Origin of the sequence: Marinilactibacillus sp. GCM10026970, from assembly GCF_042660675.1 — a bacterium.
In the GTDB taxonomy this organism is placed as follows: domain Bacteria; phylum Bacillota; class Bacilli; order Lactobacillales; family Carnobacteriaceae_A; genus Marinilactibacillus.
Window position 1 is genome coordinate 1 of the sequence record NZ_JBHSUL010000011.1, and the last position, 57671, is coordinate 57671.

General features: G+C 37.7%; 54 protein-coding genes, 1 pseudogene and 1 other annotated feature (1 of these 56 running past the window's edge). Of the genes and pseudogenes, 8 read left to right on the forward strand and 47 right to left on the reverse strand.

Annotated features, from left to right (window positions below):
- Positions 1-134 precede the first annotated feature (134 nt).
- The 13 genes from ACFP65_RS03860 to ispE form a co-directional block, all read right to left on the reverse strand.
- Entirely contained in the window at positions 135-2357 is a 2223-nt protein-coding gene (locus tag ACFP65_RS03860) for a glycosyltransferase (protein ID WP_379916061.1), read from the reverse strand.
- Positions 2358-2385: 28 nt separating this feature from the next.
- The gene (locus ACFP65_RS03865) at positions 2386-3468 is read right to left on the reverse strand and encodes a sensor domain-containing diguanylate cyclase (protein WP_379916063.1); all 1083 of its coding nucleotides are present in this window, start codon (positions 3466-3468) and stop codon (positions 2386-2388) included.
- A gap of 219 nt (positions 3469-3687) precedes the next feature.
- Positions 3688-3837, reverse strand: coding sequence for a 50S ribosomal protein L33 (gene rpmG / locus ACFP65_RS03870; RefSeq protein WP_208560440.1), 150 nt, complete (start codon positions 3835-3837; stop codon positions 3688-3690).
- A gap of 11 nt (positions 3838-3848) precedes the next feature.
- A complete protein-coding gene (locus tag ACFP65_RS03875; protein ID WP_225744713.1) occupies positions 3849-3974 on the reverse strand; it encodes a putative metal homeostasis protein in 126 nt (41 codons plus the stop codon).
- Between the two features lie 15 nt (positions 3975-3989).
- Entirely contained in the window at positions 3990-4982 is a 993-nt protein-coding gene (locus tag ACFP65_RS03880; RefSeq protein WP_379916066.1) for a CobW family GTP-binding protein, read from the reverse strand.
- Between the two features lie 51 nt (positions 4983-5033).
- On the reverse strand, positions 5034-5303 hold the full coding sequence (gene rpsN, locus ACFP65_RS03885) for a 30S ribosomal protein S14 (protein ID WP_379916068.1): 270 nt from the start codon (positions 5301-5303) through the stop codon (positions 5034-5036).
- Positions 5304-5462: 159 nt separating this feature from the next.
- On the reverse strand, positions 5463-6143 hold the full coding sequence (locus ACFP65_RS03890; protein ID WP_379916070.1) for a DUF2812 domain-containing protein: 681 nt from the start codon (positions 6141-6143) through the stop codon (positions 5463-5465).
- Position 6144: 1 nt separating this feature from the next.
- A complete protein-coding gene (locus tag ACFP65_RS03895; protein ID WP_379916072.1) occupies positions 6145-6459 on the reverse strand; it encodes a PadR family transcriptional regulator in 315 nt (104 codons plus the stop codon).
- 123 nt (positions 6460-6582) lie between these two features.
- Positions 6583-7407 (reverse strand): metal ABC transporter permease, encoded by an 825-nt coding sequence (locus ACFP65_RS03900; protein WP_379916074.1) that lies wholly within the window; start codon positions 7405-7407, stop codon positions 6583-6585.
- A complete protein-coding gene (locus ACFP65_RS03905; RefSeq protein WP_379916076.1) occupies positions 7344-8060 on the reverse strand; it encodes a metal ABC transporter ATP-binding protein in 717 nt (238 codons plus the stop codon). The genes ACFP65_RS03900 and ACFP65_RS03905 overlap by 64 nt, the downstream gene beginning before the upstream one ends.
- Positions 8061-8208: 148 nt before the next feature.
- Positions 8209-9912 (reverse strand): metal ABC transporter solute-binding protein, Zn/Mn family, encoded by a 1704-nt coding sequence (locus tag ACFP65_RS03910; protein WP_379916078.1) that lies wholly within the window; start codon positions 9910-9912, stop codon positions 8209-8211.
- A gap of 173 nt (positions 9913-10085) precedes the next feature.
- Positions 10086-11054 carry a ZinT family metal-binding protein gene (locus tag ACFP65_RS03915; protein ID WP_379916080.1) on the reverse strand — a complete coding sequence of 323 codons (969 nt, stop codon included), beginning with the start codon at positions 11052-11054 and terminating at the stop codon, positions 10086-10088.
- Positions 11055-11189: 135 nt separating this feature from the next.
- Complete coding sequence (ispE, locus tag ACFP65_RS03920) at positions 11190-12041, reverse strand: 4-(cytidine 5'-diphospho)-2-C-methyl-D-erythritol kinase (RefSeq protein ID WP_379916082.1); 852 nt, start codon at positions 12039-12041, stop codon at positions 11190-11192.
- 181 nt (positions 12042-12222) lie between these two features.
- On the opposite strand from ispE, the gene ACFP65_RS03925 reads away from it, so the two are divergent.
- The 3 genes from ACFP65_RS03925 (at position 12223) to ACFP65_RS03935 (ending at position 14955) form a co-directional block, all read left to right on the forward strand.
- Positions 12223-13344 carry a hypothetical protein gene (locus ACFP65_RS03925; RefSeq protein ID WP_379916084.1) on the forward strand — a complete coding sequence of 374 codons (1122 nt, stop codon included), beginning with the start codon at positions 12223-12225 and terminating at the stop codon, positions 13342-13344.
- Complete coding sequence (locus ACFP65_RS03930) at positions 13331-14446, forward strand: NAD(P)/FAD-dependent oxidoreductase (RefSeq protein WP_379916086.1); 1116 nt, start codon at positions 13331-13333, stop codon at positions 14444-14446. Before ACFP65_RS03925 ends, ACFP65_RS03930 begins: the two co-directional genes overlap by 14 nt.
- A gap of 113 nt (positions 14447-14559) precedes the next feature.
- Complete coding sequence (locus ACFP65_RS03935) at positions 14560-14955, forward strand: VOC family protein (RefSeq protein WP_379916088.1); 396 nt, start codon at positions 14560-14562, stop codon at positions 14953-14955.
- A gap of 135 nt (positions 14956-15090) precedes the next feature.
- Here the strand turns inward: ACFP65_RS03935 and ACFP65_RS03940 are convergent, their stop codons facing one another.
- The 7 genes from ACFP65_RS03940 to ACFP65_RS03970 form a co-directional block, all read right to left on the reverse strand.
- Positions 15091-15336 carry a Veg family protein gene (locus tag ACFP65_RS03940; RefSeq protein ID WP_225744723.1) on the reverse strand — a complete coding sequence of 82 codons (246 nt, stop codon included), beginning with the start codon at positions 15334-15336 and terminating at the stop codon, positions 15091-15093.
- 564 nt (positions 15337-15900) lie between these two features.
- A complete protein-coding gene (gene rsmA, locus ACFP65_RS03945) occupies positions 15901-16809 on the reverse strand; it encodes a 16S rRNA (adenine(1518)-N(6)/adenine(1519)-N(6))-dimethyltransferase RsmA (RefSeq protein ID WP_379916090.1) in 909 nt (302 codons plus the stop codon).
- Positions 16796-17347, reverse strand: a complete 552-nt coding sequence (rnmV, locus tag ACFP65_RS03950; protein WP_379916232.1) for a ribonuclease M5 — start codon at positions 17345-17347, stop codon at positions 16796-16798. The genes rsmA and rnmV overlap by 14 nt, the downstream gene beginning before the upstream one ends.
- A 33-nt stretch (positions 17348-17380) precedes the next feature.
- Positions 17381-18148 carry a TatD family hydrolase gene (locus ACFP65_RS03955; protein WP_379916092.1) on the reverse strand — a complete coding sequence of 256 codons (768 nt, stop codon included), beginning with the start codon at positions 18146-18148 and terminating at the stop codon, positions 17381-17383.
- A 101-nt stretch (positions 18149-18249) separates the two neighbouring features.
- Positions 18250-20286 (reverse strand): methionine--tRNA ligase, encoded by a 2037-nt coding sequence (metG, locus tag ACFP65_RS03960; protein ID WP_379916094.1) that lies wholly within the window; start codon positions 20284-20286, stop codon positions 18250-18252.
- 349 nt (positions 20287-20635) lie between these two features.
- Positions 20636-21463 carry a Cof-type HAD-IIB family hydrolase gene (locus tag ACFP65_RS03965; protein ID WP_379916096.1) on the reverse strand — a complete coding sequence of 276 codons (828 nt, stop codon included), beginning with the start codon at positions 21461-21463 and terminating at the stop codon, positions 20636-20638.
- 196 nt (positions 21464-21659) lie between these two features.
- Complete coding sequence (locus tag ACFP65_RS03970) at positions 21660-24071, reverse strand: glycoside hydrolase family 31 protein (RefSeq protein ID WP_379916098.1); 2412 nt, start codon at positions 24069-24071, stop codon at positions 21660-21662.
- A 203-nt stretch (positions 24072-24274) separates the two neighbouring features.
- Positions 24275-24478 (forward strand) — a binding site (T-box leader).
- Positions 24479-24549: 71 nt separating this feature from the next.
- Here ACFP65_RS03970 and ACFP65_RS03975 point away from each other — a divergent pair.
- A complete protein-coding gene (locus ACFP65_RS03975; protein ID WP_379916100.1) occupies positions 24550-25056 on the forward strand; it encodes an NUDIX hydrolase in 507 nt (168 codons plus the stop codon).
- Positions 25057-25072: 16 nt separating this feature from the next.
- Positions 25073-26341, forward strand: a complete 1269-nt coding sequence (gene tyrS, locus ACFP65_RS03980; protein WP_379916102.1) for a tyrosine--tRNA ligase — start codon at positions 25073-25075, stop codon at positions 26339-26341.
- 46 nt (positions 26342-26387) lie between these two features.
- Here tyrS and ACFP65_RS03985 read toward each other — a convergent pair whose 3' ends face one another.
- From ACFP65_RS03985 to ACFP65_RS04020, 8 genes are all read right to left on the reverse strand, one after another.
- Positions 26388-27362, reverse strand: a complete 975-nt coding sequence (locus tag ACFP65_RS03985; RefSeq protein ID WP_379916104.1) for a DUF1002 domain-containing protein — start codon at positions 27360-27362, stop codon at positions 26388-26390.
- Positions 27363-27586: 224 nt separating this feature from the next.
- A complete protein-coding gene (locus ACFP65_RS03990) occupies positions 27587-28243 on the reverse strand; it encodes an SDR family oxidoreductase (RefSeq protein ID WP_379916106.1) in 657 nt (218 codons plus the stop codon).
- Between the two features lie 65 nt (positions 28244-28308).
- A complete protein-coding gene (locus tag ACFP65_RS03995) occupies positions 28309-29382 on the reverse strand; it encodes an NAD(P)/FAD-dependent oxidoreductase (protein WP_379916108.1) in 1074 nt (357 codons plus the stop codon).
- A 156-nt stretch (positions 29383-29538) separates the two neighbouring features.
- Positions 29539-30324 carry an ABC transporter ATP-binding protein gene (locus tag ACFP65_RS04000; protein WP_379916110.1) on the reverse strand — a complete coding sequence of 262 codons (786 nt, stop codon included), beginning with the start codon at positions 30322-30324 and terminating at the stop codon, positions 29539-29541.
- Between the two features lie 33 nt (positions 30325-30357).
- Positions 30358-31308, reverse strand: a complete 951-nt coding sequence (locus ACFP65_RS04005) for an ABC transporter substrate-binding protein (RefSeq protein WP_379916112.1) — start codon at positions 31306-31308, stop codon at positions 30358-30360.
- A 17-nt stretch (positions 31309-31325) separates the two neighbouring features.
- Positions 31326-32333 carry a FecCD family ABC transporter permease gene (locus tag ACFP65_RS04010; RefSeq protein WP_379916114.1) on the reverse strand — a complete coding sequence of 336 codons (1008 nt, stop codon included), beginning with the start codon at positions 32331-32333 and terminating at the stop codon, positions 31326-31328.
- Positions 32334-32344: 11 nt separating this feature from the next.
- Entirely contained in the window at positions 32345-33406 is a 1062-nt protein-coding gene (locus tag ACFP65_RS04015; protein ID WP_379916116.1) for a FecCD family ABC transporter permease, read from the reverse strand.
- A 29-nt stretch (positions 33407-33435) separates the two neighbouring features.
- Complete coding sequence (locus tag ACFP65_RS04020) at positions 33436-34476, reverse strand: NAD(P)/FAD-dependent oxidoreductase (RefSeq protein ID WP_379916118.1); 1041 nt, start codon at positions 34474-34476, stop codon at positions 33436-33438.
- 236 nt (positions 34477-34712) lie between these two features.
- On the opposite strand from ACFP65_RS04020, the gene ACFP65_RS04025 reads away from it, so the two are divergent.
- Positions 34713-35426, forward strand: coding sequence for a GntR family transcriptional regulator (locus ACFP65_RS04025; RefSeq protein WP_379916120.1), 714 nt, complete (start codon positions 34713-34715; stop codon positions 35424-35426).
- Between the two features lies 1 nt (position 35427).
- On the opposite strand, the gene ACFP65_RS04030 is transcribed toward ACFP65_RS04025, so the two are convergent.
- A complete protein-coding gene (locus tag ACFP65_RS04030) occupies positions 35428-36627 on the reverse strand; it encodes an enolase C-terminal domain-like protein (protein ID WP_379916122.1) in 1200 nt (399 codons plus the stop codon).
- 257 nt (positions 36628-36884) lie between these two features.
- On the opposite strand from ACFP65_RS04030, the pseudogene ACFP65_RS04035 reads away from it, so the two are divergent.
- Positions 36885-38234: pseudogene (locus ACFP65_RS04035) on the forward strand (PTS transporter subunit EIIC); the annotation flags it as partial.
- 136 nt (positions 38235-38370) lie between these two features.
- Here the strand turns inward: ACFP65_RS04035 and ACFP65_RS04040 are convergent.
- The 18 genes from ACFP65_RS04040 to ACFP65_RS04125 form a co-directional block, all read right to left on the reverse strand.
- Positions 38371-39315 carry a sugar kinase gene (locus tag ACFP65_RS04040; protein ID WP_379916124.1) on the reverse strand — a complete coding sequence of 315 codons (945 nt, stop codon included), beginning with the start codon at positions 39313-39315 and terminating at the stop codon, positions 38371-38373.
- 13 nt (positions 39316-39328) lie between these two features.
- A complete protein-coding gene (locus ACFP65_RS04045; RefSeq protein ID WP_379916126.1) occupies positions 39329-39970 on the reverse strand; it encodes a bifunctional 2-keto-4-hydroxyglutarate aldolase/2-keto-3-deoxy-6-phosphogluconate aldolase in 642 nt (213 codons plus the stop codon).
- 171 nt (positions 39971-40141) lie between these two features.
- Positions 40142-41548: a glucuronate isomerase gene (gene uxaC / locus ACFP65_RS04050; RefSeq protein ID WP_379916128.1), complete on the reverse strand. Its 1407-nt coding sequence runs from the start codon at positions 41546-41548 to the stop codon at positions 40142-40144.
- A gap of 46 nt (positions 41549-41594) precedes the next feature.
- Positions 41595-42431, reverse strand: a complete 837-nt coding sequence (locus ACFP65_RS04055) for an SDR family oxidoreductase (protein ID WP_379916130.1) — start codon at positions 42429-42431, stop codon at positions 41595-41597.
- Between the two features lie 17 nt (positions 42432-42448).
- Positions 42449-43498, reverse strand: a complete 1050-nt coding sequence (locus tag ACFP65_RS04060) for a mannonate dehydratase (protein ID WP_379916132.1) — start codon at positions 43496-43498, stop codon at positions 42449-42451.
- A gap of 168 nt (positions 43499-43666) precedes the next feature.
- On the reverse strand, positions 43667-45445 hold the full coding sequence (gene uidA, locus ACFP65_RS04065; RefSeq protein ID WP_379916134.1) for a beta-glucuronidase: 1779 nt from the start codon (positions 45443-45445) through the stop codon (positions 43667-43669).
- Positions 45446-45467: 22 nt separating this feature from the next.
- Positions 45468-46739, reverse strand: a complete 1272-nt coding sequence (locus ACFP65_RS04070) for a PTS sugar transporter subunit IIC (RefSeq protein ID WP_379916136.1) — start codon at positions 46737-46739, stop codon at positions 45468-45470.
- 23 nt (positions 46740-46762) lie between these two features.
- Positions 46763-47071, reverse strand: a complete 309-nt coding sequence (locus tag ACFP65_RS04075; protein WP_379916138.1) for a PTS sugar transporter subunit IIB — start codon at positions 47069-47071, stop codon at positions 46763-46765.
- Between the two features lies 1 nt (position 47072).
- Complete coding sequence (locus ACFP65_RS04080) at positions 47073-47384, reverse strand: PTS lactose/cellobiose transporter subunit IIA (RefSeq protein ID WP_379916140.1); 312 nt, start codon at positions 47382-47384, stop codon at positions 47073-47075.
- Positions 47385-47386: 2 nt separating this feature from the next.
- Entirely contained in the window at positions 47387-49306 is a 1920-nt protein-coding gene (locus tag ACFP65_RS04085) for a BglG family transcription antiterminator (RefSeq protein ID WP_379916142.1), read from the reverse strand.
- A 224-nt stretch (positions 49307-49530) separates the two neighbouring features.
- Complete coding sequence (locus ACFP65_RS04090; RefSeq protein WP_379916144.1) at positions 49531-51474, reverse strand: fructose-1,6-bisphosphatase; 1944 nt, start codon at positions 51472-51474, stop codon at positions 49531-49533.
- A 104-nt stretch (positions 51475-51578) separates the two neighbouring features.
- Entirely contained in the window at positions 51579-52277 is a 699-nt protein-coding gene (locus ACFP65_RS04095) for a rhamnogalacturonan acetylesterase (RefSeq protein ID WP_379916146.1), read from the reverse strand.
- Between the two features lie 188 nt (positions 52278-52465).
- A complete protein-coding gene (locus ACFP65_RS04100; protein ID WP_379916148.1) occupies positions 52466-52939 on the reverse strand; it encodes a hypothetical protein in 474 nt (157 codons plus the stop codon).
- Positions 52940-52964: 25 nt separating this feature from the next.
- Positions 52965-53357, reverse strand: coding sequence for a hypothetical protein (locus ACFP65_RS04105; protein WP_379916150.1), 393 nt, complete (start codon positions 53355-53357; stop codon positions 52965-52967).
- A complete protein-coding gene (locus ACFP65_RS04110) occupies positions 53347-53652 on the reverse strand; it encodes a DUF2089 family protein (RefSeq protein ID WP_379916152.1) in 306 nt (101 codons plus the stop codon). The genes ACFP65_RS04105 and ACFP65_RS04110 overlap by 11 nt, the downstream gene beginning before the upstream one ends.
- Positions 53653-53808: 156 nt before the next feature.
- Positions 53809-55503, reverse strand: coding sequence for a DUF2207 domain-containing protein (locus ACFP65_RS04115; RefSeq protein ID WP_379916155.1), 1695 nt, complete (start codon positions 55501-55503; stop codon positions 53809-53811).
- Positions 55504-55633: 130 nt separating this feature from the next.
- Positions 55634-55816 carry a hypothetical protein gene (locus ACFP65_RS04120; RefSeq protein WP_379916157.1) on the reverse strand — a complete coding sequence of 61 codons (183 nt, stop codon included), beginning with the start codon at positions 55814-55816 and terminating at the stop codon, positions 55634-55636.
- Positions 55817-55851: 35 nt separating this feature from the next.
- Positions 55852-56550, reverse strand: a complete 699-nt coding sequence (locus tag ACFP65_RS04125; RefSeq protein WP_379916159.1) for an NAD(P)H-dependent oxidoreductase — start codon at positions 56548-56550, stop codon at positions 55852-55854.
- A 159-nt stretch (positions 56551-56709) separates the two neighbouring features.
- Here ACFP65_RS04125 and dhaK point away from each other — a divergent pair, with 159 nt between their 5' ends.
- Positions 56710-57671 carry the 5' portion of a dihydroxyacetone kinase subunit DhaK gene (gene dhaK, locus ACFP65_RS04130; RefSeq protein ID WP_379916234.1) on the forward strand. The gene runs 31 nt beyond the window's last position, so 962 of the gene's 993 nt are visible here — the first part of the coding sequence; the start codon lies at positions 56710-56712; its stop codon lies beyond the right edge, outside the window.

Consider the following 57671-nt stretch of genomic DNA (forward strand, 5'->3'; position numbering starts at 1 on the left):
GATACGCCTTTACGATCTTATGTTTAAATTCAAAACTATATTTTGCCATTAAAAAAGACCCCCAGAAGTTAGATTTTAGGTCTAACTTCTGGGGGTCGGCGCAAGCACTTTTAACTGAACTAGTCTTTTTTATTTTATTGATCTACAAACTGAATACCTACATAGGTACTGCCTAGTGATCTTTTAACCCATCTCACTTCTCCTGTTTTTCCTACGATGTTATTCTCAGGCGCATCTAAGAGAATACGGTCTTCTTTTTTAAGTTTTGCTTTTGTTTTGATTTGTGCGCCTTCTTCACTAAGATCAATGATAGAAGCTGAATACTTCAAGTGCTGATACGTTAACAAACCATTCGTCTTGATTTTTTCTCGAAGAATCATCCGAGTTTTGGAAGCCGGAGCTTTTTTCGTTTGTTTGAAAAAACCAAGAGCTGTCGGTAAGAGTCCAGCTTTTCTATAACTTTTTTCTCCAATCTTACTTTTGGGATTACTATAGATTGTCTGAATGATAAAACGATACTGCTCTTTATCCAAGGATTTGAATTGAATACCTAGTTCTGTCTTACCTTCTTTGTTCTTATCCACCCAGCGTACTTCTGCGTTCAATGCTGGTCCACCTTCCACAACAAAATCTACTGTAGACAGTTTTTCTTTGATTGCGTTAGTATCAACAGATAACCTAGCTCCATACTCGCTTAAATCCTCGATATTAGCTTGGATTTTCTGGTCTTTATCTGTAATATTAGCTCCCTTAGTAATAATAAATCGTTCTGCTGTCCGGTAACGCGGGCGCTCAAAGAAAATCATAATCACCAGTAGTACTCCAGCTAAGTTATACAGCACCCAGAACAAGTTGATATAGACACTATCTATTTGAAGATCTACAAGCTCTGGTGCAACTAAAGCTAGTATAACCCTAAAAATACCAATAAAGGATAGCACGGCAAGTACAATATGGAACCAGCTGGCTCTCCATAAAAATTGACGCTCATTCGTTTGAATGCCTTTTCTAGTGACATTGAACTTCCCATTCCCTTTCAGGAAAATTTCTGAGAGAATGGCCCACGACATAGATGGTGCTAGTGCAGAATCGTATACATTCGTCCACATCGTTGTTCTTTTTTTCTCAGAAATTAAATTAGAGAAAACTTGAGAAGAAATAAAGGCTGGAACCCAATAGATCATTAGATCAATAAAGGTAGCATTCAGTACAATGATTCCAAAAACCAGGTAAAGAATGGGCGCAATCAGATAAACCAGTTTATAAAGACCAAAGAACCAATAATGAATGCCATCCATATAAAGAAGTTTTTGCATAAAGCTCAAGCCTTTGGTTTTCAGAGGATTCCATTTTCTTACTACTTGTATATTTCCTCTACACCAACGGTCTCTTTGTTTCAATAAATCTTTGAACGTTTCAGGTGCCAATCCTACTGCCAGTACTTTGTTGACAAATACCGTTTCCCATCCACCAGCTTGAATCAACATCCCAGTCGCCATATCTTCTGTAATGACCCCCGTAGCAAATCCTCCGATTTCCTCCATGGTTTTCCGTCTGAACAGTGCGTTACTTCCGATATACATTGTAGCATTGTAAATATCTTTCTTTTCTTCTAACTTCTGCATAAAGAAATCTTGCTCATTATTAATGCGGTCACCTGCAAATAAATTGAACTGGAAAGGATCATCATTATAAAACGCCTGAGGTACTTGTACAAACCCGACTTTCTCATCCGAAAAATACCCTAGAGTTTCTTGCATGAAATTCGCTCTTGGAATCATATCTGCATCCATTGTCACGATGATTTCTCCGGTCGAGACTTCCATGGCATGATTTAAGTTTCCGGCTTTAGCATGCTTATTGTCTTCTCTAGTAACATGTCGCACACCTAACTCTTCACATAACACTCTGACGTCTTCTCGTTTTCCATCATCACAAACGAGTATGTCGTACAAATCATCGGGATAATCCATTAACTGAGAAGCGACAATCGTTCTCCTAAGTAAATCAACTGGTTCATTATACGTTGCAATCATAATATCCACTGTCGGCAACGTTTCGAAAGAAGAAAGGAAAACCTTCTTTCGTTTGTTCTTTTTCCAAAACAATGTCGAAGTAATCAAACTCTGTATATACCCCATCCATTCCGTAAAGAGCAACGCCAAGCCTGCGATAATACTCAAAATAGATACGGTTGGCAATGTACTTGTTGTACGCCAGATGAGGTAGGACAGTTGAAATCCTAAAAATAATAGAATACTGATTCTTAATACCGTTTGATTATTTTTACCAAACATATAACATCCTGATAAAATAAGTAATACCGAGATCAAATAAACGATTTGATACGTGCTCATGTTTCCTCATCCTTTCACTATTTTTTTATTATAATGAGAGTACTTTATTTCTACCCGTTTCTTTTGCTTGGTAAAGTGCTACGTCGGCAAGTTCAACCATATTATCTGTTTGCTTAACAATCTCCGGATAACTTACATAGCCACATGAGATCGTTACCGATAGTTTTGTTTCGTCATCAACGGCAAATCGATGTCTTTCAACCCTACTTCTTACATTCTCTGCCATTTCTTCTGCTTGTTCTTTTCTAAATAGAGGAAGAATGATAGCAAATTCTTCTCCACCCTTTCTGAATACAGAACCTTTATTTCCAACTACCTCTTCCATAATACGTGAAATTTCCATCAAAACAAAATCTCCAGCCGCATGACCATAGGTATCGTTGATTCGTTTGAAATGATCAATATCCAGCATAATCAAAGATAATGGCTTACCTTTTTTATTGGCCAATTCTTCAGAGTACTTCCAGATACTATCAAAATTTCTTACATTCTTTAACCCTGTAAGGAAATCAATTGTTGATTCATTTTCATATTTTCGGTACAAATATTCCGAGGTCCTCATATAGTTCACTAGCAGTATCGAAGATAAACCAGCAATTGACCCCATTACCCAGTAAGTGGGCGTCAGTGCTATTAAAATATTAAAGTCTCTAACAACATAGTATAATAATATTGAAATAACGATGTTGGAATAAATCACCATGTACATTCCACGAACAATGACACTATCTTCTTTTGGTGTAAATTTTTCAATAAAAACATAGCCTATAAATAAACTAATCAGCATAACAAGTGCCGAGTAAGACGATATATTGACACCATAAATAAATCTTATACAGGCTATAAAAACAACGGAAATAAAAGTAGGGATTTTCCCTATAAAAAGAAACATCAATAAGATAGGGATAAATCTCAAGTCAACCAACGTTTCCGTTCCTACTCGAATGGAAAAATGCATCAGCGCCCATCCTAGTAAACCTCCACATAATCCATCGATTACGTACGACTTCCAGGCAGAGTGCGTTTCCTCACGAATACTCCATCTTATCTTCATATACGTAAAAATTAGTGCGATCATGATATTGATATTAATGAAAAAATCTTCAAACATATCTTTTCTCCTTAATCTACAGTTATTATCTATACTCTCTATCATAACTTTTTAAAATGTAAAAATCTGGTAAATATCGATTTAATTATGACATTTTTGTAGTCGTATCTAAAAGAGAATCGTATCATTTAAACTCTAAATGCACAAAAAATAGACCCCTACTTAGCCAAATTCCTAAGCAGAGGTTCATTATAAACTCATTCTTTTTTTTGTTACTAATTATTTTACTTCTCTAAACAAAGCTTTACGTCTTAGTTTTGGTGAATATTTTTTTAATTCAAGTCTTTCAGGGTTGTTCCGTTTGTTTTTTGTTGTAATATATTGTCTTTCTCCCGTTTCCGTACATTCTAATGTGACATTTACTCTCATGACCTAACCTCCTATTTTTTTAAACCTCTACGAATTCTTTTTGCTTCCTTAACGACTTTCAGTCCTCGTCTTGCTGTCTTTTTATTCGGACTTTTCATCATTCTTCTTGCCGTTGCTAAATCTTTTTTTTCAGGCATTTTAATACCTCCTTCCTATACAAATTCTGCTTTTACCATACAATCTTGGAAAGACTGCTCTATTTCTTTTACGGGTAAATGTTTCCCTATAAAGACTAATACAGAAGATCTTTCATTTTTTTCCCATTGATGACCGTGAGTAAATTCAAGTGCCATATTCACTCCTTGAAATATGACTTGATGAGGATCACCATATAAGTGAATAATCCCTTTATAACGAAGCATATCCATATTAAATGTCACTATCAGCTCATTCATCCATTCATCAAACAACACTGGATGTAAGGGTCTATCGGCTTGTAAAGAAATCGTTACAATTCCATGAGTGTGTTCGTGATGTTCATGATGTTCATGCTCATTTTCTAATAGCTGTTCTTGTTCTAAAAGATTAATAGGGTTAAATAATTGTTTACCCCAAAAATCTACAAAGGAAACCTGATCCAAATTCAAACCATCTATTTCTACATTCGGATTGATACTTGCGAGTTTATTTCTTAAGCACTTTTCCGTTCTTGAATCCACTTTTTCCGTCTTAGTTAACCATAATTTGTCAGCAAAAGCGATTTGATCAATGGATTCTTCATAGTGCGCAATTTGGTGGAGCGCATTTATAGAATCTACTAATGTCATCACACTATCGATTTCAAATCTTTCCTGTAAAAATGGTAACCGGAAAAAGGTCTGCACAATTGGTCCTGGCGCTGCCAGCCCTGTCGTTTCAATCACGATACGGTCAAAATTAATCGCTTTTTCTTCTGAAACTTCTAAAATCGAGTGTAATACATTGGATAGGTCTGCTCTCAAAGAACAACATAAACAGCCATTATTCATCTGGAAAATTTCTTCTTCACTATTAATGACCAGTTGATGATCAACACCGATTTCACCATATTCATTTACAATAACCGCTATCCGTTCATTATGGTTTTGTTTTAAAAGTTGATTGATTACGGTTGTTTTACCAGATCCTAAAAATCCAGTGATGATCGTAACAGGTATCTTATTCATCGGAAGTACCCTCCCATAATCGAACATATTGTATTGACTCAGCTTTTCAAATTACCAGCTAGCTTTCTTGACACCTGGAATCTTACCTTCATGAGCATATTTTCTAAAATTAATACGAGATAATCCAAACTGACGCATATATCCGTGTGGACGACCATCTAACCTATCGCGATTTTGGAGTCTTGTCGGCGAAGCATCTCTTGGAAGTTGCGCCAACGCTTCATAGTCACCTTTTTCTTTTAATTCTTTTCTAAGTGCTGCATATTTTTCAACTGTTCTTTGTTGTTTTTTCAATTTTTCGATTTTACTTTTTTTAGCCACTGTATGTTTTCCTCCTGTTCTAAATCGTAACGTTTACGATTTATATATTACGTCAATTCCATCTGTTCGTCAAGTCCATTTACTAATTTTTCCTACATTAATATGCAAAAAGAGAACACCAGTAATTTGGCGTTCTCTTTTCTAAACCATAAAATACTCTCAGTAACTAAATATACTTAATACAGAAATTACAATCATTGTTATTGCAATGGCTAACACGATTATATTGTAACTATTCCTAAGATAAATTGCCATTTTCCATGGGGCGTGATGGTTGATTACTTTTCCTGCTAACAGTTTTTTCCTTGTAGACCATATATTGTACCAGTCAATAACAAAAACAATACACATATTAATTAGCATGACCGAAAGCAAAAGATCAGACCAATGATTGTAGCCTATATCCATCAACTGTTGGGTATTCCACGACTGATAAAAACTATAGGCAAGTAATAAATTAACGATTATCGAAATAACTGTCAAAGCACCTTGTTGAAACTCAAACTTTTTTAATGAATTCGCTTGTTCAACTAAATCGGTGTGCAATTCTGGAATATCCGCGGACTCTGGTGCTGCATAAACACTAAACTCTCCATAATGCGTAACTAAGTTCCATCCATTTTGCGCATAAAAAAGATCTTGTTCTGCTAAGTATTTTTTTCCACTATTGATATCTAATCGATAGCGAATAAACTTCGGTTCACTTTTCTCAAACTTTGCTAAAAGCAAGCCGAATTTTTTTAAGTGTAATCCTCTGGTCGACATATCATACAACCAGCTTTCGAATTGACCCATTCTATAATAATCTGTCGGTCTAAGTTTATAAACAGATTTCGTCATTTTATTTTCCCCCTTCTAACTCGCGAACAGTATCTTCGACCATCGTATTTAATCGATCGAATTCTTCTTTTAATGCCTTTCTACCTTCTTCAGTTAATTTATACGTTTTTTTTGTACTCTCTTTTTCAATCAGTACAATCAATGCACTTTTCTCCATACGAGATAAAACACCATACAAAGTTCCTGGGCCCACTTCTAGCCTGCCATTGGATACATCCTTTACTGACTGCATTAATTGATAACCATGATTGGGTCTCAGCAATGCTAACAATATGTAATACATGGCCTCTGTCATCGGTCCACCGCTATAAGCCATTGTCTATCACTCCTCTTATCTATTATGTCATGCGATATATCGCGTAACATAATATTACAAAATACGGTATCTAAAGTAAATAAAAATCAGCACAAAATTTAATCTGTGCTGATTTTTGTACTTTTAAATATTGTTTGCTTGAATTCTAGACTTTATTTTGTTGAAACTCAGCGTTGCAACGAATACGGCAATAAATATCAGCGTAACAGTTGCTCCAGGTGGTGTTCCAAATTGATAGGAAGACATTAATCCGGTAATCATACCAAATACTGAAATCAAAATTCCAATCAAGATGACCCCTGTGAAGCTTTTACTTAATCTCATAGAAATCGCTGCTGGTAAGACGATTATAGCAGATACGAGCAAAGCACCAACAATTGGCATAATGATTGCTATCGTGATACCTGTTAAAACATTGAACAAAATAGACATGACTTTGATTGGTAGCCCGGCAGTAAAAGCTGTTTCTTCGTCAAATGTCAAAATGTACATTGGTTTACGAAACACGATGTATAGAATTAAAATGACGATGGTTAATAACAGAAGCATCCAAATCTGCTGCTGGCTAATCGTTACGATGGAACCAAATAAAAACTGATCGATGCTCACAGTCGTCCCTCCATTACTCAATCCCATCAGGACAAGCGCAACGGCCATACCGCCAGACATTAAAATCGCAATAGATATTTCTGAATAAGAGCGATAAATAATTCTCAAGTATTCTAAAAGAATCGCAACGGCCACTACGACTAATAGATTTGTAACGGTCGGATTCACTCCCATAAGCATTCCTAACGCCACCCCTGCAAGCGAGACATGTGATAAAGTATCAGCCATCAGCGATTGTCTTCGTAAGATTAAAAACAGTCCTAGAATTGGAGCAATCAGTGAGATAAGGAATGATGCTTGGAAGGCTCTTTGCATGAATCCATAGAAAAACATCTCCAAGGTGAATCCTCCTTTCTGATCAATTCGATATGTTTGTCCACGTACTGCTTAAGTTCTTCATGATCATGCGTGACCATTAAAACACCTTTTCCGTGCACTTCACTATTATGTTTTAAAAGTTTATAAAATTCTTCTCTGGATTGTACATCCATCCCAGTAGTTGGTTCATCTAGTACGAATAAGTCTGGATCGGTTGCAAATATGCGCGCTATAGAAATTCTCTGCTTTTGACCACCAGATAATTCCCCAATTTTCTTATGTCTCATATCCCACATCCCAACAGATTCAAGGGAACGTTGGACATGCTCTTTATCTTCTTTATCCAATTTTTTGAACCATTTCCCTCTAGGATATCGACCAGATTGAACTAGTTCAAGTACAGTACTGGGAAAACCAGCATTGAAGGACGCTACTTGTTGTGGCACGTAGCCAACTACAAGGTTGGTTCCCCATCTATTTTTCTTGGATAATTGAACATTGCCTTTCGTCGGTTTCAGCAAACCCAAAATATTTCTGAGCAATGTTGTCTTTGCTGCACCGTTTTCTCCTGTCAGCATAACAAATTCTCCAGAGTTTACTTGAAATGAAATATTATCTAGTACTGGTTCATTTTCATAATGAAAAGCGAGATTATCTACTTCTATATAATGCATCTTTACACCCTCTCTACAAACGCCTAAGTTCTCTTCGGTATTCTACTTTAATCCTTGCATCAATGCAATACTAATCTAAACGGAACAAAAGGACAAACGCCTCAAAGTCAGCTGACTAAAAGAGTTGCCCTGTCTTGTCCTATTTCTATTAGTTGATACTTAGTTTTAATGATTCAATATTTTGTCTCATCGCATCGATATACCCTAAATCTTCTGATTGTAATTCTTCAGATAAACTTTCTAAGTCATGTAGTACAGCTGTTTCAGTTCCAGTTTCTGTTGCTACTGTTTGAGCAATAGAAGAATTTGCACCTTGTTGGTAATAAATAACGGGTACATTTTTTTCTTGAACTAAATCACCAATTTCAGCAATTCTAGCAGGACTTGGTTCTACTTCTGTAGACAAACCACCAATGGCAACTTGCTCCAAATTATATCGATCTGCAATATATCCGAATGCTTGATGTTGAACAACGAATACACGATTTTCAGCGCCTTCGAATGCATCTTGGAATTCTTGATCTAGTTCTTGAAGTTCAGCGTTGAAATTCGCTGCATTTTCAGTGTAAACATCTTCACCTTCAGGATCGATTTCAATCAACGCGTCTCTGATTCCGTTTACTTGCTCTTGAACGAATACTGGATCTAACCAGCTGTGTGGATCTTCGTTTTCGTGATTGTCCACAATTACATCGATCGTTCCTGTGTTTACAACTTCATTACCGTCTTCATCAAGTCCGCTACCTTGAACTTCAAAACTTTCACTCTCAGCAGTTGCCTCAAATTCATCTGTTGTTTGGGCAGCATCAACTGACCATTCAGCTGATTCGTCTTGACGTGTTGACCATTGCCATTGTGCAACTTCGTCTTCTGTTTCAGCTTTTAAGGTAATCACATCTCCTGTGTGATAATGTCCAGCTAATCCAGCAACTTCAAGACCTTCTGATCCACCAACAACTTCGCCATGTCCATGGTCATGCGCTTCGCCTTCGCCGTGTCCATGGTCGTGTGCTTCGCCTTCACTGTGCTCGTGGTCGTGTGCTTCGCCTTCACCGTGCTCGTGGTCGTGTGCTTCGCCTTCACCGTGCTCGTGGTCGTGTGCTTCGCCTTCACCGTGTTCGTGGTCATGTGCTTCGCCTTCGCTATGATCATGTCCGTGATTGTCTATTTCTATCGTCACTGGGTCCGATTCAGCAAACACATCATGACTTTCTCCAAATAGAATTGCTTGAACTTCAAAACTTTCTGCGGGTGCTTCGTAAGTCAATTCTGAACTGAATTCCCCAGAGATTGCTTCCCATTCTGCATTTTCGTCTTCACGTGTATACCAGTGCCAGTGATCTAAAGAAGTCTCTTCTTCTACAGTTGCGGTTAACTCAATACTATCTCCAGTATGGTAATGTCCAGCGACACCTTCAATCGTTGCTTTCCCAGATTGCTCAACATCTTCACTGCTCTGGTCTTCAGTATCTAAAACAGCTCCATCAGACGCACTTAGAATAACTAGATCATCATTGTCAATCGTATTGAATAAACTCTCTGTCCAGCTTTCCATACTATCACTACTGTAGACAAATAAATCTGCTTCATTTACTGCTGCAACGTCTTGAGCACTCGGCTCGTAGTGGTGCGCATCATCTCCGCCACCAACCATCAGACGGATATCAGCACGATCTCCCGCTACCTGTTTCGTAAACTCATACATTGGATAAAAGGAAGTGACAATAGAAAGTTCTGCATCTTCATTCGTAGTTGCGTCTGAATTCTGTCCAGAGCCTTGAGGCGTACAAGCGAAAAGTGTAGTCGCTGCTGTCAGTCCAATCATTGCCGAAGCTATGCGTTTATGTTTCATTTAAAAATCTCCTTTAATAGTTGTCATTGAATCTCTTTGTTCAAACAGAAAACTACTTTCAAAATCTTTTGAAAGTAGTTGACTTTTAATAACTAATTTTAAAAATCGTATACATTACGATTTAAAAGATATCATAGATAGATACCAGATGTCAATTTTATATTCGACTCTTTTTAGTGAGCTAACATATCTCTGACAATACCTTCTTCATCTAAAACTGATGGGTAATAAGTTGGCCAGTGATCCATTTCTTCCAACAGTTCCGCACGGTCATCTCCCCAGTATAGGTGATAGTGGTGTGCTTTTTGGGAAGAAATATCATGGTCACTAAATTGGATATATTCAGGCATATCTTCTGAACCATCTACTTTATTGAAAACAAATCTCACGCCTCTGTTTCCTTTTTCGTATGTCAAAATTTCAAATCCGTCATAGTCATAATCTGCAGTCATTTCTGTTCCATCTTCTTGATAGAATGTAAAGCTGTCTTCATCAATGACCATACGATCTACATCAGTAATGTATCCTTCTGTGTAATATTCTTTATATTCTTCAGCATTCATTGAATCACTCTTATCTGCTTTAGCTTCAAACACTTCATCCAAAGCTCCAGATTCTAAATAAGGATAGACTGATTGCCAATCTCCTGCCCAATCTGATAATGGACGATCTTCAACTTCTGTATTGTAGAAGAAACCACTGTAAATTCTTCTACCGACTTCATCGTTTGCACCATGATCGTCAATTTCAACTTCCACTGTATTTGATTCCACAAGTGTTTCGTCGTCTGAATCTAATAATTCAGCTTTGATCTGTAGCCCTGTTTCTGTTGCTTCTCTTGAGAAAGTATCAGAAGTTAGTCCAGCGACTGGTGACCAATCACTTGCATCAGCTGCCTTCATATACCATTGCCAGTTATTTGAACTAGCTTCTGTATCAGGTACAGCAGTTAATTCTATTTCGTCTCCAGTATGGTAGTGATGCGCTAATCCTTCTATAGCGACTGAGCTTGGTGTAGCTTCACTCTCTTCTGTTTGTGCTTCATTGCTTTGATCTGGAGAATCTGCGCTTGTGTTATCTTGACACGCTGCCAACAATATACCAATTGATACAATACCTGACATTTTTAAAATCTTATTCATTTATGTACTCATCCTCTTCTTTTTATAAATCGTAATCATTACGATGTATAACATTATAGTATTTTATTCGAACTGTCAATAACTTTTCAATAAAAAAATTGAACCCCCTGTTGAAGATTCAATTCAGTAATCTATTTATTTTAGTGTTCTGACTAGATAGACTTCCTTGCAGAAGCCTTTGAGTCCGTTTACAATCCTTTGTGCTTTAGATCGCTGCTGTGTCAGTCCATACACAGTCGGACCTGTCCCACTCATCACTGCAACATCTGCTCCAAAAGTCTCCATTTTCTCTTTGATTCTCTTAATCATCGGATGTTTTTTGGCAGAAATTTCTTCCAAAGCATTACCAGCAAGTTGCACAACTTCTTTGTAACGGCCATCATTGATCGCTTCAATCATTCTATGATGATCATAAGTAGGAATGGAAGAAAGATCCAGTTCTTCAAAAACAGTCCAACTTGAAATCCCTTTAGGAGGTTTGACCACAATAACCCAGCATTGAGGGAAGTCTCCGATAAGCTGAATGACTTCTCCTTTACCAGTTGCATAAGCTGTTTTGCCATAGATACAAAACGGTACATCAGATCCAAGCTCTTTGCCAATATCTGATAATTCCTCTAACGAAAGTCTTAAGTCCCAGAGGCGATTTAAGCCTCTTAAGGTCGCTGCTGCATCACTACTTCCGCCGCCCAATCCCGCTGCGACAGGAATATTTTTTTCAATACCTATATGAACGCCTCTTTTAATTCCGTAGCGTTCTTTCAGTAATTTTGCAGCTTTGTAAACAATGTTTTTTTTATTTAAAGGAATAAAGGCCGAATTGGAAGATAAAGAAATGATGTCTTCACTCAGCTTAGTGAACGTCAGCCTATCTGATAAATCAATGGATGTCATGATCAGTCTCATTTCATGGAATCCATCTTTCCTTTTATCAATCACATTCAAAGTTAAGTTGATTTTTGCGGGTGCTTTTTCTGTGATTTCCAAGTTCTCCCTCCTTTTCAGTTTCACAAATGTTGTAGTTGATTCTATTTTAAAGGATTTACTCTGGAATATAAAAAATTTACTCTAACAAATCTGTTTTTTCAAAATAACCCTTAGACTTGACAGCTATGCTATACTGAATCCAAATCGTAACAATTACGTTTTAAAAATAAGGAGTGAGATTTTGGACACAATTTTTATAATGATTTGTATTTTAATTATGTGGCCGATGTTATTCAGCGTGCCGGTATTGTACGGTAGTAATTCTTCAGAAGGCAAAGTCAGCGATACGTTGATTATGACATCCGTTGGCCTATTTGTAGCTTTTATTTCGTGGGTAATATTCGGATACTTATTAACTTTCAATATGAATATGTCTTTGTTAGAAGGCTTTTCTTCGTACGTAAGCGCTATGCAACAAGGTGACAATGAGCTCATCCTCGATGTTGTGCTACAAGGATGTTTCTTTTTATATGCAGCCGGTATGTTTATTGGTACTTTGATTCATAAAGTAGACTGGAAATTTTTTGTCTTATTTATTCCCATATGGTTACTAGTCGTCTATGTTCCTTCTGCTTATTTACTCTGGAATGATCAAGGTTTTTTAAATCGTATAGGCGCATTGGACTTTTCCGGTGGACTGGTTGTTCACCTTACAGCTGGTGTGGCCAGTTTGATTTTAGCTAGAACCTTTACAGAAGAACTTTTAGAGGTACCAGACAGACACTCCAGTATGACGATCAATTATATTGCAACAACTCTGATTTGTTTTGGGTGGTTTGGATTCAATCTTGGCCCACTAGGTTCAGCGGGTTCTTTTTCTGGACTAGTTATCTTGAATACGATTTTAGCGATTGCTGGTGGAACAGCTGGTTTCCTGATTGTACAGAATGCCTCATTGATTAGTGAAGATATACTTACTGGAATGATGGTGGGGTTGGTCACCAGCACTGCCCTAGTCGGGTACGCTTCACCTATTTCATTGTTTACTGTTGCCGTTATTAGTGGCGTTATAACTTGCCACCTTCGAAACCGATCTCTTTTCAATGATCCTGTAGATTCATTTGTCTTAAACGGTGTCGGCGGAATAATCGGTACTGTAGGGTTGATTCTTTTGGCTAATCCTATATTTACACCTAACGGACAAGCTGGCTTATTATTAGGCGGAAGCTTTTCCTATGCACTAAACCAGATGACAGCAATTGGTTTAATTCTAGTTATCGCCGCTATCGGAGCGCAGATTTCAGTTAAACTGACAAAGCTTATTTATCCTAGAAAGAAGGTTGTTCTTTATGAAAATCAATAAACTCGTAACCATCATCGGTGCCGGTCCTGCTGGTATTGGTACAGCTACTGCTTTGCTAAGATTAGGCATCGAAAACATTCAAGTTATCGATAAGGGTGAGATTGGGCAATCGTTTTTAGATTGGAATACGAAAACTAGATTTATTTCTCCGTCGTTTAATACTAATGGATTCGGTTTTCCGGATATGAATGCTATTACTCCTGATACTTCTCCAGGTTACTATGCAGACTCCGAACACCTCTCTGGCGAATCATATGCTGAATACCTTACAGAAGTTGCTCACTACTTCAAAGTACCTGTTTCGACAAACGAAACCATTCAAAGAATTGAAAAAACAAAAGATGGCTATATTGTTTACGGTGAATTCAATAACTATCATTCCACCTTCCTAATTACAGCGCTAGGGGATGTTTCTTACCCTGATCAGAAAAGATTGTCTGGATATAAACATGGATTACGTTACACAGAATTAGGGGATTATGCTTGTTTTGCTAATCAAGAAGAAGTTGCCATCATTGGGGGAAATGAATCTGGTTTTGATGCTGCAATTCAATTAGCTAAAATGAACATCAAATCGACCATCTATACAAGCACTGCCGGAATTGATTCCGAGTCTTCAGATCCGAGTCAGTCTTTGTCACTTTACACGAGAGAACGTTACCGCGAAGTAGCTGACTTTATTACCATCTATACTGATATTCGAGTTACTGAGATTGCTACTGTTGAAAATCAGTATATTCTGACTTCTGAAGAAGATGAAACTTTCCCTATTCCAGGCAAACCCATCATCGCTACAGGTTATTCTAACGTCCAATCACCTTTAATCAAAAATTTGTTTGAAATTGTTGAGGATCGAGCAGTATTAAATTCATATGATGAATCAACGATTTCTAAAAACTTATTCATGGTCGGTTCTCAGGTCGAACACGAAGGGGTTATCCTTTGTTTCATTTATAAATATCGCCAGCGATTTGCCTACATTGCCAACGAGATTGCTCGCAGAGCTTCTCTTCCCATTGATCCTCTGGCTTTACAACTATATAAAGATTACCAGATGTTTCTGGAAGACCTGTCTTGTTGTGACACAGATTGTGCATGCTAAATAATTTATCTCATTGAACCATTGTTGTAGGATGTCTCTGTATACAGTCATTCTCAAACCCATTCGTTTCTGATAAACTACCAACTAATAAGAAGTTTAAGGAGCTGAATGATATGAATCGTGGTCTATTACACCACTTGGAACTGTATGTATCTAATTTAAAACAATCGGTTCAGTTTTGGGGATGGCTACTCGAGGAATTGGGGTATGTGCCTTATCAGAAATGGGAACAAGGACAAAGCTGGAAGCTAGAAGATACTTATCTCGTTTTTGTACAAGCAGAAGAACGTTTTTTAGATATTTCTTACCATAGGTGCCGAGTAGGACTAAACCACCTAGCCTTTCATGCTGAATCGACAGAACACGTCGACCAACTTACACAAAAGTTAAAAGAAAAGCAGATTTCTGTTCTTTATTCTGAAAAACATCCATTCGCAGGAGGGGAATCTCATTACGCTGTTTATTTCGAAGACCCCGATAGAATAAAAGTTGAGATTGTAGCGCCATAAAAAAAGCCACCAGCTTTTAGGAATTTATCCTGAAAATTGGTGGCTTTATGTTTTGTTGAGATATGTACGGGTTATAGCTTAGTTTATAAAAAAAGCAAGTCAAAATGAGACTTACTTTCATCAAACTAATTTACTTTAAAGTTCGCTACCTAAAAATTCTAGTTCAACTGTCTGTGTTAAAACATCGGCATAACTATATGAAACACGTTCATAAGCATTTTCTTCTTTGTTTAATTCAACAATGAACACGGCAGGAAATGTGTCTGTCAGTATTCCTTTGCGTTCCGTCGTTTTTTTTCGTCCGGCTTGAGCTGTCAATTTAATTTCTTTCCCTAATTGACCGTCAAGATTTTGCTTTATACTTGCTATAGTAATTGGCATAATCGACTCACCTCACAAAGTTATAAATAAAGTATACCACATAAACACGAAAATTAAAAGAAAATTTGAAAATAAAGATCGAATTCAAATCATATACTAAAATATGGTGATTTTTTAATAATCTAATCATTTTGTTATATCTCTTACCATAAACCTTTGTTTCTCAATCCGTTCATCCGTATTATTTTAACAAAGCTTATTGTATTTATTTTTGTTAATAAGCTTCTTAATCATCTAATCACTCGTTTTTAAGACATTTTACGATAATTTTATACTTTTTACTTAAACTTTACATTATTCTGTATAATACCTTCAAGTTAATATAGTCGGTTTGACTTCACTTATCTTAATTCTCAATTATTTGATTATTTAGTAAATATAGACTTTTATTTCCATACTAAACTTCTATACGTAGTCTCTTCTATTTTGAGTGAAACCAAAAAAACCGAACATTTTACATTTAAATCTCTCAAAAAGCCCTTCAGTTCCGTTCGTTCGTCTACTAAAAAAATCCATCCCACTTTTCAGACAACTGTGTCTATCTTGTGAGATGAATTTATGTGATTAATTCTTTTGATTATTTTGCATAACCAAGTTCTGTTCAACAAGCGCATCAGCAAGTTTTCCAAATTCTTTTAACGACAATGTTTCTCCTCGTCTTTTAGGATCAATTTCAGCTTGTTCCAATGCGAGTTGAAGTTTTTCTTTAATTTCTGGTTCTTTTCCATAAGCGACTTGAAGGTTATTCCACAAGGTTTTTCTTCTTTGAACAAAAGCAGAACGAGCTACTTGGAAAAAGACGGTCTCATCTTTTACAACGACTTCTGCATCTTTTTTACGCGTCAATTTAATGACTGCTGACTCTATATTTGGCTGAGGGGTAAAAACTGTTTTAGGTACGATAAGCGCTACTTCTGCGTCCATATAATACTGAACAGCAATTGAAAGCGAGCCATAGGCCTTTGTGCCTGGACTTGCGGATAAACGATTTGCTACTTCTTTTTGCATCATTAGGACTAAGCTATCAATCGGTAATGATGACTCCAAAAAGTTCAAAATAATGGGCGTAGTAACGTAATAAGGTAAATTAGCAATCACAACAACACGTTCTGCATCTTTTAAATACTCTTCTTCAAAAGTCTCCAGATTTGCTTTCAATATATCTTGATGAATCACCTTAACATTGGAGTACGGAGACAATGTATCTTTGAGAACTGGAAGCAGACGATCATCTATCTCAAAGGCAACCACTTCTTTTGCTTGTTTGGCAATTTGTTCAGTCAATGCGCCAATCCCAGGACCTACCTCTATTACAGTTGTACGATCATCCACTGCACCAGCATTGACGATTTTTTCTAAAATATTCGTATCAACAATAAAGTTTTGTCCTAAACTTTTCTTAGCAGCTAAACGGTATTTATCTAATATCGCCTTTGTTCTAGCTGGTGTGGCAATTTCTTTATATTCCTCCATTTGCTTCCTCCTTTCGTATTTTCAATAGTGCTTGTTCGACTTTTTCTTGAGTAATACCAAACATGTTCAACCTTTTCTCCAGCTGTTTACCGTTAGTATATCCAATTCTCAATTCATTTCCTAATTTAATTCTAAGCTCTTTGGAATGTGGTTTTCCCATCAATCCTTTACTTAAAAGAAATTTCCTATCAATCGCTGGGACCGTATCTGTACGATCTCCATACAAGCCATCCAGTGCTTTTTGAATGGTTTCAATAGAAGCATGCTCAATGCCCAAACTCCCCTTTTTACTCGGTCGCGCTTCATCTTGATTCAAAAAAGCATGTTTTACGCCAGGTATTTTTCTGGAAATTATCTTACGGATTTTTTCTCCTGGAACATCAGGATCAGTGAAGACAATGACCCCTCGTGTTTGTTGAGCAAGTTCGATTCTCTCCAAGATTTCTTCGTTTATAGCAGAACCATTTGTTTCGATCGTATCCGCGTTAACGGCTAGTTGAATTCTTTTCGTATCATCTCTTCCTTCAACGACAATCATTTCTTGTAATTTTTTCAACTCACGACTCCTGTCTTAAGTCAGTTTGAACAGCTTATCAGCATTTTTCGTGGTTTGAGTAGCGACTTCTTCAATCGAACACGCTCTCAAGCGCGCAATTTCTTCAGCTACGAATCTTACGTAACTCGGTTCATTTCTTTTTCCACGATAAGGCATCGGTGTTAAATAAGGTGCATCGGTCTCGATCAGTAATCTATCAAATGGCACTGTTTGAGCAACCTCTTTTACTTCAGGAGCATTCTTGAATGTTACAACACCACTTAATGAGATGTGCATCCCTAAATCAAGGAACTTTTCCATCCAATACGTATCGACATTAAAACTATGCATGATTCCACCAATATCCTGAATTTGTGCTTCTTTTAAAATCTTATAGGTGTCTTCCGTTGCATCGCGATTGTGAATACTAATTGGTAACTTTAATTCTTTAGCGACTTTGATTTGTCTCTTAAAGGCTTCGTGTTGAGATTTTTTTGAAGCGGTATCCCAGTAATAATCCAGTCCCATTTCGCCCATTGCAATGACTTTTGGAAGTTGCAACTGTTGAATCAGCTTTTCTTCAACTTGATCTATATAGGTTTCTGAGTCTGTAGGATGCCAGCCAATAATAGAGTAAACGCCTTCGTAATCCTGGCTAAGTTGTAATGCTTTTTCAATTGTCGGCGTATCAAATCCTACAATTGCCATCTTTTTAACATTCTGTTTTCTAGCTTCTTCAATCAGTTCAGCTTCTTCGCCTTTGAACTTATCAACATTCAGATGTGTATGTGTATCAAAAAACATATAATCCTGCCTTCCTTTTTTCCTATTCCATAACCAGCCAAAACGAAAGAGCCAGGATGATCCCCAGCTCTTCACTAATTACATTCAATCCGATTTTCACTTTATGCTACGATTGATCCGTTAGGCATATGCTTAGGCGCCTCAACAACTGTTAAATTCCCTTTTTCATCTTCAGCAGAAAGAATCATACCCTGACTGATTTCTCCACGCATTTTACGTGGTTTCAGATTCGCAACAATCACAACTTTTTTACCAATCAATTGGTCGAATTCTGGATAGTATTCTGCAATCCCAGAAAGAATTTGACGATGTCCACCTTCATCGTTTGCATCTAGTCGAAATTTCAGCAATTTGTCTGCATTTTCAACGCGTTCGCAAGAAATAATTTCAGCTACCTTTAGTTCCACTTTGTCAAAAACATCATATTTGATTTCTTTTTCTTTAACGGAAGAAAGTTGAACCTCTTCTGGATTCCACTCATCTTCGTCTTCTTCCTCCTGAGCTGGACTTGTAGAAGCCATTGCTTCTTGTATAGCTGCAATTTCTTCCTCTTTATCCAGTCTTGGGAAAATCGGATCACCTTTTTTAATAACAGAGGTGTTTTCAGGGAATTGTCCGAATAAAACTGTTTCCCAAGCTGTATTCTTCTCAGATACACCCAATTGTTCAAAGATTCTAGCCGGTGTTTCAACGAGTACTGGCTGAAGTAAAATCCCAACGATTCTTAGACTTTCAGCTAAATGTACCATCACACTCGCTAGTTCTTCTCTACTGGATTCTTCTTTTGCAAGCACCCAAGGCTGTGTTTCATCAATATATTTATTTGTACGAGAAATCAAAGTCCACACTGAAGACAATGCTGAACTGAATTGCATCGTGTTCATATGTTCATTATATTCTTTAATTGAATCGGTAGCAGTTTGACGTAATGTTCCATCAAAGGCTGTTACGTTGCCTTTATATTCAGGTACTTGACCGTCAAAATATTTGTTGATCATCGCTACCGTACGGTTCAATAGGTTTCCAAGGTCATTCGCCAAGTCAAAGTTCATACGGTTCACGAACTCTTCTGGTGTGAAAATACCGTCGCTTCCGAATGTAACTTCACGCATCAGATAGTATCTTAAGGCATCTAATCCATAACGCTCTACAAGGAATTCCGGATATACAACATTTCCTTTGGATTTAGACATTTTACCGTCTTTCATCAGTAACCAGCCATGGGCGAAAATTTGCTTCGGTAATGGCAAGTCAAGAGCCATCAACATGATTGGCCAATAAATCGTATGGAAACGAACAATCTCCTTACCGACCATATGCACATCTGCCGGCCAATATTTTCTAAATTGTTCAGGTTGATTTTCAAATCCACCTAAATCAGGATCATAGCCTAGTGCTGTAATATAATTAGATAACGCATCAATCCATACATAAATCACATGTTCAGGATTCGATTGGATTGGAACACCCCAATCAAATGTTGTACGAGATACAGCTAGATCCTCTAAACCTGGCTTGATAAAATTATTGATCATTTCATTTTTTCTAGATTCTGGAAGAATAAATTCAGGGTGACTTTCGTAGTAATCCAGTAATCGATCCGCGTATTTACTCATCTTAAAGAAATAGGATTCTTCTTTTACCCATTCTACTTCGTGTCCACTTGGCGCTATCCCGCCAGTTACATTTCCTGCTTCATCGCGGTAGACTTCTTCAAGCTGTGTTTCTGTAAAAAATTCTTCATCAGAAACAGAGTACCATCCAGCGTAATCTCCTAAATAGATATCGCCTTGTTCAAGAAGTTTTTCAAAAATCTTCGCAACCACTTCTTTGTGCTGTTTATCTGTTGTGCGAATAAACTGGTCGTTTAAGATTTGAAGAGTTTTCCATAAATCCTGAATGCCTTCTGCCATACCATCTACATATTCTTGCGGCGTTTGACCTAGATCTTTTGCTTTTGTTTCAATTTTTTGTCCATGTTCATCTGTTCCGGTTAAATAAAACGTATCGAATCCTTGTAGTCTTTTATAACGCGCTACAACGTCACAAGCGATCGTTGTATAAGCATTACCGATATGCAGCTTTCCACTCGGATAATAGATTGGTGTAGTAATATAAAATGAATTTTCTCCAGACAAATTCGTGTCCTCCTAGATGATTGATACTTATTTATAAAGATGCATGCATCTTATTCGATCGTCTCTGACTCTTTAATTGAATACTTGAATAGTATAGCATACAACAACATCAGTTTGAAGACGAGAACCAAAGCCAGCCTTGCATTATGCACAAAATTCATGACCCATTCCCTCTGTTTTCCCCTCGATGACTGCCTCTCATTCTAAATCCTATTTCTTTCCACCTAGTATCACAAACAAAAATTATTACTGCCTGTACGATCGTTAACATTAGACTGAGCTGAACTGAGACAAGTGGATAGATAAACTAAAATAACTGCCTCAAAAAAACGAGGCAGTTATAGTAGCTTTAAGGAATCAAGTTTAGTTTTTTTAGAGCAATTTCAATACCGTCTTCAGAGACATCTTCTGTAATGATGTCTGCAACTTCTTTTAATTCTTTCCAACCATTCCCCATTGAGATACCTGTTCCGACATGCTGAATCATTTCGAGATCATTCAAACTATCTCCAAAGGCATAAGTATCCTGAATATCGATGCCTAATTGCTGAATGACTTGATCAATTCCTGTAGCTTTAGAAATATTAGCACTAATCACATCGGCAGTATAATCATTTGATCTTGTAAAGTGCAGTTCTTGGAACTGGTTTTTATAGGTTGTTTCCTCTTTTTTGTCTAATTCTAAAAGAACCTGACAAATATCTTTCCCTTCAAAAGCTTCCGGTTTTGGTGGCTTTCGAATCAAACGACTGAACAAAGACATCTGGATACGGTTTGGAATCAACTTGCCAATATGTTTCAAAACACTCAAAACAGAACTTCTTTTGACTAGAGAAACAAAGGAATTACTGTAAATATCTTCTGTCCCACACAGCACAATTCCTTTACGATCTTGTGCGGCTTTTTCCATTAGTCGATTCAATACGTCTTTTGGTAGAGGGTTTGTAAATATCGGTACACCTTCTAAGACGACCAACTGACCATTCATTGCGATATAACTGTCAATTTCAAGTTCTTTTCTAACTTCTTCTAATAGAACTGTTGCTCTTCCTGTTGCAATGACTGGTAGAATTCCCTGCTGTTTCAAAGCTTTTATAGCTCTTTTGGTTGATTCAGGAATATGATTCTGACTTGATACCAGTGTACCGTCGATATCAAAAAATACGACTTTCTTCATAGACAAACTCGCTTCCCTAAAAAAATTTGATCATACTCTGCTATTTATGCATCGTTAACTAGCTAGTAATAGTTTATTAAACGATCTTTTCTAAACTCTATTGTACCATTCTCTTTACTCTAATCATACTAAATAAAAAGAGGCCTAGAATATTTCTAGCCTCTTCTTTCCACTCATTATCTGTTAACTCTTGTCGTCAATCTGTATCTCCTGGATTTGCCCAGATGAGTTCACTCAGCGCTTCAAGTAAATCAGGATCAATATCCAGTGCCAGTAAACCACTGATGACTCTGGCACTATTTCTACTTTTACGCACAGTTGTATAAATTTTTTCTTTTAAGTTCGTTGATAACTGTGCTCGATCTAGAAAACTGAATACCTCTCCAAGCATATCATTTTTCTTGGCTGAAACGCCTTTGAATCTTACAAAGTACCAAGCATCGATATCTTGTTCTGGAATTTCAATTGTCGTGAATCGACCTTTTTTCATAACGTTGACATCCACTTTCTGGTCTTTCACAAACACTTCTGGTTCATCGTCATAAGAGAAGCCTACAAAGGTTAAATTGAATTGTCTCTTTTCTGGCAGGCAGTCCAGATGACCTTCAGGCTGCTGGATTTGGAATATAGACCAGTCGGTATCTTTTTCATGCCACTTCAAAGACATTTTTGTTGTCCCGTATTCTGTATTTTTTGCAAACCCATCATCTTCGTACATAGAGAAGCTGCCATCTGCTCCTGCAAAAATTTTGACATCCATATTCTCAGGATTATCTGTTCCATTTTCACATCTTTGATCCATTGGAACGATCCCGCCGGCTTTAGCAAAAACTGGCATAGTTGAAGATGGTCTATATACATCAAGGACTCTTCCACCTTCGTAGACTCTACCGTTAAAGAAATCGATCCACATACCTTCTGGCAACCATGTTTTGACACGGGCTAATCTTAAGTCTCCCTTGATCGGTGACGTGATTGGTGCAACTAACAGTTGTGTACCAAAGTAATATTGATTTGGTACTTCATATGCTTCATTTTCCCAAGGGTGATGATAGTACATTGGACGTATCAACGGGAAATTATCTTTGTTTGTTAATACATTCATCGTATACAAATAAGGAATCAGTTTATGCCTTAGCTGCATAAATTCTGTAACGATTCTTTCTGCTTTCATACCATATCTCCATGGTTCTTTTCCGCTGAATTCACCATCTTGACTGTGAAGTCTATTGATAGGTGAAAATACACCGAATTGAACCCAACGAATAAATAGTTCACTGTCTTTTACGCCGCCGAGATGTCCACCAATGTCATGACTCCACCAATTGTAGCCTACATTTGATGCAGTAGCTGTGAAGTACGGTTGGAAATTCAATGCATCCCATGTTGAAGCTGTGTCTCCTGAGAATCCAATCGGATAGCGATGAGAACCGAGCCCTGCGTAGCGTGAGAAAATTAGCGGTCGATCATTTCCTCTACCGTGATCAAGGAAGTGATAATGATTCAACATCCAAAGTGGATCTAATCCTTCTACTTTTGTTACGCTTCCTTGTTGCCAGTCTATCCACCAAAAATCAACGCCGATTTCCTCGTGAGGATGATGCAAGTATTCAAAATAAGCATTTAGAAATTCTGTATCTGCAATATCAAAACTGATTGGCTCATTATTTTCGACATCTACATTGAGTTCATTAGCCATCGGTTCGTACATTTCTTCAAATGGCTGAACCCCGTTTGCTGGATGTAAGTTTAAAGTTGTTCTCATTCCGTGTTTGTGAAGCCAGTTCAAAAACTCTTCTGGTTCTGGAAACAATTCTTTGTTCCAAGTGTAACCAGTCCATCCTGATCCATACTCCGGCGGAATATCTGTTATATGCCAGTCCATATCAAGAACCGCTACAGAGAAAGGAATTTGTTTTTCTTCAAATTTTCGGACAAGTTTCTTGTAACCAGACTCTGAGTAGGCATAATAACGACTCCACCAGTTCCCTAAAGCATATCTAGGTAGCATGGGTGTGTGCCCTGTCAAATGATGGTAATCTCTCAATGTTCCTAAATAATCTCGCCCATATCCTAGGAAATAGATATCTATCACATCCCCAGGTCTCTTCTCAACCCAACCGTCTTCTGTCAGACGCATCGAGTTACTATCATCAATGATAGAAAATCCGTTTTTGCTCATGAGCCCTTCTTCAAGTTCAATTTGACCATCTGAAAAATCTAACGTTCTAGCTGTTCCTTTTAATGTATCTGGCTTGTCTCCAAAATACCAGCTGCTGTGATACAGACTATAATTACCTAAAGCTTCGATACGTAGATTATTTTTAGTAAATCCACCTCGCTCCTTATGAAAGTTCAAATGCACATGAGACGTAATGATTTCAATATAATCGTCGGTTTCTTTCAATTTATATTCAGGTGTTTCAAAATTCCGGTTCAATACAGTCTGAGTAGCAGCATCCTCGAAATCTGCGCTCGGATCATATTCTACTCGAATCATCGCTGAGGTTAATACAGAAAAGCGATAATTTCCCCAGATAACTTGAGACTCTTTAGGGGCTACTGGTTCTACTTCGGTTTTAAATATTTCTTTTCTTTTGGTTACCAAATGATCGTCTTCCTTTCTGCTAATAACTATTGTAATTTAGTTTATCATATCTAAAAGTGTGATAGAACTGCTTTGCCTTTTATTAGTCGATTTGAAACGATTCTTTTAATGTTCATAAAATTACCTACTCCATTCCATGTACAAACACTGAAACTTGTTGACTAATGATTTTCTATAAACTATACTGAACGCTATATAGAATATAAATTGCTATGAATAGGCAAAGTAGTTTGACTGTCACTGTCTCAGGAAGCGAATGAATACTGGAAATTCGCACACACAGATCAAATGAATTACACCTTGGAGCGAACCTTTGCAGGCGCTACCCAGCGTTATGGGTATGAGTGGAAATAGACGTCATTGTCTGTTTCAATCAGGGTGGTACCACGGCTATGTTCGTCCCGGTAAAAAGTATAAACTTTTTATGGGGCTTTTTTTGTGTTCTAAATTTGATTTTTCTATTAAGGGGGTGGTTGTATTGGATGACTATGAATATAAAACACATTTTGGAGTATATGGTGTTTGTATCAAACAAGGTAAACTACTATGTATTCTTAAAAACTCTGGGCCTTATCAGTATCGTTATGATTTACCTGGGGGTAGTCAAGAAGCTGGTGAAGGACTAACAGAAACACTGGTCAGAGAAGTGCTTGAAGAAACTGGACAAAAAGTCTTACAGTACGACCATCCTAGAATATATGATGCATTTGTCCGTGCAACTCAGACTACCTTTACGACGCATCACGTATTCGCTTTGTATACCATCTTATTAAGCGAAACCGTTCAATCTTTACCTAAAGTCGTAGTCGATGGCCTAAATGATTCAGAGGGAACCATTTGGATGCCTTTAGAAAACCTAACCATAGAAAATGCTTCTCCGCTTATATTGAAGGTGCTAGAAGAACAACGTAACGACCCAGATTTAATGAACAAAATGATTTTCAACCACTGGAACATTCGAACTGAATTTGAAAATAAAAAATAACTATTGGAGATGAACAATGAATATTTTAGAAGAACTGGAATGGCGCGGCGCTATCAACCAGCAAACAGATGAAGAAGGTCTAAAGAAGTTAACGGATGAAGAGAGTATCGCTTTATACTGCGGAATCGATCCTTCTGGAGATAGTATGCACGTTGGGCATTTGATTCCCTTTATGATCTTGAAAAGATTTCAGCTTGCTGGACATAAACCCGTTATCTTGATCGGTGGTGGTACGGGATCAATCGGTGATCCAAGCGGCCGTAATTCTGAACGCGTCCTTCAAACAATGGATCAAATTGTTGCCAATGCAGAAAAACTTAGTGGACAGATGCGTCAGTTATTTGAAGCTGGATCTGAGCAATCAGGAATTAAACTTGTAAACAATTACGACTGGCTGAGTGGTTTGAGTTTTCTTGATTTCCTGAGGGACTTTGGTAAAGAATTCAATATCAATACGATGTTGGCAAAAGATGTTGTAGCAAACCGTATGGATACCGGGATTTCATTTACTGAATTTAGCTACCAAATCATCCAGTCTGTCGACTTTTTACACTTATTCCAAAATGAAGATGTTAGATTGCAAATCGGTGGATCTGATCAATGGGGAAATATTACTGCCGGTCTGGACTTGATCCGTAAAAAAGAAGGATCAGAAGCGAAAGCCTTTGGTCTGACAATTCCCTTACTACTCAAAGCAGATGGTACTAAATTTGGTAAATCAGCGGAAGGCGCAATTTGGCTTGATCCTGAAAAAACAACGCCTTACGAATTTTACCAATTCTGGTTCAACCAAGATGACCGTGATATTGTGAAATACCTGAAATACTTTACTTTCTTATCTAAAGAAGAAATCGATACACTAGCAGAGCAAGTAGAAACTGAACCACATAAACGTGCTGCTCAAAAAGCGTTGGCTGAAGAAATGACAACCTTTGTTCATGGACAAGATGCGCTAGACGAAGCGCTTAAAATTTCAAAGGCCTTATTTTCTGGAGAAATTCAAGATCTTACGGCAGAACAAATCGCAACAACCTTTAAAGATGTACCTTCTTCTCAAGCTAAAAAAGGCACACACAATTTAGTAGAGTTTTTGGTAGATATTACAGGAATCGAACCTTCTCGTCGTCAAGCTCGTGAAGACATCAAAAATGGTGCTATCACAATCAAAGGAGAAAAAATTCAAGACGTCGATTACGAGTTATCTGAAAAAGATAGTTTCGAGAACCAATTTGTGATCGTTCGACGCGGTAAGAAAAAATACTTCTTAGTAAATCTGGAAGACTAAAAAAACGACTGACTCGTCTATTGTTATCGAGTCAGTCGTTTTTCTTTTAATTAAAGAAGCCTGTTATAGCTTCCCAAATCGAACGGAAGAAATTGCCGATTTGATCAAACAATCCACTTTCCTCAGCTTGCTGGAACGCATCTCCGAATCGGTCACGGATGTTACTAGACAATTGTTCGAGTTGCTCTTTTACTTGTGCTGAATCAATCGCACCTGTCTGTTGATATCTTTCAAAGAAAGCCAGCAAACGATCCAACTGGTCTTGTGAAATGACGTTTTGAAGATTGTTATTTTCTAATGCATCATTGATGATCTGCTCAATATCTTCTCTTGTAGCCAGTTCTCCTTGGCGTTCTTTCAAATCCGCTAATTGCTGTTTAATTTCCACAATTGCCTGATCAAAACGAGAAGTATCAAAGTTAGATTCTGCATTGTTTTCCTGTGCAATTTGATTGGTTGTCTCAAGTTCTTCTTGCGCAACTTCCATACGGTCCTGATCTAATTCTTCACCATTTACGTCGAACGCTTTGTAAATCCCAGTCAAGGCACTTTCACCGGTTACTGGACGAATACTCGCTACCATGATCGTCACATCTTCCACCCCGGCAGTAATAGCCGCATTGGCATATTGTTCCTGTGTGATTTGAGTAATATCATCTGGCGTTTCAATCAGTACCTCTACACCAGAACCTTCATTTTCTCTTTGAACAAGCACGGAAGAGATCATGCTCGCTGTATTCCCAGATCCTGTCCCTAAGTATTGCTGCAAATCAGCTCCCGTAACATCCACGCTAGCTACATTATCCATATTATCTATTCCCAAAATATCAGCTGTTTCTTGTACTTGTTCTTGATTTAATCCACCACCGTAAACAAATGTCGGTAATCCCCACGCTTCGTTTACAACACTTGTATCAATTCCAGCTGCTTCTACGGTTTGAGTTGTATTGAAGGCTGCAACAGAAGTAAGTGTCGTTAATACTGCTATCGCTTTTAAAAAAGTTCTTTTTAACTGTTTCATTTGTTAAGCTTCCTTTCGCAATCACTTTAATTGAATTACTCTGTTCTCATTATATCGACTCTGCTATCGATTTGCACTGATTTAGAAAAATCTATACCGTTTCTTAAAGTTTCTGCTTACTTAAATTAACCTTTTATCTTAATTCCTATAGAAAAAGAGCCCTTTCCAAATCGTACTTGGAAGGACTCTATAATTTTTTAGTAAGGATTCAACAAAAGCGAATCTTATAGTTGATTCAATGCTTCTTCAATACTTTGATCGCCAGTTGTTACATCAAATGACTGACGATAGGTACGTTCATGATCTAATGATTGAGCAATTAAATCAGCAACGTCTTTTCTTGGGATTGTCATAGGATCTGTGAATTCATTTAGCGCTCTCGTTAAAGCTACTTTACCAATCGCAGGTTCATTCTCAAGTACACCTGGACGAACAATTGTGTAATTCAAGTCACTGTTCAGTAGAAACTTATCTGCATAATGTTTGGCTGCGAAATAAGGTTTCATTTCGTCGCTCCAGTTTTCTCTAACATCTGCTTGGAACGCGCTGACCATAATGAATCGTTTGATGTTCATATCTTCTGCAGCTTCCATCACCTTCACTGCACCATCTAAATCAATCAAGACAGTTTTATCGACACCTGTACTACCACCGGATCCAGCAGCGAATACAATGGCATCAATATTTTCCATCTGATCTTTAATCTCTTGTACAGAACTTTCCAAGTTACCCAGACGGGCTTCGATCCCTTTTTCCTTGAATTTATCTACTTGTTCTTGTTTTCTAACAAAGGCAATTGGTGTATGATTTCCCTCTTCTTTTAACTGTTCAACGAGGTGCGTTCCGATTTGTCCGTTTGCTCCAACAACTAATACTTGCATCAATGATCGCTCCTTCAATTTTTGTATAAACTTACTTTAACAAAGTTGAAAATAAAAACCAATGATTATACCTTATCCCCATATAAGTGTGCGCGAAGTTCTTGATTTCTCCCGTCAAAGCGCTTGTTATGAGAAGAAACTTTTGCTTTCGGTTTGGCATCCGGATCAAAATTTAATTTTATATGGTTGACTGCATTCCCAGCATCATTGAAAGCTCCAGCAATCAGTCTAAGTTTCCCGTCAAAGTCCATGGTATCTCCACAAGCATAGAGTCCTTCTATATTTGTAATCCCTTTAGAATCCCCTTTAATCAAATACCCATTGTCTACAAGCTCAAGATTCAATTCCTCATTATCGTGGAAGAAATTTGCTTGTCGATCAATCCCTATATTTACGATAACTTCATCGACAGAAATTTGCTCTTCGATACCGGTCTGATTATGAATTAAAGTAACTGCTGCCACTCTTGTCTGTGTACTATCCGAAATTAGCTCTTTGATTTCTGTATGTGTTTTGATAGAAGCAGAAGAATTTTCCAGTTTTTTCAGTTGTGTTTCGTGCGCCTTAAACTGATCACTTCTATGGATTAAGGTCAACTCTTCTGCCAGAGGTTCAATCTCACTAGCCCAATCGATTGAAGAATTCCCTCCACCAACCATCAACACTCGTTTTCCTTTAAACTGTTCCAGTCGTTTGATTTGATAATGTAAGTTTGTCTGTTCAAAATGAAGGATGTCATCAAATGGTAGTTTTTTAGGCTGTGCAATTCCAGTACCTGTCGCTAAAATCACTTTTCTACTAAAGTACTTTTCACCAGAAAAACCGGTCGCAACAAAAATATTGTCTATTTTTTCTAATTTAATAATATGTTCGTTTAAATAAATTTCAGGACCGAATGTTTTCCCTTGTGCTGCTAATTGTTCGATAAGATCTTCTCCGCTGATCGGTGTAATCCCACCCACATCCCAGATTAATTTCTGTGGATAAAAATTAATTTTACCACCTAAGCGATTTCTTAATTCTACAATTTGAACAGATAGATCTCGCATTCCTGCATAAAATGCAGCATAAAGTCCTGCTGACCCTCCTCCTATAATCGTAATATCTTTTATTTCAGTTGATTGATTTGCTGTTTCCATCTTTAATAACACCTACCCCTAATTGATAATGATTCTCACTTTCAATTATAGAGGTCTTTTTCTTTATCCACAAGTTATATCTATATAGAAAAAAGCAGTCCTCTCGAAGGATACTTCCGATTTCAAACATCAGAAAATCCTTTAAGAAGACTACTTTTAATGACTCAATTGATAACTCAGAAGCGTTGGCTTCCCTGTATGTGGATCTGTGACAATACTTGCTTTAATATCAAAAACTTCACGGAGGACTTCCGTTTTCATAACTTGTTCAGGTGAGCCTGTTTGGATAATTTTTCCTTTTCTGATAGCAATTAAATGATCTGCAAATCTAGCTGCGTGATTTAAGTCATGTAAGACCATTACGATCGTTCGATTCAATTTTTGATTGAGTGATTCCAACACTTGGAGGACTTCCAGCTGATGGGCCATATCAAGATAAGTCGTTGGTTCATCCAGCAGCAAACAGTCTGTATCTTGAGCGAGTGCCATTGCAATCCAAACACGTTGTTTTTGTCCACCCGATAGCGAACTGACTGAACGATCTGCTTGATTTAAAAGATGTGTCTGATCTAGTGCCCAGTGGATTTTTTCCCAGTCATGTGCTTTTAATTGTCCAAACCCTTTTTGATAAGGCGCACGTCCATAAGATACGAGTTCTTTGACTGTGATATCTTCTGGTGTCTGAGGCGCTTGTGTCAATATCGCAATTTCCTGCGCGATCGCCTTAGTGGATTCCTTATGGATACTTTTCCCATCTATCATAGCTGTTCCACTTGAAGGCTTAAGGAGGCGAGCAATTGTCTTCAATAAAGTAGACTTTCCACAACCATTCGGCCCGATAATGCAGGTGATTTTAGATTTAGGTATCGTAATCGAAAGTTCTGAAATAATTTCTTGTTTTCCGTATCCTACTGTCATTGCTTTTGTCTGAATTTCTGACATACTCTATCCCTCCTTCATCCTTCGTAAGGCTTTTTATTTTGTAATGCTATCAACTACATTATCTAAAACTTGGTCACTTGCAATCGGACCATAATAAAGCCAAGAAGTCTCTGGACCAAACTGATAAACTTGGTCCTGTTCGACTGCTGGAATATTTTGCCATAGTCTATCTTCAAATAGTTCTGCTTCAGGCCCATCACTGTTTACAAAGAATAAATGGTCTACATTCATTTGCGCCAGTTCCTCAAGAGAAATCGCAGCCCAGTCAGCATCACTGGATAAATTGGATACAACTTCTGGAATTTCCAGACCAAGATCTCCATACATAACAGCGCCACTAGAACGCTCGGGATGCACAACAAACAAACTATTATTGACCATCCACACTGCAGCTGCTGATTCACCATCTGCTACGGCTGACAATTCTTCTGCTTTCTCTTGTGCTTTTGTATCGTAAGTTTCTAGAACCGACGCTGCTTCGCCTTCCATTCCCAGCACTTCTCCAACTTCAGTCAAGGTCTCGCGCCATTCAGTTGGGCTAGACTTCAGTACATAAGTAGGTGCAATCTGCGCATATTGTTCATACATATCTTGCTCAATAGCATCACGTACGATCATCAAGTCAGGTTCATATTCCAGAACAGACTCATAAGGCAGGTCATGCGGAATGAGTGGCACTCCGGATAAGTCTTCTTGAAGATAATCCTGGATACTTTCACCGTTGGATACAGACCATTGTGCTACTGGCGTTACGTTTAAAGCCACCAAGTAATCCTCAAGATAAGATCCAAGAATATTTTCAGGGTTATTGGGAATTTCAACTTCATTCCCTAACCCATCCACAAGTATTTTCGGCTCCTCTGTTGCTTCTTCTACTGGTGCTTCAGTCGTCTCTTCTTCTGGTGCTTCAACCTCACTGTTTCCGCATGCCGCTAACATAAATCCTGCACTGAGTACAATACTAGTTGTCCATAATGTTTTCATTTTAAATTCCTCCATTTTTATGCTTCTGTTGTAATTAAAAGATAGACAAAATACGGTGCACCTAGAAAAGCTACGATCAATCCGACCGGCAATTCAGAAGGAGCAAATAGATTTCTTGCAATCATATCGGAAATGAGTAAAATTAAGGCCCCTATGCACGCTGCCGTTGGTACAAGTCTCTGATGTTTGTTTCCAACCAATTTTCTTGCAATGTGCGGTGCACCTAAGCCGAGAAATGAAATCCCACCAGCCACCGATACACTTGCACCAGTAAGGGCAACAGCTATTGCAACCAACTTGATTCTTTCCCGTTCTGTATTTACGCCAAGCCCCAATGCCATTTCATCTCCTAACTGCAGTAGATTCAAGGTTCTGGATTTATACAAACTTAATGGAATCAAAATCAATACCCATGGTAGTAAACTGATCACAGCTGACCAGTGGGCGTTCCAGATCGACCCGGATAGCCAGACAGTCACCTGATTAAATTCACTCTGGTTCATTCTCAACTGAAACAGCGTTAGTACAGCACCAAAGCCTGCATTTACACCGACCCCCACTAGAATCAAGCGAATCGGTGTGACGCCATTTTTCCAAGCAACGATATAAATACAACATGCCGCTAGTAATCCACCTAAAAATGCTGCAATCGGTAGCGTCATCATTTGTCCTAACGTTGAAACCGCTCCTCGGCGAGAACTGTATGTCAAATAAAAAACAACGGACAATCCAGCTCCAGCATTGATACCAAGAATCCCCGGATCTGCTAACTCATTTTGAGTGATCCCTTGAAGCAAGGTCCCTGCTACGCCTAATGCAGCCCCTGCCAAGATAGCAATAAAAAGACGTGGCAGCCTGAATTCAAAAAGTAATAGCTCATTACGTCTACTACCTTCTCCAAGGGCCGTTTCCACTAACTCGCTTGGTGAGATGGCCAAGTGTCCTGTAGCTAAACTCAGCAGCCCCATCATAACAATCATAACGATCAGAGCTAATATTAAGTAGTGAATATTTTTAAAGATCACTTTGTGTGTATTCAGATAAGTCCGCCTCCTTCTTTTCTTGCTAAGAAAAGGAAGAACGGTACACCGATCATCGCAGTTAAAGCGCCAACGGGTGTTTCATATGGTGGATTGACCATACGGGCAGCAATATCTGCTGTCACCAACAACCAGGCTCCGATAACCGCTGAGAACGGTATCAACCACCGATAATCCATTCCTATTATTTTTTTTGTGATGTGCGGAATGATTAATCCTATAAATCCAATGGTACCGGAGATGGATACAGCCGTCCCTGTTAGTAACAAAACAATCAAAATGCCGCAAACTCTAACAAGGCCCGTTCTTTGTCCCAGACTTTTCGCCACTTCATCCCCTAGGCTCATCAGTGTCAAAGAACGAGACAACAAACCAGCAGATATAAATCCGATTAGAGCTATGATCAACGCTAGCCGCACATTACTAGCAGAGATCCCCGCTATATTCCCTGCATACCAGAAACTAATATCGCGGGTTACATTAAAGTACATTGCAAGCATCGTTGAGGCAGATTGCAACAGTGCGCTGACAGCAGCACCTGCTAAGGCCAATTTAACCGGTGTCAGTCCTCTTTTAGAAAACAGACCTACAGAGAAAACCATACTTGCACCTAGACCGGCTCCGGTGAATGCCCACAAAACCATTCCGATTTGACTGGTATGAGGGAATAGTGCTAAAGCGAACGCAATCATAAAGCCCGCACCTGAGCTAACACCCATTATTGATGGAGAGGCTAAAGGATTGCGCGTTAATCCTTGCATGATAACCCCAGATATTGCAAGAAATGCACCAATCAAAGCCGCTGCCAGTACTCTAGGGAATCTCAAATCATATAGAATCAAATGTTGCGTATTTTGTTCGTCAAAACGCAGCAGCGATTCTGTAATCACTGTCCAGTTGATCTGCGCCGCTCCATAAGAGACAGAAAGAATCATCGTAAACAAGAGTATCACAAGGCTGAACACAAAATACATAGGAGCAGATCTAGATTGAAATCTTTTAAGTATTCGTTGTTTTGTCGCTTTCTTATTCAATTGTCTTTTTCTAATTTGCTCCATAGCCATTCCTTTTCTGTGGTGTAGACAATCTATAAATAGTAACGGTCTTTCTTTTCCTGATTTTTGTCCTTAAATTTGTCGTTATGAGAAGAGACTTGAGCTTTTTCTTCCGCCGATGGATCTAAAGCAAGCTTGATTTGGTTAACGGCATTCGCAGCATCATTGTAAGCGCCAGCTATCAGGCGAACTTTCCCCTCAAAATCTAATATGTCTCCAATGGCATAAACGCCTTCAACAGCCGTCTCAGCTTTAGAAGACCCTTCAATGTAGTAATCATCTTTCAGATTGAATTTCAAAGCAGGATCATGATGAAAATTCAGTTCATTATCGAATCCAATATTCACAATTAGTTCATCTAATTCAATCTGTTCGTCATAATCAGCGTGGTTGTTTCTGACACGAACTGAGTGAATATATCGCCCTGTGGGGTCAGGAATCAATTCTTTAACTAAAGTATGTGTATGTATCCTTGCGTCGGAATTTTGAAGCTTTCTAGCATTGAATTCATGAGCTCTGAACGTCTCACTTCTGTGAATCAAATGTACTTCCCCAGCTACCTCAAGCAAATCATTTGCCCAGTCCACTGCTGAATTTCCTCCGCCAACGATCACGACTTTCTTCCCTTTGAAATGGTTTAATCTGTATACATTATGATGTAAATTTGCTTCTTCAAAATGGCTATCGTACTGTAGAGGCAATCTTTTGGGATTAAACAACCCTCCACCTGTCGCAACGATGATTTGCTTGCTTAGAAAAATCTCTCCTGAATCGCTAACCGTTTCAAATAACTGATCTTCTCTTCTTTCAAATGTAGTGATTCTTGTGTTCAATACAACTTCTGGTTCAAACGTCAGACCTTGTTCAACCATTTGATCAATGAGCCGTGCACCTGTAAGCGCTGGTAGCGCACCAATATCCCAGATCAACTTTTCAGGATAAAAATGTACTTTCCCACCGAGAGATTTTTGAGTATCAATGATACGCACCGTTAAATCACGCATACCTGCATAAAAAGCTGCGTATAATCCAGCTGGACCTCCGCCAATAATCGTTATGTCCTTAACTGTCATGATTCAACGCTCCTTTTTCTGAACTATTCTTCAGTGAGAATGATTATCACTTGCAACTTAGTTATAGCATTCACAAGTTGTGGTGTCAAGATATACCTAAGGCTTTCACAACCTTATATCTCGATACATCTTTCTTTTTTTTGGAACTGCTTATATAATCTGTTAGAGAGCTGAAAAAGAGCACTAGTCTTTTTTCTAAACGAATTTAACCTAACCCCATTTAAAGAGGTGCTAAAATGAAAAAAAGAGAATTCGTGATTCAAGATTTATTAAGTAAGATCTATCAGGAACAATTCAAAGATGGTAAATTACCAAATCAGCGCACGATGGCCGAGACTTATCAAGTTTCAAGATACACGATACAAGAGGCCATCAAAACATTAGAAGAAATTGGAATCGTTCAAACGATTCAAGGATCTGGTATGTACGTGAAAAAGCAATTTCAGATGAACCCCTTGATCTTTAACACATTGACTAGAACGCCCTATGAACGGATTACTTCACGTGTCATTTCACTCCAAAAGAAAAAATCTACCCCTGAAGAGGAGCAGATTTTTCAACTAACGGATTCTGAAGAAATTTGGACATTTGAACGGGTTCGGATTGTTGATTACAAGATTGAACAGATTGAGCGTTCTAAAATGCCTGTTTCCATGTTTCCTGATTTAACGGAAGAGATTATTGAACAGTCGATTCAGGAGTACGTATTAAGCAAAAAGTTCGCTATTTCCCACTACATTACCAGTTACAGTCCAGTGACTCTTTCCAAAAATCAATCTGAGCTACTGATGTGCAAACGCAATACTCCCGCTATGAAAATCGAGAATAGATGTTTACTGAATGACGGGCAAGTGTATGAGTACAGCGAGCTTACCGCAATTGATTATGCTTGTACTTATATTACGCCATTTGATAAAAAAGGACATCAAGCCCGTAGAACAAATATCTAATTTAAGGTGTGAATAACGTTCCATCTGGTAAGCGGCTTTGAGTCCATTCATGCGGACGATAAACGACGGGGAATGATGCTGCAAGTTCCTCGTCAAATCCAACGCCAATTCCTGGACGATCAATTGGATAGAAATAGCCTTTAACCGGTTCTGGAGCATCTTTGAATAGGGCTTTTGTGTTTTCTTTTAATTCTATATTTTCTTGGATTGCCGCATTGTGTAAGTGAATATTTAAATGTGTATTCACTGCCAGTCCAATAGGAGAAATGTCAGATGGTGTGTGCCAGGCCACTCTAATTCCATAGGCATCACATAAATGTGCAAGTTTCAATGCTGGTGTAATCCCTCCAATTTGCGAGATATGAACCCTTAAGTAATCCAACTGATGATTTTGAATAATGGATTTCCATTCCATTGGGTTATTGAATAACTCACCAATTGCAATGGGTGTAGCTGTCTGACTTCTTACCTGACTTAACCAATCTGTCTGGTCGGGAGGTAAAATATCTTCCAAGAAATAAAGATTATAAGGTTCAGATTTCTTGGCGAACTGAACAGCTTGGTTTGGATGCAGTCTTTCATGAACATCATGTAACATCTGGAACGAATGTCCATACTTTTCATAAACTTCTTTGAACATCTTAAGGGTTGTATCCATATAGTCTTGCTGATCAAAGTAACTGCCTTCAATGGCTTGATCAGGTGCTTGAATACTTTCTGCTGTTCCACCATAAAATCCTAATTGACAACGAATATAACGGTAGCCTTCTGACATGTATTGGTCGATTTGTTCCGTTAAATCTTCCATTGTATTTGCCACTGCATGTGTATATGCCGGAATCGCTGTTCTAGAGCGTCCTCCAAGTAATTGGTAAAGAGGCATATCAGCCAGTTTTCCTTTAATGTCCCAAAGTGCCATATCCACTCCAGAAATAGCATTATTTAAAACGGGCCCATTGCGCCAGTATGCATTCACGTACATTAACTGCCAAATATCTTCAATTTCATTGGCATCTTTTCCTACTAATAAAGGTTTCAAATATTCGTCTACGATTGATTGAACGGCTTTTGGTCTAAATTGGAAAGTTGCGCATCCAAAACCAGAAACACCTTTGTCAGTCTCAACTTTTACAATGACCAGATTATGTCTGTCCGGTCTAATACCGTAACTTTTGATATCGGTAATAATAGTGGGTTTCAAATCACTACTTCCTCTCCTGCTAATCTTTGATCTATTAATATTAGAACATGAAGGATAGAACGCTGTCAATTTGGACTGATAAACAGTCTATTACACCATTAATACCATTCCAATTAACATCACCTACCTTTACAAACCTTTACGTATCAACGTTTTTAAACAAATCTATTCAGTTTAGGACTGGTTTACGGATAGTTTTTTATTTGTTATGATTCTAACTGTAAACGGACACATCCAATAGGGAAAGGAAGAGGTATATGAAACATCATGATGTTGCGAAACGCATCATTGAAAATGTAGGGGGAAAAGAGAACATCCAAAATGTCTGGCACTGTATGACGAGATTGAGGTTCAAACTAAAGAACTACGATATCGTAGACCATGACGCCTTACTAAAAGAACAAGCAGTTGTCGGTACAAATCATAAAAATGAACAACTACAAGTTGTCATTGGAACAAATGTAACCGAGTACTACGAAACGGTTGCGTCACTTTTAGGAATAGACACAGAAGAATCTTCAGCTGACTCTGGTTCAAATGAGCCTGCTGAACGCAAGGGATTAATTTCCACTTTCATGGATATCGTTTCAGGCGTATTTGGACCAATCGTTCCAGCTATTGCTGGTGCTGGTATGATCATGGGACTGATGTCAGGGTTAAGCGCACTAAATATTATCAGCAATGAATCTCACACTTATATCGTTATTGATATGATCTCAAAAGGTGTCTTCACCTTTTTACCTTTCTTTGTAGCTGCATCTGCTGCAAGAATATTCAAGACCAATCAGTATTTGGCGATTGCCATAGCAGCAAGTCTGCAAGTACCAGCTATGACCAATGCCGTAGCAGAAGGTGTCATTGATCAGTTCAATTTGTTTGGATTTTTACCAGTTCCAGTCTTCAGCTATGCAGGAACGGTTATTCCAATCATTATTGCAATCTGGGCGTTAAGTTATATTCACCGCTTTATCGATAAACTTCTTCCTGAAGTACTCAGAACTGTATTCACTCCAACCTTATCTTTATTTGTAACAGGTATTTTAACGCTCGTCGTTATCGGTCCTGCTGGTATTTACTTAGGTAACTGGCTAGCTGCTGGTGTTGAATGGCTGTTTGGTGTTTCTCCAATTTTAGCAGGAATTATTGTCGGTGGTATTCGACCAATTGCAGTCTTCACTGGTCTCCATCATGCAATGACGCCCATTGCACTTCAAAACTTTGCTAACCAAGGATACGACATGCTTATGCCAATGATGTTCATGGCAAACATGGCTATCACTGGTGCTACTGCGGCAATGTATGTAAAACTAAATACCAAAGAAGAAAAGAGCGTTGCGCTTTCTGCAGTCGTTTCTGGCTTCCTTGGAATTACAGAACCTGCATTATTCGGTATTCTGACTAAAAACGCTAAAGCATTTATTGCGGCTACTGTAGGTAGTTCTATCGCTTCTGCATTTATCAGCTTTTTTGGTGTTAGAATCTACGGTTATATTTTATCCAGTGTATTCAGCTTACCGGCTTATGTCGGAGAATATTTCATCTTTATTATTATCGGTATGATCATCGCATTGTCCGTTTCGTTTGCGATCACTTACGTACTTGTACCTAAAACAACAGAAGCATCAAAATAATTGATTTACAAATAGACGTCCTTTTTAGTTGAGAGTAAAAAGGACGTCTATTTTTTGTCGAAAAAATAAGCTTAGCTACCCACATCATTGGGACAGCTAAGCTTTTTCTATGTTAACTCTGGTTATTGATATAAGTTGTTAAAGCCTCTTTTGTAGGTAAGCCTTCGTTATCTCCTGCATTTTGAACCTGTAAAGATCCAATAGCGTTTGCATGTCTGGCTGCTTCTTCCCAGCTCAAGCCTTCTAAATAAGCATGAAGAATGCCGACTGCAAACCCATCTCCAGCTCCGACTGTATCGACAACTTTCTCTACTTTGAAACCAGGGACATTAACTGATTCCTGACCTTTTTCAGAGACAAAAGCGCCTTGACTTCCACTCTTCGTAATCACAATTTTAGCACCTTTTTCATGATAGAAACGTGCAATATCTTCAATTTCTGAAGAACCCATTAACGTTTCACCCTCAGAAACACCTGGTAGAACAACATCAGCATAAGTTGCCAGCGTATTCAAGACTTCCAGCATTTCTTCTGTTGAAGACCAGAGTGCCGGTCTTAAATTTGGATCAAATGTAATAAAAGTACCCGCTTCTTTTGCTTTTTTCATCAAATGCTCGGTCACTTCTCTTACAGATGCACTCAATGCTGGCGGAATTCCTGTTACATGAAGGACTTTGATTTGGTCAAAATCGATTTGATTTACATCCTCAACTGACAAAGTAGAAAAGGCACTTCCTTTTCTGTAGTAAGCAGTGTCAGGATCATCGTCTTTCACTTTGTTTTTCAACATCAGCCCTGTTCGATAAACTTCATCAAATGTAACATAATCTGTGCCGATTTTTTCTTTTTCAAGTGCTTCATAGATATACTCACCAATTGGGTCTTTACCCAGTTTTGAAATATATTGGACTGTATGTCCCAATCTTGAAAGACCGATCCCTACATTGATCTCTGCACCCGCAACCGATTTGTTAAAAGAAGTGGCTTCTTTCAATGACCCGTATTCTGTTGCAGAAAACAACCCCATCGGTTCTCCTAGTAATAGTACGTCTGTCATTCAGTTCGCCACCTTATTTGATTTCGTTATATTTATCTACAAACTTTTTAGATATTTCAGTAACACTGACGTAGCCATCGCTCGCAAGATTTTGTGTCAATGCACTACCAATCCCCACTGCCCAAGCACCATTCGCAGCCCATTCATGCATGTTATCTAGACTGACGCCGCCTGAAGGCATCATTTCAACTTGAGGAATGGGCCCATGAACATTTTTGATAAACGCGGGTCCTAAAATACCTCCTGGGAAAACTTTAACAACTTCAACGCCTGTTGCCATAGCACTTGTAATTTCTGTTACAGAGGCACAACCTGGTAAGTAAGGTACGGCATAAGTATTACAGACTTTGGAGATTTCAGGAACAAAGTTAGGGCTAACAATAAATTCTGCACCGGCAATAATTGCAATGCGTGCTGTAATATCATCCATAACTGTCCCTGCTCCGACAACCATATCTGTTCCTTCATATTTCTTCGAAAGGTCTCTAATGGATTCATCTGCTTGCGGTGTCGTAAATGTTACTTCAATATTTTTGATGCCGCCATCGTACACTGCTTCAGAAATTTCTGTTGCTTCAGTAGCAGAGTTTCCTCTGATGACTGCAAATAAATAATTTTCTTTTAACTGTGTTAAAATTGCTTGTTTCTTAGTCATAGTTGCCTCCTAATAGTTAGCGTTTTCTTAATATTTAGTATACCTTACTCGGTATACTCACTCAATAGAGATTGGTCTCTTAAAGGAACAAAAAACCAATCCAATTTTTCTTTTTATTTTATATTTAAAAAGAAAATAGCCCTAGACGTTTGCTAGCGCTACTTTCCATAATTATTGGGATCTGTTTGGTTCAAAATAAGCTTTAGCATTGAAATAGCAGATATTTTGGATTAACTTTTTCAACAAGCTTTCTTCTTTAGGAAACTTACCTAACTCTACTTGTTCACCTACATAGTTACATAAAATCCTTCTAAAATAGTCATGCCTTGTGTAAGAGATGAAACTTCTAGAATCTGTTATCATTCCGACGAAGTGCATTAGCATACCATGATCCGACAATGTTTCTAACTGTCTAAGAATTCCTTTTTCAGTATCATTGAACCACCAACCAGATCCAAATTGTACCTTGCTCTTAATTCCTTGCTCATTGGATTGGAAATTCGCAGCTGTACTAGCTACAATTGCATTGTATTCTGGATTCAAGTTATAAAGTATCATCTTAGGTAAAGCTTCTTTTTTATGCAAGGCATCTAATAAACAATTCAAATTCTCGGCGAGATATGACTGGTCGGCAATGGAATCCGTTCCAGCATCTGCCCCATATTCAGTAAATAACTGAGTATGCGCATTTCGAACTGCCCCAAAGTGAATTTGCATGACCCAATCTCTTTTCGCATACATACATCCCAAATCAACAAGAAGTCTAGTAATCCATTGGTTACGCTCAATTACTGTAAGAACTTGATCCTCTAAAATTTTTCTGTAGATGCGTTCAATCTCTTCAGAAGTTGTTTCGGTGTAAACCAATTCATTTAATCCATGGTCTGACAGAACCGATCCATGTTTATCGAAATAGTCTACTCTAGTTTCGAGTAATTTAATAAATATTTTATAAGAACTGGCTTTTTGTTCACAAGCTTCTTCCAATTTTTTTACTGTATGTTTTTTTAATTGAAAATATTCATCTGGTCTGAATGCAGGAATAACAGTAACATCAAATGAATCATCCTCAGCAATCTTCTCATGAAACTCAAGCGAATCTAAGGGCGAATCTGTTGTTCCGATAAACTCTACATTAGATTCTTGAATGAATTTACGTGCTGTTAACGAATCACATTTCATTTTTTCATTGATTTCATTGTAAACTTGTTCTGCATTGTCACTATTTAGTAGTGCTTCAATACCAAAATACTTTTTCAATTCTAGCTGTGTCCAGTGAAATAAAGGATTGCCAATCGCATTTTCTGCAGTATTGGCCCAAGCTAAAAATTTTTCTTTCGGACTAGCTGATCCAGTCACTTTCCCTTCAGAAACGCCATTTGCACGCATCGCTCTCCATTTGTAGTGATCGCCTGAAAGCCACAACTCTGTGATATTTTCGAATACGTGATCTTTTGCAATTTCTTCTGGTGACAAGTGACAGTGGTAATCAAATATAGGCAAATCTTTAGCGTATTCATGAAACAAGTGTTTAGCCGTTTCATTATTCAACATAAAATCTGCATGTACAAAACTCATCCTAGATTCTTCCTTCCTGATCTACTTTTTACGCTATTAAAGTATACTAGACACCTGAATAAGCGTTGAATCCTCCATCAATTGGCAGAACTACCCCATTTACGAAACTTGAAGCCGTCTCATCCGTAAGGTAGAGTACGCCTCCTAACAGTTCTTCAGCTTCTCCAAATCGTCCCATAGGAGTATTGGATAAAATTTTATTTGCTCTAGCTGTAGGTGTGCCATCTTCATTAAATAAAAGTGCACGGTTCTGGTTACTAACTAAAAATCCAGGTGCAATAGCGTTCACTCTAATGTTTACATGAGAAAAATGTACGGCTAGCCATTCCGTGAAATTAGAAATCGCTGCCTTAGCGCCTGAATAAGCAGGAATCTTCGTTAACGGTGTGAATCCATTCATACTTGAGATATTCAGAATACTAGCGCCTTTTTTACCAATCATATCTTTAGCAAATACTTGCGTAGGTAAAAGTGTACCTAGGAAGTTCAAGTTAAAAACAAAAGAAATCCCTTCTTCATCTAAATCAAAAAAGGTTTTGACATCTTCTAAACCAGTTTTTTCATGGAATTCATTATCTGTTGTAGCTTTAGGGCTATTTCCACCTGCTCCGTTGATAAGGATATCCGCGGTTCCCATATCTTTTTCAATTTGATTTCGAGCATCTGTGATACTTTGTTTTTTCAATACATTACACTCGTAAGCAAAGGCTATTCCACCTGATGCTTTGATTTCATCTGCATTTTTTTGAGCAGCTTCTTTATTTAAATCTAGTAAAGCTACTCTCGCGCCTGCATCTACGTAGGCTTTAGCAAACTGGGAAATCAAAACACCCCCTGCACCTGTCAATATTACTATCTTGTCTTTGAAATCGTGCTTCATCATTTCGTTTACGCCCCTTTTTATCGATTCTGATTTACTATTTTAATGTTCGCTTCGTATAATCCATTCAGGTAAGTCGCACCTAGTGCACGGTCATAAAGTCCATATCCCGATTTTCCTTCTTCTCCCCAGATCATTCTGCCGTGGTCTGGACGGATCGACTCTTCAAATCCATGTTCTACTAGAGCTTTAACAACTTCAAACATATCTATTGATCCTTTTTCGGACAAATGAGCTGACTCTTGGAATGACTTGCCTCCGGTCAATTTCACATTTCTAGCGTGTACAAAGTTGACTCGGTCTTTCTCTAACATATCTCTCAAAATTTCTACAGCATTATTTTTAGGATCAGAGGCAAATGAACCGACACATAAGGTTACGCCATTATATTTGCTGTCGTACAGTTTGATGAAACGGTTCAATGCTTCTTTTCCTGTAATGATTCTGGGTAATCCAAATATACTGTATGGAGGATCATCTGGATGAATGGCCATTTTTACGTTAGCTGCTTCTGCCACGGGTATAATTTCTTTAATAAAGTACTCTAGATGACTCCATAATATTTCTTCATCTACTTCTTTGTATTCATCCATCAGTTGATTGATGCCTTCTTCTGTATAACTTTCATCCCATCCTGGAAGTGAAAGTTTTCTAGGATCCATCTTATTGACTTCTTCTTCTTCAAAAATCAAGGCTGTAGAACCATCTTCAAGAGGATAGGCTAGATTTGAACGTGTCCAGTCAAATACAGGCATAAAGTTATAGCATACTACCGGAATACCCGCTTTTCCTAGATTACGGATGGTCTCTTTGTAATTATCGATATATTGATCTCTAGTTGGTTTCCCAAGTTTAATATCTTCGTGAACTGGAACACTTTCAATCACAGATAATTCTAGACCTGCAGCTTCAATTGTCTGTTTTAAAGATTCAATTTTTTCAAGCGGCCACACTTCTCCAACTGGGATATCATAAATTGCAGAAACGATTCCTTTCATATTCGGTATCTGGCGTATATACTCCAAAGATACGGAGTCATCTGTTCCGTACCATCTAAAACTCATCTTCATACTTTTTTCCTCCTATTATGGTTATTATCATTGCAATCTGCTAAATCTAACATTAGCTTTCAATCAATAAAAGGTGCGATGTTCATGACCGCATGGCTTAGCCGGTTATTCCATCACACCTCCTATCAATAGCGCACATTACCGGTACGCATGTTTATTCTGATGCAACTATTTCATTCCAAAATGATCTGTACTTGTCCAACGATCTTTCAAGCTGTGTGCAATCATTTTAGGTTTTCTTTCTCTTGTAAAGACACCTTTTTTATTGCCATCAATTCTTCTGATAAATGGCAGTGTTTCAAAGTCTGCAAAGTTCCAGATATGCTCTCCTATAAAGTAAGGTAGCTGATCGATTACTTCAAATTGCGCTTTAAAGAAATTGACTTGATATTCTTCTGTATATGGAATGTCATGGATACTTCTTAAGCCTTGAATCGTATCCACTCCAAATTCTGTAAACATGATTGGCTTATCAGGATACTTTTCACGCCATTTTTCTATTTCCTCTTTTAAGTGAACTTTTGCAGCATCCAGATTCCCATGGTCGATATACCAACCATAGTAACGATTCAAACAAATAACATCTACAAGGTCTGCTAGAAGGTCTGTGTCCGGAGTTGCATTCACGATATTTGGAATAATGACAGGTCGGTCATTCCAATCCAATTCTCTAGCAAGGTTGATCAGTGGCTCAAAGTACTCTCTGGCACCATCTTGATGTGCAGCAGGCTCGTTTCCTACGGCCCACATAACCACACAGGCATGGTTTTTATCTCTTTCAATCAATTCTTCAATAACTTTTTTATGATTATCGAAAGATTCTACGATTTCCCAAGTATTACCGGCTGCCCCTTGATTTTTAGATACATCTGGATTGAATCTAGAAAAAAGGCCTACTCCAGGAACCTCATCGATTACCACAATCCCCGCTCTATCAGCCATTCTCATAAATTCTTCCGCGTAAGGGTAGTGAGCGGTACGAAGTGAATTCGCACCCATCCATTTCATTAGGTTGAAGTCGTAATTGTACGCTGCTTCATTCATTCCTTTACCAAGTACTGGGAAGTCTTCGTGCTTACCAAAGCCTTGAAAATAAAATGGTTTGTCATTGATCAAGAATTGGTCATTCTCTATTTTAAATGTACGGATTCCAAAGTCTTCCGTATAGGCATCAATTATTATCCCTTGTTCATCTTTCACTTTGACTTTCAACTTGTATAAATAAGCATCCAGTGGTGCCCAAAAGCGTGTATCTTCCAAAGTCATCTGATTACTAGTCGTTTGAAGTAAAAGCGTATCTTCTTCATCGTATAATTCTAATTCAAGTTCTTCATAGTTACCGATAACTGAAACATCCGGTTCAATTGTCGTTGTTTTTCCTTCTACATTATATTTCACTACAATGTCTTTTACATAAGTGTGCGGTGTAGAATACAACTTCACTGGACGATGAATTCCGCTGTAGTTGAAGAAGTCGAATAGAGGCAATACTTTCTCTTCTTCATCATTTTTTATGTGAACCGCATTCGGTAAGGTTGAAGAATCTAGAATACTGGAAACACACACTTTGAGATCATTGTTTTCTTGCATTAGAGATTGGTCTAATTCAACTTCAAATGGAGTAAAACCTCCAATATGTTCTACAATCAGTTTTCCGTTGAAATAAACTTTAGCAGTATGGGATACCGATCCAAAACGCAAAACCAAGCGCTGACCTTCAAGTGTTTGAGGAATCAACAGATTTTTTTCGTACCAGATATCTCCAGCATAATCTCTTAGTTTTGATTCTGTGATCTGATCATTGAATGATGCCGGCACAGCCATGGTGATACTATTCGGTAATTTTTTATTTGGATCCACTACTTGCCCTTTTTCAGGAAGTAAGAAATTCCAGGTTCCTGAAAGATCGATCAATGTTCTTGTTGTCGTTTGAATTGGAAATAGCATACAATTCCTCCATTAAATCTTATTAGTTTTTAGTTTCTAACGCATAAGCTTCGTTATCAATTCTTTTGAACCATGGGTACCATAGAATAGGTGATAAGACAGTATGAATTAAAATTTGCATAATAATGATGGTCCAATGACCGCCAACAGACGCGTGGAATCCTAGAGGGAGACCAAAAATTGCTTGTGCTCCGATGACTCTCTCAACTAAGCCAATGTTAGTAACAAAATAAGCAATCAGTAGCGAAATACTATTATTTGTTATAAAAGGAACAGCCATTTTGAAGTTTAAGACTAAAGGTGTCCCAAAAATGATGGGTTCTGTAATACCAAACGAAGCGGGGACAATTGATAACCTACCCATTTCTTTGTAGCGCTTACTTTTCGCAAAATTCATTAGTAGTGCCAAACCAAATGCCGAACCTCCCCAGCAGATAATATTGACAAACGAAGCCGTAACAATATGTGGTAAAGGTTGCCCCGCTTCAAATGCTTCAAGATTTTGAAGATTCAAAGATAACCATAAGGGAGTAACCACTGGCGCAATAATATTTGTTCCATGCATACCTAGGAACCAGAGTAATTGCTGGAACGCAATAATAGCTGCTACAGCCCAAATTGAACTCCCCACACTTTGAAGTGGTGTTTGGATGAATTGAAAAATCATTTGATGGATTGTACCTAATTCAGTAGAACTAAATCCCCAAGCAATCGCTCCTGCAATTGTTCCTAGCAAGAATGTAGGAATCAACGCTTCAAATGTTTGGGCAACCATTGGTGGTACACCTTCTGGCATCTTAATTGTCCAATTTTTGTCTTTTATAAATGCATATCCTCTACCTACAAATAATCCAACCAAAATAGCAGTAAACATACCGGAAGTTCCAATCCATGTTACTGGGAGCGCTGTAGTTGAAGATTCTTCGACAACGATGGAGCCTAATGGTGTTAAGATCAGGAAAAAAAGCAAACCAATAATTCCTGCGGAAACACCATCTTCTTTTCGCAATTTCTTTACTAGATTTCTCGTAATCAAAAATACAAGATACAACGAGATTGATCCAATGGTGAAGGTATTGACTGTTGAAAATATTGGCGTCAACCCAACCTCACTAAAAAACTCAGCTACACTTGGAATGGGGAATGCAAGGAAAATAACTACGATTGAACCAAAAATCATTAATCCTAGAATAGACATCATGGATTCTGAAACAGCTTGTAAATATTTATTTCTTGAGATTTTTTCTGTAACACCTCTAGTTTTTGTAAAAAACGCTTCTGATCTATCTTTCATTATCTCTTCTCCTTGAAATCAAATTATTTGTTTGCTTCAATTAACTCTAATGCTGTATTTAAAACTTTTTCGCCATTCATCATGCCGTAATCCATCATGTCAATCGTCGCTATCGGAAGATCATATTTCGCTTTCAAATCGCTCTCAGCATGTGCCATTTGCGGCCCTAGCATAATGACATCGATGCTATCTGCAAATGTATCAATACTACTCTCAGCTGTAGCTTCAATAACTACATCTACTCCTTTTTCACTTGCTACTTTTTTCATTCTTTCTACTAACATACTTGTTGAATACCCACCTGAACACGCTAATAATATACTTTTAGTCATTTTATTTTCCCACTCTCTCTTTTTTGTCTGCTATCATTTCTACTGCTAATTCTACAACTGTCATTGCATTCATTAGATGATCTTGTGCATGGACCATCAATAAGTTAATTTCTATTTTTTCCCCTCTTGTTTCAGCTTGAATCAGTTTTGTCTGTACTTTATGGGCGATCCCCATTGCTTCTTTCGCTTCAGCTAATTGAGTATCTGCTAGTTCAAAATTCTGTTCTCTACTACTTCTCACTGCCATTAATGCCTTTGATCGTGCATTTCCTCCGTGAACAATGATTTGCATAATTTCCTGCTCGTTATTCATTACTAAGCCTCCGTTATTATTTCATCTATGATCTTTATAAATTCTTCAAATGTCTGTGCCCTAATCATTCTTGCAATTAGTTTTTCGTCATCCATCAATAACGCTAGAAATCGACTGATTTCTTTATGCAGGAATAAGTGTCCTTTTTTCAAATTAATTAAGAATATAATTCTGACTTCTCTTTGCTGCCAGTAGATAGGCTTTTCTAATATGGTTACCCCTACTGTGTTATGCTTTGCTCCTAAACTGATTGGATGTGGTCCAGCAATTCCCTTATCATATATTGTCGAGAATCGTCGCTCTCTTTCCATTACCAAATCTGTAAAATCTTCAGAAGCAATTTTATTTTGAACCATTCTATCGGATTGTTCTCTAATCATCTCTAAATATTGTCTATTTTTTTGTATATTGAAATATGGTTCAGTAAACAAATCTCTTAATCCCAAAACTCTTGAATTCATCTTTCTAGCAGAAATTTGCTGTGTTGTTAAATCTTTTATATGTTTGATCTCTCTCTCATCAAGAAAATTCTTTATCTGAATGATTGGAACACCTTGAAATTCTTTTTCCATAGGAATTGTTGATAAAAATAAATCAGGGAGCTCTTCCTTAAAGGCTGCTATATTTCTGTTTGAAACCGTCATGATCAGAGCACTTGAGAATAATTTCTCCAACTTAAGCCTAATGAGATGTGCACTCCCTCCACCAGTTGAACAAATGACAACGATTCGCTTCACTTTATCGAGAAGAAGTTGCTTTTCTCCCTCAAAATGAGCTGCTAGATGGAGGGCAATATAACCAATTTCATCACGAGTCAATGTATAACCGTACTTCTCTTCGATCAATTCACCAAATCTAAACGAGACAACCAGAACGTTCGTGTACTTTAGCTTCATTTCATCTACTAGTGGATTTTCTAGCTGTAAATTGTAATAGAGTCTTTCAAGTAAAGGATATATATGCAAGGAAAGCCCTAAGATTAGTTCTTGATCATTAGAAAAATTAGTTAGAAATTCTTCATCGAGTATGTCTAATATTTCTTTTAAATCTTTAAACAACCGATCTTGACTTCTGACTTTGATTTCTTTTGTTTTGGATTTGGCACTGAAATGAGCCGCTAAAAAATCGACTTCTGCTTTTGGTAATTTCAATCCAAATTCTCTCTCTATCCAATCCGCTAGTTCCAAAGCTGTTTCTTCAAAAATTTCATCTACACGTTTAATTTTAATTTGATCTTCCTTGATATAATTGTTCTGCATCGCTCTAAACAAAATGATTTTTAGGTGAGTATACAGATTTTCGAATATAACTTCACTTACTGAAATTTGTTTTTGATCAATCAAACTTCTTAAAAACTCACTTAACTTTTCCGTTTCGCAATTTTTCAGAAAATTCTTATATTGAGCAGTGGGCTCTAAATACAGCTTAGAGTGTAAAACGTATCTGGAAAAAGCTTTTCTCGTATTCCACTCTTTTCCTTGTATCTTCAGACCATAATGTGGCCTCTTAACAAGTTCCAACTGATATTCTGCTAGTTTTTCCTTTACAGCTACTAAATCTTTAGTAACGGTAGAACGGCTTACAAGTATGCGTTCAGCTAATTCTTCCAGCGTGATATATCCATCTGCTTGAAGAATATGAAACAAAATCGCCTCTAAACGTTGATCCGAATTCAAGACGTCAATCTCGCAGCCCAGTTCGTCTTGATACTTTGTAAACAGTTGTTTGTCTAGAACTGAAAGGATGTAGCCTTTTCCTTTTAGTAACTCAATAATAAATCCATGTTTTTCACTGGTAATCATAGTTTCTTTAATAAGCTTTCTAATGGTACTTTCAGAATAACCCAGAGTTTTTGCTATATCGGATAAACTAATCGGTTCCTTGCAGTCCAATAAGAGATCAACTAGTATTTTTTCTCTCATTATTTTTTCCACCCTCTTCTTAGAGTCGATTTTGCTTACTCATAGATATCTACAAACCAAGTATATAAAACGCTCTCATTTTTTAAAAGTTTATAATTGAACAGTTTAACTTACAAAAAAAAACAGTATCTTCTATTTCCTTAAAAAAGCCTTTAACCTATCTGATCATATTAATGATCAGGTAGGTTAAAGGCATCCTTTTCAATTAGACATGCTTGACTACTTTATACACTACTAGAAGATTTGCGTTTTAGATAATAAAGCAATTTTTGAAGATCATCGATTTGTTCTTGGAGGCTTTCTCCAATCGTTGTATCCTTAATGAGCTTTCTTTCAAGTTTACCATCAATAATATGCTTCAGACTTGTTTCGTCTTTTTGTTTTTCAAATAGCGCCTGAACCGATTCGAATGGCTGGTGCGTTACAATCTGAAATCCATAAGAATTGTTGATCAAGGAATACCCTGCGATACCGGTTGATTCCTGATAAGCCGCACTCATCCCCCCATCAATCACAACAAGTCTTCCATTTGCTTTGACAGGTAATTCTCCTTTTTTGGCTTTAACAGGTGTATGTCCATTAATCACTTTTGCATCCCTTGAATCAAGGTCAAATGTATTTAAAATATCTGTCATGACCTTTTCATCATCTCGAAGTTTGAAATAGGGGTTACGATTCTCCTGAGCAACCGATTCATCCTCGATATAGTATCTTTCAAAAGTCGTCATACGGTCCCTTCCATACAAAGGTGATTTTTTACCAGTCCACGAATACCATAAAAGATCTGTAGCGTAGTCTTCTGTTTCATGTCTAGAAGAAGCAGCCGTTCGAATATACTCTTCAAACTTATCGAGCATATCTTTCCCTTTCAAAGACACCCCTTCAAAAGTAAATGAGTCCAGTTCTCCAGACTCTGTCAAAGGAATACAGCCATGATAAAGTAATTGTCCATTATAGACTAAATACATACTGCCTTTTTTTAGAAGAAACTTCATATATCTGACTAATTTTTCAGATTGTTGAAAACTCTCTAGTAAGGTTTGAACAATATGTTCTTCTTCTGGAGTCAATTGATAAGGATCGTTTTCTTGAATTTGATTCACTGGAAACTGATTCAAAGGATATTGTTTACCGTCAAGTGTGATGGCTTCCTTATCCAAATCAATCTTGTCTAGCAGTAGTCGATCATTCATATCAAAATCCGGTCTTCGCTTGATGATTTGTCCTTCAAGTTTGAATTGAATGATGGCAAGCGCCTGATGCACTTTCGTTAACAATTCTTCGCTTTCTTCCTGGAACGTATTGGTTGGTTCAACAACTTTTGGCTTGAAGTTTTCGTGAATTCCATACTGTTCTTCCGCGAAAAGGAAAAGTGGTCGGAGATTTAATCCATAGGTCTTTTCTAATTCGAATAAATAGCCATACCGTGCAGCGATTCGAAGCATCGTGATCAAGTTCGCTTTAGATCCGTACATTGCACCCATCCAGAGAATATCGTGGTTTCCCCATTGAATATCAACAGAATGATGTGTCATCAGTCTCTCCATGACAACTTTTTCTCCGCTCGCTCGGTCAAAGATGTCTCCGACAAGATGCAAATGGTCGATAACCAGTCTTTGAATCACTTGGCAAAGCTTGATCATAAAGGTTTCTGCTTGTCCTAAGCTGATGAGTCTGTAAAGGATATTATTATAATAAAGATCCTTTTCATTTTGCGATAAATCCGTGTAAAGCAATTCTTCAATTACATAACTATATTCTTCCGGTAAGGCTTTTCTGAGCTTGGAGCGCGTATATTTAACGGCACAGAATTGCATGAAATCGATTAGATCTCTGATCATCTGCATATACCAGTCTTTATCCTGTTGTTGCGCGTGTTTGCTATTTTTTAATGCTTGTTCGGGATAACTGATAAACAAGTTGAACCAGTCCATTTTTTCTACGGTCCAGTCTTCACTAAAAAAGCTTCCGATTTTTTCTCTTAAATTTCCGGCACCTGTTCTGAGAATATGATCGAATGCTTGATCAGCACCATGAACGTCTGACAAGTAAAGTTCTGTTCCTTTAGGGAGATTCTGTATCGCTTCTAGGTTGATCAATTCCGTATAGATGGCTTCTGGATGTTCGAATTTTTCATTTAATAATTCTAAGTACTTATTTTCTCTCATATCATACCAGCCTTTTTGTTCGTTCTTTTATTCGAGTATCATTTCAAATTGAATAATATACTACTTTAATTTTTCTCTTTATAGTACAACATGTATACTTGCTTTTAGTCAATTAGATACTTTCTTAATGGACTAATAGACTCTTTTAACTGTTCAGCTACTAGATTCGCTACTAATTCGGCACCTTTTTCACTGAAATGAGTATCATCTATTAAACCATCAGGATAATTTGAATAGCGATTTTTATCTAGATGTAAAAAGCATTCTTTTGATTCCTCTTTACCCATTTGTTGAAAATTGGCTACTGAGGATTGATGGACGTCCAGCAAGGGCACTTCCAACTTCTTCGCAACATCTCTAACAGATTTTGGATACTCTCCTAACGATTGTGGATCTATTTTATAGTTTTCTAAAAAGACTCTTCTCGTAACCGATGTCAGGAGTATAGGGTAAGCATCTCTTTTTCTAGCAACTTCCACAAAATAGGCTAAATTTTCTTTGTACGCCTTGTCGTATGCAGCGTATCTTTTAGGATCTTCTCTTTTTTGATCATTATGTCCAAATTGAATCAATAAAAAATCTCCAGGTTTCAATTCAGCTTCTATAACATCCAACCGACCTTCGTCAATAAATGATTTAGTACTTCTTCCATTAATCGCGTGGTTACTGATGTTTACTTCTTCTAGCAAAAAATTATGTATATACTCTCCCCAACCAGTCATCGGTTTTTCATGATCCTCTTTAACTGCTGCTGTGGAATCTCCTACTACAAATAAAGTTGGGTAGTCAGTTTCTTTTTTCATATTCATTTTCCTCCTGTAGGATTATATAAAGACTTTTTATAATTATAACAGTATCCACTAACTTTTTTTATTCAAAGTACTCCTTACTATAAGCATTTGAATCACGTGGTGGGAATTAGAACGTAAAGAAGCTACTGTACATTTTTAAAAACTATACAGTAGCTTCTTTTAAATCACCTTATATTATTTTATAAATCTTGAATCCTTGTTCGATTCACATATTTCTCTTTATTCATTCGTTTACGTGTGAGGATATAAATTACAATAAGGATCAGTGTCGGGATATTTGAAAGAAGGAAGATGGTTAACGTGGTTAATATTATAGATATTGTTGTCCCACCTGATTCCATTTCTCCATCCTCTTCCTCGAATGAGATGACCCCTGTTTCATCTTCCGATAACTCATAGGTTTCCTCTGAATCATCGTACTCGTTTACTTCTATGACTTCAATAGAAGTTGTTTCTTCGTGGGACGTTGTAAAAGAATAATAGCTAGCAATACCTATAGTAGTCATTAAAGCGAATAAAAAACTTAAGAAAGGTAAGATCAGTCCTGGAAACTTACTGTCCATCTTGGACAGATATACTTGTAGAAAGACGGTGCCGCTTACTATTGCTAGCATGATAATACTAGGTAACATTATTGCTACAATATTTGTCATTTAATTGACTCCTCTTTTATATGCTTTATAAATCTTGAATCCTCGTTTTATTAACTTGATTAGATTTCTTTGTTTTATCTCTCACACTATAATAGATGGCTAGACATATCGCTGTTGGAACATTAAAAATAAAGAGAGCAAATACACCCATAACTATGTATTCTCCTGTAGATGTATCGTCGTAGATTGGTTCACTTTCGAATACTTCGGTTACTTCATTCCCCTCGTCATCTATGTAAGTTACACTCGATTCTTCTATAGTATAGCCACCCATAGACAAAATAGGTAAAAACGAGCATATGAAAAACATAACAGGGATCACTAGTCCCGGCCATTTTTTCTCTGATTTCGATAAAAAAATCTGCAGCCAAATACCTCCTGCTAATAAAAGTAATGCCACAATAGAATTAAGCCCCATGTTCATTTTCCTCCTTTGTTTTACGGTATTCTGAGATTAGTAGCTTAGCTGTATTGAAATCCAGTTTATCTTCTAATGCCAGTTGTTTTATTGTGGAAATGTAAGTATCTGCCTGCTGCTCTTCATTCAGTTTGATTTTTTGAATCAATCGATCTAATCTTAATCTGACTGTCGGATAGGTCACACTATATTCCGCTGCGACTTGTTTCAGTGATCCTGATGCAAGCAGAAATCGTCTAATAAACTGGATATCTTCATCGTCCAACTTACTGATCCATTGTGGAATGATGTCCATTACCGTTCACTCCTTTAATAAAATTCAACCTTCATTCATTTTTTTATTTAATAAAGTTATTATATTCTTTAATATTATTAAAGTAAAGTATAAAAAAGATTCGACGCATGATAAATCACGTCGAACCTTTTATAATACTATAGGCTGAGGATGCGATTATCTCGCACCACCTCCGCCTCCACCCATAGCGCCGCCACCGCCACCGATAGAAGTAGAGCCTCCAGCCCCTCCAGCAGCATTGTAGCCACCACTTTGCATACCTGATGACATACTGTTAGAGAATCCATACATTCTATGGTAACCACCATAGAATACAGGATAGTGTGCTACCCACTCCTGGAATTGTTCTGGATAAAGTTCTTCCAGGCTTTCTACAATATCTGATCCTTTGCCATACAGCGTGGCCCAGATAATAAAGTCTACCCAAGGTAAAGTTTGTCTGTAGGCCAGTGAATCATCCGATTCTAAATCATCTAAATGATTTCCAAACTGAGTGATTCGATCAAACAGTTGGTCGCCTTCTCTACTTGCTTTTATAAAGCTAGATTCCATTCCCATAAATCTAATGGAGTCCGTCTCCAGATAGCCTTTTTTGATCAGAATTTCCTTGGACTCTTCCTTGATGTCACTTGCAAGACTACCTAATTGTTTAGCATTCTTTTTGGCCCAGTACTTCATATCATCCTCTGTGATCTTACCACTAAGATCTGATGCCGATTCCAAAATTCCCCATACTCTTCTTTCAAAGGGAGCCATTCCTTCTGAATGTTGTTCTATCAACTCTATAACCGTTTTTTCTTTGTTGATCCAGCCCTCTTTCTCTTGAGTATGAATCCTGATTTTTTCTTCTTTTGACCATTTCAAGAGATACGCAAAAAAGTAATCTTCAAAAGTCCCCTGTTGAAGTTCATTTAAGAAATAGGCTACATCAAAGATATCCCCGTCTTGATATGGAATATCTCCATAGGTTTCGTTTTTGTTCTGGACTCTACGTGCATATCCTGTGACCATTTTACCTGCTTGTTTCTTACGTGACTCCAGATTAATAAAAAGCCCAGCCAAAGCAACAGGTATCCCGACTACAAAACTAATTAAGGCAATTATAGCACCTGTACTCATACTTTCAGCTTCATTATACGTTGCACCATCTTGTGAACGTTCCAGTTGCTCTTCTAACGTCTGATCTAATGACAATCCTGCTGCGAATGGAGATTCAGGGAACTGCATTAAAATGACCAGTGAATCATTTGAATCCAATCCCGTTCTAGCGGAAGAAACCAGTTGTCCGTTATCTAATTCCACAATTCCATCGTAACCAAATCCCCAAATCAATGTGTTCTCTTGGTTGAATTCAATTGGCCCATCAATCGTTATACTGACTGCTTCTGGCGGGATATCACCAAACGTATTGAAATCCCAATTTAATGCTTGTCCGTCATCTAGTTGACGAACTAAATCAGTCACTGTATAGGTTAATTCATAATCATTCAAGCCGTATTCTCCGATTCCCCAAATGAGTTCTAATCCATTTTCCGTGCTCATTCCGTAGGTACCTGCTTTTTCTTCACGACTATTATCAAAATCCCAATCTGGATTGTACGTATATCCTTCCACATAAAAGTCTTTGACTTCTGAATCATTCAAGTTTTCCATATTGATGAATAACTCTGTTCCTTCAACCATATTCATTTTTCTATGCTCTGTTATAATACCTGAGCCATCTTCTTGAAGTTCAACTTCGATTTCCATTGACGGCATTGTATTCTCTTCTTCTGCTGCATGTACAGTTTGTCCTCCAACAACTACACCAAAGCCGACTAAACCTATAAAACAACCCACTAGTTTTCTCATCTCTTTTTCCTTTCTTTTGTTTTCTGATTCCATCTTACCAAAAGAAATCTCCCTTTCATACGGACCTAAGACTGATTTTTCGGATCATCTTAACTAATACTTAGTGTTTTCTGTACTGTTTTTACGATTATTACCCATTCCAGTTTCCAGGGCTCCACAACGTTCCATCAAGTTCTCCCTGTAATTGTGTTTTTCGTTTTTCTTGTTCTTCTATTGTCTCGATGGTCGCTTGAATGAGTGCTTTCTGCTTGTAATCTCTGCTACTTTTGAATAAGTCCGTTAATTTGTCCAGTAGCCATTCTTGTTCTTCCATGCATTCAGTCTCCTTTACGTTTTCTTATCCACCTTTTACTGATGCGTTTGGTCGATATGCATCGTAAGCTCATCTAATTCCATTCGATTATCTTCTAATAATTCGATTGCTTTCTCGACTACAAAAGAACTGTCGTCAGCGTCAAGTGTCTGGTGATCAATGGTTTCCAGTTCCTGAATCATCCATTCTTCCCTTGAGCGCAAAGAATCCGGTCGGTCAATCGTCAACCATTGCTGATACCTGATCAAGAGTTTCATTTTTTCATCTTCTGTCATATAGGGAAACTGGAAAATCTCTAGCGGCTTCAAATAGTTCATGCCGGTTTTTCTAGCAACCGCTTGATAAGGCTTGGTCAATTCACTGATGCTGAACCCTTCTTGCCCACCTGTTTGATATTCTTTTTCTCCTACACCGATAACCAGTACTAAACCAAATTCTTTTCCTTTTAACTGATATCCTCTGTGACCAAATGCAAAGTGTTCTTCTAACACTTCATCCTGCCAGTGTTTCAGCAGTGGCGGTGAAGAGTACCAGTAAAAGGGGAATTGAAATAAGATTCTGTCATGTTCTTTTAATAAGGCTTGTTCTCTTTGTTTATCGATTTTGCCGTCTGGATAAGTTTTTTCTAGATGATGTAACGTAACGTTTTCTGACTCTGGAAATGATTGAACCAGAAACTGCTGACTACTCGATTCATCTAATTCTGGATGTGAAATAATGACTAATGTCTTCACTTGTATGCTCCTTTAAATAGTTGGTAAATCCTTTTATTTGATGATCTTTCCATTAATAGTATAACAAATTCCTTTTTATAACACCTTATTATTAGAACTTATAGTATAAATGAATTACAATGAAAATGATCATGAAGAAGGAGGAAGTAAAAAATGACAATGAAGAAAATCATCAATAATCCAGATCAGATAGTAGATGAAATGCTAAATGGTTTAGTCTTTGCGTATGATTCGATTGTAGAACGGATTCCAGAAACGATGGTCGTCCATCGGAAACATGAAAAAAAAGGTAAAGTTGGCCTCGTCAGTGGTGGCGGTAGCGGTCACGAACCTGCTCATGCTGGTTTCGTAGGACAAGGTATGCTATCTTCAGCAGTGGCTGGACAAGTCTTTACATCTCCTACACCAGATCAAGTATTAGAAGGTATTAAAGCTGCTGACGAAGGCGAAGGCGTCTTTTTAGTTATTAAAAACTATACTGGTGATGTTATGAACTTCGACATGGCGAAAGATTTAGCTGAGTTAGAAGACATTGAAGTAGAATCAGTTGTTGTAGATGACGATATCGCAGTAGAAGATAGTACCTTCACAGCTGGTAAACGTGGCGTAGCCGGAACTGTCCTTGTGCATAAAATTCTAGGAGCTGCTGCTGAACAAGGCATGTCTTTGAAAGAAATCAAAGAGCTAGCTGACAAAGTCGTTCCAAATATTGCTTCGATTGGACTGGCATTAAATCCAGCTACAAATCCAGAAGTCGGAAACCCTGGTTTTGAATTAGCAGCTGATGAAATCGAATTTGGGATCGGTATACACGGAGAACCTGGTTACCGTCGTGAAAAACTACAACCTTCTAAAGAATTAGCAAAAGAACTGGTGACGCAACTGAAAAAAACATGCGATTGGTCTTCTGGAGACTCATATGCTGTTTTAGTGAACGGTATGGGCGCAACACCATTAATGGAACAATTTGTATTTATGAATGATGTGAAACAGTTGCTTGTGGATCAAGAAAGCTTGAACCTAGAGTTCCGTAAGGTTGGAGACTATATGACAGCAATTGATATGGAAGGTGTTTCTCTTACAGTATTGAAGTTAGAAGATCCTAAGTGGGTAGAATATCT

Excerpts from the sequence above, each read along its gene's own strand:
- ACFP65_RS03860 (WP_379916061.1), bottom strand. The coding sequence starts at position 2,357 with ATGAGCACGTATCAAATCGTTTATTTGATCTCGGTATTACTTATTTTA.
- ACFP65_RS03865 (WP_379916063.1), bottom strand. The coding sequence starts at position 3,468 with ATGTTTGAAGATTTTTTCATTAATATCAATATCATGATCGCACTAATT.
- rpmG (WP_208560440.1), bottom strand. The coding sequence starts at position 3,837 with ATGAGAGTAAATGTCACATTAGAATGTACGGAAACGGGAGAAAGACAA.
- ACFP65_RS03875 (WP_225744713.1), bottom strand. The coding sequence starts at position 3,974 with ATGCCTGAAAAAAAAGATTTAGCAACGGCAAGAAGAATGATGAAAAGT.
- ACFP65_RS03880 (WP_379916066.1), bottom strand. The coding sequence starts at position 4,982 with ATGAATAAGATACCTGTTACGATCATCACTGGATTTTTAGGATCTGGT.
- ACFP65_RS03890 (WP_379916070.1), bottom strand. The coding sequence starts at position 6,143 with ATGACGAAATCTGTTTATAAACTTAGACCGACAGATTATTATAGAATG.
- ACFP65_RS03895 (WP_379916072.1), bottom strand. The coding sequence starts at position 6,459 with ATGGCTTATAGCGGTGGACCGATGACAGAGGCCATGTATTACATATTG.
- ACFP65_RS03905 (WP_379916076.1), bottom strand. The coding sequence starts at position 8,060 with ATGCATTATATAGAAGTAGATAATCTCGCTTTTCATTATGAAAATGAA.
- ACFP65_RS03910 (WP_379916078.1), bottom strand. The coding sequence starts at position 9,912 with ATGAAACATAAACGCATAGCTTCGGCAATGATTGGACTGACAGCAGCG.
- ACFP65_RS03915 (WP_379916080.1), bottom strand. The coding sequence starts at position 11,054 with ATGAATAAGATTTTAAAAATGTCAGGTATTGTATCAATTGGTATATTG.
- ACFP65_RS03930 (WP_379916086.1), top strand. The coding sequence starts at position 13,331 with ATGAAAATCAATAAACTCGTAACCATCATCGGTGCCGGTCCTGCTGGT.
- ACFP65_RS03935 (WP_379916088.1), top strand. The coding sequence starts at position 14,560 with ATGAATCGTGGTCTATTACACCACTTGGAACTGTATGTATCTAATTTA.
- ACFP65_RS03940 (WP_225744723.1), bottom strand. The coding sequence starts at position 15,336 with ATGCCAATTACTATAGCAAGTATAAAGCAAAATCTTGACGGTCAATTA.
- rsmA (WP_379916090.1), bottom strand. The coding sequence starts at position 16,809 with ATGGAGGAATATAAAGAAATTGCCACACCAGCTAGAACAAAGGCGATA.
- rnmV (WP_379916232.1), bottom strand. The coding sequence starts at position 17,347 with ATGATTGTCGTTGAAGGAAGAGATGATACGAAAAGAATTCAACTAGCC.
- ACFP65_RS03955 (WP_379916092.1), bottom strand. The coding sequence starts at position 18,148 with ATGTTTTTTGATACACATACACATCTGAATGTTGATAAGTTCAAAGGC.
- ACFP65_RS03965 (WP_379916096.1), bottom strand. The coding sequence starts at position 21,463 with ATGAAGAAAGTCGTATTTTTTGATATCGACGGTACACTGGTATCAAGT.
- tyrS (WP_379916102.1), top strand. The coding sequence starts at position 25,073 with ATGAATATTTTAGAAGAACTGGAATGGCGCGGCGCTATCAACCAGCAA.
- ACFP65_RS03985 (WP_379916104.1), bottom strand. The coding sequence starts at position 27,362 with ATGAAACAGTTAAAAAGAACTTTTTTAAAAGCGATAGCAGTATTAACG.
- ACFP65_RS03990 (WP_379916106.1), bottom strand. The coding sequence starts at position 28,243 with ATGCAAGTATTAGTTGTTGGAGCAAACGGACAAATCGGAACGCACCTC.
- ACFP65_RS03995 (WP_379916108.1), bottom strand. The coding sequence starts at position 29,382 with ATGGAAACAGCAAATCAATCAACTGAAATAAAAGATATTACGATTATA.
- ACFP65_RS04000 (WP_379916110.1), bottom strand. The coding sequence starts at position 30,324 with ATGTCAGAAATTCAGACAAAAGCAATGACAGTAGGATACGGAAAACAA.
- ACFP65_RS04005 (WP_379916112.1), bottom strand. The coding sequence starts at position 31,308 with ATGAAAACATTATGGACAACTAGTATTGTACTCAGTGCAGGATTTATG.
- ACFP65_RS04015 (WP_379916116.1), bottom strand. The coding sequence starts at position 33,406 with ATGGAGCAAATTAGAAAAAGACAATTGAATAAGAAAGCGACAAAACAA.
- ACFP65_RS04020 (WP_379916118.1), bottom strand. The coding sequence starts at position 34,476 with ATGACAGTTAAGGACATAACGATTATTGGCGGAGGTCCAGCTGGATTA.
- ACFP65_RS04025 (WP_379916120.1), top strand. The coding sequence starts at position 34,713 with ATGAAAAAAAGAGAATTCGTGATTCAAGATTTATTAAGTAAGATCTAT.
- ACFP65_RS04040 (WP_379916124.1), bottom strand. The coding sequence starts at position 39,315 with ATGACAGACGTACTATTACTAGGAGAACCGATGGGGTTGTTTTCTGCA.
- ACFP65_RS04045 (WP_379916126.1), bottom strand. The coding sequence starts at position 39,970 with ATGACTAAGAAACAAGCAATTTTAACACAGTTAAAAGAAAATTATTTA.
- uxaC (WP_379916128.1), bottom strand. The coding sequence starts at position 41,548 with ATGAGTTTTGTACATGCAGATTTTATGTTGAATAATGAAACGGCTAAA.
- ACFP65_RS04055 (WP_379916130.1), bottom strand. The coding sequence starts at position 42,431 with ATGATGAAGCACGATTTCAAAGACAAGATAGTAATATTGACAGGTGCA.
- ACFP65_RS04060 (WP_379916132.1), bottom strand. The coding sequence starts at position 43,498 with ATGAAGATGAGTTTTAGATGGTACGGAACAGATGACTCCGTATCTTTG.
- uidA (WP_379916134.1), bottom strand. The coding sequence starts at position 45,445 with ATGCTATTTCCAATTCAAACGACAACAAGAACATTGATCGATCTTTCA.
- ACFP65_RS04070 (WP_379916136.1), bottom strand. The coding sequence starts at position 46,739 with ATGAAAGATAGATCAGAAGCGTTTTTTACAAAAACTAGAGGTGTTACA.
- ACFP65_RS04075 (WP_379916138.1), bottom strand. The coding sequence starts at position 47,071 with ATGACTAAAAGTATATTATTAGCGTGTTCAGGTGGGTATTCAACAAGT.
- ACFP65_RS04080 (WP_379916140.1), bottom strand. The coding sequence starts at position 47,384 with ATGAATAACGAGCAGGAAATTATGCAAATCATTGTTCACGGAGGAAAT.
- ACFP65_RS04085 (WP_379916142.1), bottom strand. The coding sequence starts at position 49,306 with ATGAGAGAAAAAATACTAGTTGATCTCTTATTGGACTGCAAGGAACCG.
- ACFP65_RS04090 (WP_379916144.1), bottom strand. The coding sequence starts at position 51,474 with ATGAGAGAAAATAAGTACTTAGAATTATTAAATGAAAAATTCGAACAT.
- ACFP65_RS04095 (WP_379916146.1), bottom strand. The coding sequence starts at position 52,277 with ATGAAAAAAGAAACTGACTACCCAACTTTATTTGTAGTAGGAGATTCC.
- ACFP65_RS04100 (WP_379916148.1), bottom strand. The coding sequence starts at position 52,939 with ATGACAAATATTGTAGCAATAATGTTACCTAGTATTATCATGCTAGCA.
- ACFP65_RS04105 (WP_379916150.1), bottom strand. The coding sequence starts at position 53,357 with ATGGGGCTTAATTCTATTGTGGCATTACTTTTATTAGCAGGAGGTATT.
- ACFP65_RS04110 (WP_379916152.1), bottom strand. The coding sequence starts at position 53,652 with ATGGACATCATTCCACAATGGATCAGTAAGTTGGACGATGAAGATATC.
- ACFP65_RS04115 (WP_379916155.1), bottom strand. The coding sequence starts at position 55,503 with ATGAGAAAACTAGTGGGTTGTTTTATAGGTTTAGTCGGCTTTGGTGTA.
- ACFP65_RS04120 (WP_379916157.1), bottom strand. The coding sequence starts at position 55,816 with ATGGAAGAACAAGAATGGCTACTGGACAAATTAACGGACTTATTCAAA.